Annotated in this window: 48 protein-coding genes; 20 read left to right on the top strand and 28 right to left on the bottom strand. The window is 73.1% G+C overall.

The window, feature by feature from the left end; genetic code table 11:
• Positions 1-107: 107 nt before the first annotated feature.
• The 5 genes from AC07FV_RS14230 (at position 108) to AC07FV_RS14210 (ending at position 6,646) form a co-directional block, all read left to right on the top strand.
• A complete protein-coding gene (locus AC07FV_RS14230) occupies positions 108-518 on the top strand; it encodes a hypothetical protein (protein ID WP_479087242.1) in 411 nt (136 codons plus the stop codon).
• A 213-nt stretch (positions 519-731) separates the two neighbouring features.
• A complete protein-coding gene (locus tag AC07FV_RS14225) occupies positions 732-1,520 on the top strand; it encodes a sulfite exporter TauE/SafE family protein (RefSeq protein WP_479087240.1) in 789 nt (262 codons plus the stop codon).
• A gap of 203 nt (positions 1,521-1,723) precedes the next feature.
• Positions 1,724-2,113: a hypothetical protein gene (locus tag AC07FV_RS14220; RefSeq protein ID WP_479087238.1), complete on the top strand. Its 390-nt coding sequence runs from the start codon at positions 1,724-1,726 to the stop codon at positions 2,111-2,113.
• A 7-nt stretch (positions 2,114-2,120) separates the two neighbouring features.
• Positions 2,121-3,095: a hypothetical protein gene (locus tag AC07FV_RS14215; protein WP_479087236.1), complete on the top strand. Its 975-nt coding sequence runs from the start codon at positions 2,121-2,123 to the stop codon at positions 3,093-3,095.
• A 44-nt stretch (positions 3,096-3,139) separates the two neighbouring features.
• A complete protein-coding gene (locus AC07FV_RS14210; RefSeq protein ID WP_479087234.1) occupies positions 3,140-6,646 on the top strand; it encodes a CHAT domain-containing protein in 3,507 nt (1,168 codons plus the stop codon).
• Between the two features lie 27 nt (positions 6,647-6,673).
• Here AC07FV_RS14210 and AC07FV_RS14205 read toward each other — a convergent pair whose 3' ends face one another.
• Positions 6,674-7,918 carry a tetratricopeptide repeat protein gene (locus AC07FV_RS14205; protein ID WP_479087232.1) on the bottom strand — a complete coding sequence of 415 codons (1,245 nt, stop codon included), beginning with the start codon at positions 7,916-7,918 and terminating at the stop codon, positions 6,674-6,676.
• A gap of 542 nt (positions 7,919-8,460) precedes the next feature.
• Here AC07FV_RS14205 and AC07FV_RS14200 point away from each other — a divergent pair.
• Positions 8,461-9,348, top strand: a complete 888-nt coding sequence (locus tag AC07FV_RS14200) for a septum formation family protein (protein WP_479087231.1) — start codon at positions 8,461-8,463, stop codon at positions 9,346-9,348.
• A 438-nt stretch (positions 9,349-9,786) separates the two neighbouring features.
• Here AC07FV_RS14200 and AC07FV_RS14195 read toward each other — a convergent pair whose 3' ends face one another.
• The 3 genes from AC07FV_RS14195 to AC07FV_RS14185 form a co-directional block, all read right to left on the bottom strand.
• Complete coding sequence (locus tag AC07FV_RS14195; RefSeq protein ID WP_479087229.1) at positions 9,787-10,779, bottom strand: sporulation protein; 993 nt, start codon at positions 10,777-10,779, stop codon at positions 9,787-9,789.
• A 97-nt stretch (positions 10,780-10,876) separates the two neighbouring features.
• Entirely contained in the window at positions 10,877-10,999 is a 123-nt protein-coding gene (locus tag AC07FV_RS14190; RefSeq protein ID WP_479087227.1) for a hypothetical protein, read from the bottom strand.
• Positions 11,000-11,719: 720 nt separating this feature from the next.
• The gene (locus AC07FV_RS14185) at positions 11,720-12,547 is read right to left on the bottom strand and encodes an alpha/beta fold hydrolase (protein ID WP_479087225.1); all 828 of its coding nucleotides are present in this window, start codon (positions 12,545-12,547) and stop codon (positions 11,720-11,722) included.
• Between the two features lie 659 nt (positions 12,548-13,206).
• Here AC07FV_RS14185 and sigK point away from each other — a divergent pair.
• The 5 genes from sigK to AC07FV_RS14160 all read left to right on the top strand — a co-directional run bounded on the left by sigK (position 13,207) and on the right by AC07FV_RS14160 (position 19,443).
• Positions 13,207-13,797, top strand: a complete 591-nt coding sequence (gene sigK, locus AC07FV_RS14180; RefSeq protein ID WP_479087223.1) for an ECF RNA polymerase sigma factor SigK — start codon at positions 13,207-13,209, stop codon at positions 13,795-13,797.
• Entirely contained in the window at positions 13,794-14,540 is a 747-nt protein-coding gene (locus AC07FV_RS14175) for an anti-sigma factor (protein ID WP_479087221.1), read from the top strand. The genes sigK and AC07FV_RS14175 overlap by 4 nt, the downstream gene beginning before the upstream one ends.
• Before the next feature lie 203 nt (positions 14,541-14,743).
• Positions 14,744-16,354: a molybdopterin-dependent oxidoreductase gene (locus AC07FV_RS14170; RefSeq protein WP_479087219.1), complete on the top strand. Its 1,611-nt coding sequence runs from the start codon at positions 14,744-14,746 to the stop codon at positions 16,352-16,354.
• Between the two features lie 65 nt (positions 16,355-16,419).
• Positions 16,420-17,076, top strand: a complete 657-nt coding sequence (locus tag AC07FV_RS14165; protein WP_479087217.1) for a fasciclin domain-containing protein — start codon at positions 16,420-16,422, stop codon at positions 17,074-17,076.
• A 450-nt stretch (positions 17,077-17,526) separates the two neighbouring features.
• Positions 17,527-19,443 carry an N-acetylmuramoyl-L-alanine amidase gene (locus tag AC07FV_RS14160; protein WP_479087373.1) on the top strand — a complete coding sequence of 639 codons (1,917 nt, stop codon included), beginning with the start codon at positions 17,527-17,529 and terminating at the stop codon, positions 19,441-19,443.
• Positions 19,444-19,451: 8 nt separating this feature from the next.
• On the opposite strand, the gene AC07FV_RS14155 is transcribed toward AC07FV_RS14160, so the two are convergent.
• The 4 genes from AC07FV_RS14155 to AC07FV_RS14140 all read right to left on the bottom strand — a co-directional run bounded on the left by AC07FV_RS14155 (position 19,452) and on the right by AC07FV_RS14140 (position 22,927).
• Positions 19,452-19,949 carry a hypothetical protein gene (locus AC07FV_RS14155; RefSeq protein WP_356610708.1) on the bottom strand — a complete coding sequence of 166 codons (498 nt, stop codon included), beginning with the start codon at positions 19,947-19,949 and terminating at the stop codon, positions 19,452-19,454.
• 93 nt (positions 19,950-20,042) lie between these two features.
• Positions 20,043-20,948 carry a universal stress protein gene (locus tag AC07FV_RS14150; RefSeq protein ID WP_479087215.1) on the bottom strand — a complete coding sequence of 302 codons (906 nt, stop codon included), beginning with the start codon at positions 20,946-20,948 and terminating at the stop codon, positions 20,043-20,045.
• 157 nt (positions 20,949-21,105) lie between these two features.
• Positions 21,106-21,348 (bottom strand): DUF397 domain-containing protein, encoded by a 243-nt coding sequence (locus AC07FV_RS14145; RefSeq protein WP_030403841.1) that lies wholly within the window; start codon positions 21,346-21,348, stop codon positions 21,106-21,108.
• A gap of 73 nt (positions 21,349-21,421) precedes the next feature.
• The gene (locus tag AC07FV_RS14140; protein ID WP_479087213.1) at positions 21,422-22,927 is read right to left on the bottom strand and encodes an acyl-CoA synthetase; all 1,506 of its coding nucleotides are present in this window, start codon (positions 22,925-22,927) and stop codon (positions 21,422-21,424) included.
• 140 nt (positions 22,928-23,067) lie between these two features.
• Here AC07FV_RS14140 and AC07FV_RS14135 point away from each other — a divergent pair, with 140 nt between their 5' ends.
• Together AC07FV_RS14135 and AC07FV_RS14130 are read left to right on the top strand one after the other, a co-directional pair.
• Positions 23,068-25,482, top strand: a complete 2,415-nt coding sequence (locus tag AC07FV_RS14135; protein WP_479087211.1) for a penicillin acylase family protein — start codon at positions 23,068-23,070, stop codon at positions 25,480-25,482.
• A gap of 162 nt (positions 25,483-25,644) precedes the next feature.
• On the top strand, positions 25,645-27,420 hold the full coding sequence (locus tag AC07FV_RS14130; protein ID WP_479087209.1) for a serine hydrolase domain-containing protein: 1,776 nt from the start codon (positions 25,645-25,647) through the stop codon (positions 27,418-27,420).
• 31 nt (positions 27,421-27,451) lie between these two features.
• Here AC07FV_RS14130 and AC07FV_RS14125 read toward each other — a convergent pair whose 3' ends face one another.
• The 5 genes from AC07FV_RS14125 to AC07FV_RS14105 all read right to left on the bottom strand — a co-directional run bounded on the left by AC07FV_RS14125 (position 27,452) and on the right by AC07FV_RS14105 (position 33,029).
• Entirely contained in the window at positions 27,452-27,643 is a 192-nt protein-coding gene (locus AC07FV_RS14125; RefSeq protein WP_479087207.1) for a DUF2795 domain-containing protein, read from the bottom strand.
• A gap of 104 nt (positions 27,644-27,747) precedes the next feature.
• Entirely contained in the window at positions 27,748-29,361 is a 1,614-nt protein-coding gene (locus AC07FV_RS14120) for a phytoene desaturase family protein (protein ID WP_479087206.1), read from the bottom strand.
• A gap of 77 nt (positions 29,362-29,438) precedes the next feature.
• Complete coding sequence (locus AC07FV_RS14115; protein ID WP_479087204.1) at positions 29,439-31,664, bottom strand: serine/threonine-protein kinase; 2,226 nt, start codon at positions 31,662-31,664, stop codon at positions 29,439-29,441.
• 61 nt (positions 31,665-31,725) lie between these two features.
• Positions 31,726-32,586 carry an oxygenase MpaB family protein gene (locus tag AC07FV_RS14110; protein WP_479087202.1) on the bottom strand — a complete coding sequence of 287 codons (861 nt, stop codon included), beginning with the start codon at positions 32,584-32,586 and terminating at the stop codon, positions 31,726-31,728.
• A gap of 65 nt (positions 32,587-32,651) precedes the next feature.
• Positions 32,652-33,029, bottom strand: coding sequence for a four-helix bundle copper-binding protein (locus AC07FV_RS14105; RefSeq protein ID WP_479087371.1), 378 nt, complete (start codon positions 33,027-33,029; stop codon positions 32,652-32,654).
• Between the two features lie 121 nt (positions 33,030-33,150).
• Between AC07FV_RS14105 and AC07FV_RS14100 the strand changes: the two genes are divergently transcribed.
• Positions 33,151-33,507, top strand: a complete 357-nt coding sequence (locus AC07FV_RS14100) for a DUF6479 family protein (RefSeq protein ID WP_479087200.1) — start codon at positions 33,151-33,153, stop codon at positions 33,505-33,507.
• Between the two features lie 138 nt (positions 33,508-33,645).
• On the opposite strand, the gene AC07FV_RS14095 is transcribed toward AC07FV_RS14100, so the two are convergent.
• The 3 genes from AC07FV_RS14095 to AC07FV_RS14085 are packed head-to-tail and all read right to left on the bottom strand — an operon-like array spanning position 33,646 to position 36,454.
• Positions 33,646-34,260 (bottom strand): hypothetical protein, encoded by a 615-nt coding sequence (locus AC07FV_RS14095; RefSeq protein WP_479087198.1) that lies wholly within the window; start codon positions 34,258-34,260, stop codon positions 33,646-33,648.
• Positions 34,257-35,753 (bottom strand): ATP-binding protein, encoded by a 1,497-nt coding sequence (locus AC07FV_RS14090; RefSeq protein ID WP_479087197.1) that lies wholly within the window; start codon positions 35,751-35,753, stop codon positions 34,257-34,259. Before AC07FV_RS14090 ends, AC07FV_RS14095 begins: the two co-directional genes overlap by 4 nt.
• A gap of 11 nt (positions 35,754-35,764) precedes the next feature.
• Positions 35,765-36,454 carry a response regulator gene (locus AC07FV_RS14085; protein WP_479087195.1) on the bottom strand — a complete coding sequence of 230 codons (690 nt, stop codon included), beginning with the start codon at positions 36,452-36,454 and terminating at the stop codon, positions 35,765-35,767.
• 113 nt (positions 36,455-36,567) lie between these two features.
• Between AC07FV_RS14085 and AC07FV_RS14080 the strand changes: the two genes are divergently transcribed.
• On the top strand, positions 36,568-37,485 hold the full coding sequence (locus AC07FV_RS14080; protein ID WP_479087193.1) for a DUF3152 domain-containing protein: 918 nt from the start codon (positions 36,568-36,570) through the stop codon (positions 37,483-37,485).
• Between the two features lie 57 nt (positions 37,486-37,542).
• Here AC07FV_RS14080 and AC07FV_RS14075 read toward each other — a convergent pair whose 3' ends face one another.
• The 5 genes from AC07FV_RS14075 to AC07FV_RS14055 form a co-directional block, all read right to left on the bottom strand.
• On the bottom strand, positions 37,543-37,737 hold the full coding sequence (locus tag AC07FV_RS14075) for a hypothetical protein (protein WP_383637480.1): 195 nt from the start codon (positions 37,735-37,737) through the stop codon (positions 37,543-37,545).
• 100 nt (positions 37,738-37,837) lie between these two features.
• Positions 37,838-38,848 (bottom strand): TerC family protein, encoded by a 1,011-nt coding sequence (locus AC07FV_RS14070; protein ID WP_479087191.1) that lies wholly within the window; start codon positions 38,846-38,848, stop codon positions 37,838-37,840.
• Between the two features lie 67 nt (positions 38,849-38,915).
• Entirely contained in the window at positions 38,916-39,962 is a 1,047-nt protein-coding gene (locus AC07FV_RS14065; RefSeq protein WP_479087189.1) for an SPFH domain-containing protein, read from the bottom strand.
• A 2-nt stretch (positions 39,963-39,964) separates the two neighbouring features.
• Complete coding sequence (locus AC07FV_RS14060) at positions 39,965-40,405, bottom strand: NfeD family protein (RefSeq protein WP_479087187.1); 441 nt, start codon at positions 40,403-40,405, stop codon at positions 39,965-39,967.
• Between the two features lie 101 nt (positions 40,406-40,506).
• Positions 40,507-41,583, bottom strand: coding sequence for a LacI family DNA-binding transcriptional regulator (locus AC07FV_RS14055; RefSeq protein WP_479087185.1), 1,077 nt, complete (start codon positions 41,581-41,583; stop codon positions 40,507-40,509).
• A 196-nt stretch (positions 41,584-41,779) separates the two neighbouring features.
• Between AC07FV_RS14055 and AC07FV_RS14050 the strand changes: the two genes are divergently transcribed.
• Positions 41,780-43,174 carry a M1 family metallopeptidase gene (locus AC07FV_RS14050; protein WP_479087183.1) on the top strand — a complete coding sequence of 465 codons (1,395 nt, stop codon included), beginning with the start codon at positions 41,780-41,782 and terminating at the stop codon, positions 43,172-43,174.
• A gap of 17 nt (positions 43,175-43,191) precedes the next feature.
• Here AC07FV_RS14050 and AC07FV_RS14045 read toward each other — a convergent pair whose 3' ends face one another.
• The 7 genes from AC07FV_RS14045 to rhaI form a co-directional block, all read right to left on the bottom strand.
• Complete coding sequence (locus AC07FV_RS14045; RefSeq protein WP_479087181.1) at positions 43,192-43,785, bottom strand: VOC family protein; 594 nt, start codon at positions 43,783-43,785, stop codon at positions 43,192-43,194.
• 93 nt (positions 43,786-43,878) lie between these two features.
• A complete protein-coding gene (locus tag AC07FV_RS14040) occupies positions 43,879-44,520 on the bottom strand; it encodes a LutC/YkgG family protein (protein WP_479087179.1) in 642 nt (213 codons plus the stop codon).
• The gene (locus AC07FV_RS14035) at positions 44,517-45,941 is read right to left on the bottom strand and encodes a LutB/LldF family L-lactate oxidation iron-sulfur protein (RefSeq protein WP_479087177.1); all 1,425 of its coding nucleotides are present in this window, start codon (positions 45,939-45,941) and stop codon (positions 44,517-44,519) included. Before AC07FV_RS14035 ends, AC07FV_RS14040 begins: the two co-directional genes overlap by 4 nt.
• Positions 45,938-46,693: a (Fe-S)-binding protein gene (locus AC07FV_RS14030; RefSeq protein WP_479087175.1), complete on the bottom strand. Its 756-nt coding sequence runs from the start codon at positions 46,691-46,693 to the stop codon at positions 45,938-45,940. The genes AC07FV_RS14035 and AC07FV_RS14030 overlap by 4 nt, the downstream gene beginning before the upstream one ends.
• Complete coding sequence (locus tag AC07FV_RS14025; protein WP_479087174.1) at positions 46,684-48,192, bottom strand: rhamnulokinase; 1,509 nt, start codon at positions 48,190-48,192, stop codon at positions 46,684-46,686. The genes AC07FV_RS14030 and AC07FV_RS14025 overlap by 10 nt, the downstream gene beginning before the upstream one ends.
• A gap of 231 nt (positions 48,193-48,423) precedes the next feature.
• The gene (locus AC07FV_RS14020; RefSeq protein WP_479087173.1) at positions 48,424-50,469 is read right to left on the bottom strand and encodes a bifunctional aldolase/short-chain dehydrogenase; all 2,046 of its coding nucleotides are present in this window, start codon (positions 50,467-50,469) and stop codon (positions 48,424-48,426) included.
• Between the two features lie 59 nt (positions 50,470-50,528).
• Positions 50,529-51,695: an L-rhamnose isomerase gene (gene rhaI, locus AC07FV_RS14015; protein WP_479087171.1), complete on the bottom strand. Its 1,167-nt coding sequence runs from the start codon at positions 51,693-51,695 to the stop codon at positions 50,529-50,531.
• A 280-nt stretch (positions 51,696-51,975) separates the two neighbouring features.
• Here rhaI and AC07FV_RS14010 point away from each other — a divergent pair, with 280 nt between their 5' ends.
• The 4 genes from AC07FV_RS14010 (at position 51,976) to rhaS (ending at position 56,755) form a co-directional block, all read left to right on the top strand.
• Positions 51,976-53,505: a sugar ABC transporter ATP-binding protein gene (locus tag AC07FV_RS14010; RefSeq protein ID WP_479087169.1), complete on the top strand. Its 1,530-nt coding sequence runs from the start codon at positions 51,976-51,978 to the stop codon at positions 53,503-53,505.
• Positions 53,502-54,557 (top strand): ABC transporter permease, encoded by a 1,056-nt coding sequence (locus tag AC07FV_RS14005; protein ID WP_479087168.1) that lies wholly within the window; start codon positions 53,502-53,504, stop codon positions 54,555-54,557. The genes AC07FV_RS14010 and AC07FV_RS14005 overlap by 4 nt, the downstream gene beginning before the upstream one ends.
• The gene (locus AC07FV_RS14000) at positions 54,550-55,581 is read left to right on the top strand and encodes an ABC transporter permease (protein ID WP_479087166.1); all 1,032 of its coding nucleotides are present in this window, start codon (positions 54,550-54,552) and stop codon (positions 55,579-55,581) included. Before AC07FV_RS14005 ends, AC07FV_RS14000 begins: the two co-directional genes overlap by 8 nt.
• An 88-nt stretch (positions 55,582-55,669) precedes the next feature.
• Entirely contained in the window at positions 55,670-56,755 is a 1,086-nt protein-coding gene (rhaS, locus tag AC07FV_RS13995; RefSeq protein ID WP_479087164.1) for a rhamnose ABC transporter substrate-binding protein, read from the top strand.
• Positions 56,756-56,901: the final 146 nt, after the last annotated feature.

The raw sequence follows: 56,901 nt of genomic DNA, 5'->3' as shown, positions 1-56,901 counted from the left end.
ACGGTGCAAGCCGCGTTCGAGGACGTGCGACCGGACGAACGGTACGGACTGGTCTACGCGGCGGCAGCGCTGTGCATTGGACGGATCCTGAGGGCCGGTGGTCGCGTGTGGCCGCGCTGCTGGAATCGCGCGGCGTGTTCGCTTCATGCGGTGGGCCACTTCGGCTGGCTGACGCGGCTGTGGAGGAGGCTGTCCGGGCGGCGCGAGCACCCTTCGTGGGGAGTGACGAGGTTCCGTCGCCCGACGGGACGCCGCCGGATCGTGAGATGCAGTGGCCGGGCACGGAGCTGCAGCAGTCCGAGTGGTTCACCGACGTTCAGCAGTCCGTGATCGGACGGCGTGTGGCGATGAGCGCTCGCGACCACGTGGGATACCTCTCCACCGTCTCGGCCCATCTCGTCCCGCCGGCCGCGGAGCGAGAGCAGGTGTTCGGCCAGATCATGCAGGTTCTGCCGGACAGAGTCGAGTTGGCCGCCGACATCACCGTCCACCTCGCGCGTCGGCGCGACGACGATTGATCACGACATCACGCCTTCCCTCTCGTCCGGGACCCGCCGGCCGTCCGGCCACCACGGCCACTCAGTGGGCTCTCCCTCAGGCCTGCCGGTCTGGTCGGCAGTTGTCCACTGCTGCGGCAGACGGTTGGATCGGGGCGGGGTCCGGGCTCCTGAGAACGGCAGGCGCCGGGGCTTTCGCCGGGTGCCGGGGGCGGATTGGCGGAGGGGGCTGTCGTGGACTGGTCGATGGGGGTGCTGGGGTTCACCGGCGGCTTGGTGATCTCCGTGGCGACGGCGCCCGTGGGTGTGTCCGGGGCGGTGTTTCTGCTGCCCGTTCAGGTCAGCGTGCTGGGCGTGCCGAGTCCTGCGGTGACACCGACGAATCTGCTCTACAACGTCGTCGCCGGTCCCGGCGCTCTCCTGCGGTACCGGCGGGCCGGTCGCCTCGCAGGGCCGCTGCCCCGCCTGCTGATCGCCGGGACCGTGCCCGGCGTCGTCCTGGGTGCCCTGATCCGCGTCTTCGCCGTGCCCGGCCCGCACGTCTTCCGCCTGCTCGTCGCTGCACTCCTGCTGCCGCTCGGGGTGTGGCTCGGCTTGCGGACCCTGCGTCCGGGATCGGCGGCCCACGATCCGCGGCCGCTTACGCCACGCGCCATCAGGAAGCTGGCTCTGGCCGTCGGCGTCGCCGGTGGCATCTACGGGATCGGAGGCGGCTCCCTGCTCGGCCCGATCCTCGTCGGCCGCGGTATTCCCGTCGCCGTCGTCGCGCCCGCAGCCCTCGCCGCCACCTTCGTGACCTCGGTCGCCGGGGCGACCACCTACGCTCTGCTCTCCCTGACCGTCACGGGCAACGTCGCTCCCGACTGGCTGCTGGGCCTGTGCTGCGGGGCGGGTGGACTCCTCGGCGGGTATCTCGGCGCCCACCTCCAGCCCCGCCTGCCCGAAACCGGCCTGCGTCTCCTGCTCGCCGCCCTGGCCACCGGCGTCGGCGCCCTCTACGCGGTACAGGTGCTGAGCGGGTGACTGCGTACGGGGAGAGCCCGGTCGCCGTAGTCGGCGTCGGGTCATTGCGGCGGCTTCGGTGACCTCGCGCAGGCGCGGGCCGTCGAAGCGGGGGCACGACCCGCCGCCTCCGCCTTCTCCGGGAAACCCGTCGGAACGACCGCACCGAACGGGCAGACTGGCAGCCGACCGAGGAGCCGAGCGGAAGCCGTTGGGGAGATGGAATGAAGTACGCGATGCTGGTGGGGCAGGGCGCCGCGTCGGACGGTGCGGCCCGGCTCGAAGTGCCGGACGGCGCGACCCTGGACGACACCGCCGGCGCGCTCGACCGGCTGCTCGGGTCCCGGCCGGCGCCGGACCGTGTGGTCCTCGTCGTGGGCGGCACGGTCGTCGGGGTCACCACCCGGGCCCACCTGAGGACCGTGCGTGCGCTCGGGGTCGTGCGGGGCGCGGGCGAGGAGGACCGGGGCCGCCAGCCGGTCGAGTCCACCCAGTACACGCTGCTGACCTTCCGCTGCCCGTCCTGCGAGCGGACGGCCTGGACCGCCTTCTACGACGAGCGGTACCGGCCGACGTGCGAGACGGCCGGCCACGGGCCGATGGAACTGGGATGAGCCGCCGATGAGCCAGGCCGGTCTCGCCACCGTCGCCACGGCACCCGCGGGTCTCACCGCGGGCAGCTCCGGACGGTTCTTCCTCGTCTCCTACCTCCCCACCTATGCGGGGGCGTTGAGCGTCCTGTGGCTGGTCTGGGCGGGCGCCCCCGGCGGTGCCCTCTCCATGCGCCGCGCCTGGCGCACCGCTGCCGGACTCGGTGTCGGCGAGATCGTGCTCATCGCCGCCGGAGTCACGGTCGTCGCCGTCGTCTTCCAGCCCCTGCAACTGGCCATGGTGCGGCTGCTCCAGGGCGGCTGGCCCGACGCCCTCGGCGCGGGGTTGTGCCGGGCCCGGCAGCGCCGCCGCAAGGCCCGGCTCGAGCGCCGTACGGTCCTGTCCCCCGCCGCGGACGGCGTGCCGCCGGCGGCGGTGACGGGGGCCGCCGTGCAGCGGGCCGGCGCGGCCGCCGCGCGACTGCGCCGCCGGTACCCGCTGCCCGACCACCTCGTGCGGCCCACCGCCCTGGGCAACGTCCTGACCGCCACCTTCGACACCGCCGGACGCGATCACGGCTGGGACGCGGCGGTGGCCTGGTCCCGGCTCTACCTGGTTCTCGGCGACCGGTCGCGTGCCCTCGTCGACGACGCCCGCGACTCTCTCGACGGCGCCGTGCGGCTCGCCGTCACCGGGGCAGCCACCGCGCTCACCGCCGCCGTGCTGCTGTGCTCCAGCGGGTGGTGGCTCGCTCTCGCCCTGATCCCGCTGGCCGTCGCCCTCCTCGCTTACCACGGAGCCGTCCAGGCGGCCGTAGCCTACGGAGACGCCGTGCACGCCGCGTTCGACCTGCACCGCTTCGACCTGCTGCAGGCTCTGCACCTTCCGCTGCCGGCCGGCCTCGACGAGGAGCGGGTCCGGGCCTCGGCCCTCTGCGCGTCCTGGCGGCAGGGGCTGCCGCCGCCCGACAGGTACGAGCACCCCGAAGTACCGCCCGCCGTCTGACCGTCGGGGCCCCGGATCGGGCCGAAGCGCCCTACCGTGGCCCCATGCCAGCGATGGGGGAACGCCGCCGCAACGACCGCGTCCGGGCGCTGCACGAGCGCGGACTGCGCGAACTCGACGACTACGTTCGCTCCCGCGAGCCCGCCGCCCTCGAACGGGCCCGGCTCGTGTTCCACACGACCGTGGCCTCCCTCGGCCCGCACACCCCCGACCGGCACGTCCATTTCCGGAACCTCGCCTACACCGAAGCGCTGACGTACGAGGAGAGCGGCGCCCAGGGTCCGTTGCAGGACGCCGTCGTCTTGTACCGCCGGGCTCTGGCCGAGGTTCCTGCCGATCACCCCTACCGGCCCGCCTACGCCTACGGGCTCGGACGGGCCCTGCGCCGGCTGTACGAAGCGGCCGGCGACCCCGCTCACCTCGACGAGTCCGTCGAGTGGCAGCGGCGGGCACTGTCCGGCGGGCCGGGGGCCCGGCCGGAGGCCGCCGCGCAGCTGGCCGGTCTCGCCGAGACGCTCTTCGACCGCAGCCTCCTGACCGGCGGCCGGGGGGATTTGGAGGAGTGCGTGGCGCTGTACCGCCAGGCCGTACGGCTCACGCCCGACGGCGACCAGGAGGACCTCGCGATCCGGCTGGTCAACTTCGGGTCCGCGCTCGGCGCGCTTCACAGGGCGACCCGGGACGCCGTCCACCGCGACGAGTCCATCGACGCCCACTCCCGGGCCCTGGCCCTGCTGCCCGCCGACCGCCCGCAGCAGCGGCGGGCTCTTCTCGACGCCCTCGCACAGGCGGTACAGGACCGCTACGACACCACCGGCCGGCTGGAGGACCTCGACACGGTGATCGCCCTGCGCCTGCGCGCCGTGTCGCGCACGGATCACGGCACCACCGGCCACGGTGAGGCCGCGCTGCATGCCGCCGACGCGCTCCTGGACCGGGCCGTCAGGACCGGCCGGCCCCACTTCGCCGACCAGGCGATCGCCGTACTCCGGGATGCCGTCGCCGGCCGGCCCGCCGACAGCGCCGAACGCGCCGTGCTGACCGGCGTGCTCGGCTCGGCGTACGGCACCCGGCACGAGCTGACCGGGGACGCCGCCTGCCTGGACCAGGCCGTCGCCCTGCTGCGAGCGGCCTTGGACACGCCCGGCATCGGGCGCCACAACGCCTGCGGTCTGCGCACCAAACTCTCCACCGCCCTGCGGAGCCGGCACTCGGCGCGCGGAGACCTCGCCGACCTCGAAGAGGCGATCGCCGTGCACCGCGACGCACTGGCCGGCGGCGCCGACCTGGACGCGGCCGACCGGGCCCTCCAGCAGGCGGGCCTCGCCGCGGGTCTCCACCGGCGCTTCGGCGTCCACGGCGACCTCACGGATCTCGACGGGTGCGCTGAACTGTGCCGCCAGGCCCTGCTGGTACTGCCCGAAGGGGACGTGAACCGTCCGGTCGTCCTCGTGCTGCTCGGTGACACCCACCTCGCCCGGTTCTTCCACACCGGCCGTCAGGAGGCGCTGGGTCTGGCGCTGGACACCTTCCGGCAGGCCCTCGACGCCGCCGACCCCACGGCGCGGGTGGCCGCGATGAGCAACCTCGCGCGCGCCCTCCTCGCCCGCTTCGACCACGCCGGCGGCACACCGGCCGACCTGGACGAGGCGATCGGCCTGCAACGCCACGCCATGAACACGCTCCCCACCCAGCGGGAGGTGACCGGATACAACCTCGCCCAGTCCCTGCGCAGCCGCTACGGGATCAGCCACGACCTGACCGACCTCCTGGAGGCCGTCGCCCTCCTGCGTACCGTCGTACGGGACCGCCCCCGCGACGATCCCGACCGGAGCAAGCCCGGCACGGCCCTCGCCGAGGGCCTGTACAGCCTGCACCTGCGGACCGGGGACCGCGATCTGCTCGCCGAGGCCCTCTCCGTCGCCCGTGACATCACCACGGTCACCTCCGCCCCGGTGCGGGAGCGACTCGCCGCACACGTCACCTGGGGCCAGGTGGCCGGCGTACTGGAGGACTGGGAGACGGCGTGGCGGGCCCTGCGCACGGCCACGTCGCTGCTGCCCGAGCTGGCGACGCGCAGCCTCACCCGCAGCGACCAGCAGTACGCTCTGGCCCGCCTGCCGGGCATCGCGGCGGAGGCCGCCGCCTACGCCCTCCAGGCCGGGCGGCCACGGGAAGCCCTGGAAGTCCTCGAACACGGCAGGGGTGTGCTCCTCGGCCGGCTGCTGCGCACCCGCGACCTCGACCTCGACCGGTTGCGCCGACAGGCACCCGCCCTGGCCGACGAGTTCCTGCGGCTGCGGGAGGAGGAGACGGGCGGGCCGGCCGGGCCCTCCGCGACGACGGCCACCACCGAGCAGGCCGCGGAACGGCGTCGCGCCCACGCCGCCGCGTGGCAGCGCCTGCTGGGCCGGATCCGGGGTCTGTCGGGGTTCGACGGTTTCCTGCGCCCGCCCCCGGTCGAGGAGGTCCTCCGCCAGGCGGGCGACGGTCCGGTCGTGCTCCTCAACATCAGCGTCCGCTGCGACGCCGTGATCGTCGCCGACGGCACCATCGACGTCCTGCCGCTGGAGGTGCGCTCCGGCACCGTGGCCGAGCAGGTGGCCGTCTTCCTCGACGCCACCCGCGCCGCCTCCCGGCCCGGCGCCTCCCTGGAGGAGATCTGGTCCGCGCAGGAGGCGCTCTTCGGCGTACTGGAATGGCTGTGGGACACCGTCACCGGACCGGTGCTGCGGCGTCTTGGCCACACCGAGCCGCCCGCCCCCGGGGAGGCGCCCCCGCGGGTCTGGTGGTGCCCGCAGGGCACGCTGGCCTTCCTGCCGCTGCATGCCGCCGGCTACCACGGCGCCCGGGCCGACGGGGACCGGCCGCGCTGCGCGCTCGACCTCGCCGTCTCCTCCTACACCCCGACCATCGGCGCTCTGCACCACGCGCGCCGGCGTCCCGGACCCGCTCCGTCGGGCCAGCGGCCGCCCCTGGTCGTGGCCATCCGCGACACGCCGGGGGCAGCGCCACTGCCGAACGCCCCGCACGAGGCGGAAGCGGTGCGGGCGCTGATGCCCGGGACCACGCGGGCACCCGTGCTGACCGGCGCCGAGGCCACCCGTGACCGGGTCGAAGAGGCCCTGGCCTCCAGCCCGTACGTCCATCTCGTCTGCCACGCCGTCACCGACCCGCACGACCCCTCCGCCTCGCGCATCCTCACCCACGACCACCTCGAAAGGGCGCTGACCGTCGCCGACATCTCCGCCCTGCGGCCGTCGGGGGCCGGCCTGGCGTACCTCTCCAGCTGCTCCACCTCCGGGACGCGCCCCGAGCTCGCGGACGAGGCGATCCACATCACCAGCGCCTTCCAACTCGCTGGATTCCGCCACGTCGTGGGCACGCTGTGGCCCGTGGCGGACGAGGTCGCCCCGCGCATCGCCGAGGCCTTCTACGGCCGGCTCCCGCAGGGCGCCGCGCAGGCGCTGCACGCGGCCGTCCGGCAGGCGCACGTGGAGTATCCGCTGTTGCCGTCGCTGTGGGGGGCGCACATCCACATCGGTCCGTGAAGTGCGCGCCCGCGCCGGCCCCGTCCGCTATCCGCGGGCGGCGCGGACCATGCGCAGGTTCTCCCGGGCCCGCGCCGTTCGGGGGTCGGCGGTGCCGTAGAGCCGTTCGTAGCCGGCGACGACGAGGCGGCACTCCTCCTCGGCCTGGGCCTGCCGGCCCGCGTTGAAGAAGGTGGCGGCCAGGCTGGTGCGGTATTCCAGGACGTCCGGATGGTCGGGGCCGTGCAGCCGTTCCATGCCCACGACGGCCGCCCGCAGTTCCGCCGCGGCCTCCTCGACCTGTCCGAGCGCCTGGAGCATGGCGCCCAGGGTGGCGTGTGCGGAGAGCGTGCTCGGGTGGCCGGCGCCCTTGGTCTTCGCCGACTGCCGCACCGCATCGCGCATGGACAGCGCGGCCTGGGCGACTTCTCCCAGGTGGTACTGGACGGCGGCGTGGTTGATCCGGGCCGTCAGGGTCAGCTCCGACGTCGGGCCCAGCAGCCGCTCGGCGTCGCGCAGTACCGAGAGGTAAAGTGCCCCGGCTTCCTCCAGGGCATCCCGGGCTCGCAAGGCCCCGGCCAGGGTGTTCCTGCTGCCGAGCGTGTCCTCGTGCTCGGGCCCCAGGACCCGTGTCCGGCGTTCGAGCGCGGTGCGCGCCAGCCGCTCCGCCTCCTCGTGGCGCCCGAGGGCGAGCACGACGAGAGCCAGGCTCCCGAGGGCGGTGAGCGTGTCCGGGTGGTCCGGGCCCAGGGTCGCCTCCCGCTGGGCGAGGACGGAACGGCGCAGCCGCTCCGCGTCCTGCGGCCGTCCACGATCCTGTAAGAGGGAGGCGAGAGCGGTCTCGGCCGCGAGGGTGTCCGGGTGAGCGGGCCCCAGGTCCGCCCTGCGCTCCGCCACGACCCAGCGGAAGACTTCCTCGGCTTCGTCGAACTCGCCTTCCTGGCGCAGTTGCCCGGCCAGTTCGAACGAGAGCCGTACGACCTCCGGATGGTGCGGGCCGTGCTCGGTCGCGAGGTGCCCCAGCTTGATGCGTGTCATCCCGGACGGTGTCAGGGAGAGCTTCATCTGCACCACGGGGATGCCGTCCTCGCCCTCTCGATGGGTGATCCGGTACGAGCCCAGGCCCTCCAGCTCGCCCTCGTCGGCCGCCCCGTCCGGTGCCGGTGACGGCGCGGGCACGGAGGTCGACGGGGGCTGAGTCCGTGCGGCCGGGTCCTGCGTCCCGGAGTGCGCGCCCCGCCCGCGCCGACGGAACGGCCACCTTCCGCGGCCCGCCCTGTCCGAATCGGTCATCCCCACTCCTTCGTCGACCGAGGGAGTCGTTCCCCGTCCAGCAGCGGTCCACCCCCCGCGGGTCCGCCCGCTGCCCGCATGTCCGGCCGAAGTCCTGTCCTCACCGGGACCGGCCGTCCTCCGGGCGTCCCCCGGGCGTCGTTCGGTAGTCGCCGGCAAGAGCCGGCCATCGCCCACCGCGCCCGGCGTACGCCCGGGTCAGGATGGCTGCCCGTCTGATCGGCCACGCTGTCCGGCGCCATCCCATCCGATTCGGCCCGCATTCTGAGCAGGCAATCGCTTGGACGTACCGCGCCTGCTCCCGCCCGTGGAGGAACGGCGTCGGCGCGAGTTCAGGGCCCCACCGGTGTACGGCCGGAGTGCCGGTACCGCCGACTCCGTACGGGTGCAGTCTGCCGGTACAACCTTCGTTGCCCGTCCCGCGTCTGAGATGCCGCGATGAGGTGAGTGTCTGCCCCCGAGCCGCCGGGCCACGACCGGCACCGGGATGGCATACGATCCGCATGCCCCACCTAAAGATCCAGTAAGAGGATGTACACGTCATGACTTCCCGTGCCCCCTACCGTTCCCTGCGCGGTATATCCGCCGTTGCCGCCCTGCTCGCGATCGGCGCGGTGGGATGCTCGGACGTCACCGAAGCCGTCGACAGCGCCAAGGACGGCGCGAAGAAGGTGGCCCGCCAGCGCTCGGTGTTCTCGCTGGACACCGGTGACTGCTACAACCCGTCCGGCAAGGCCGAGGGGACGGCGTACACCGTCGAGATCGTGCCCTGCGACGAGGCGCACGAAGGCCAGGTCGTGGGCGAGTTCTCGATCGACGAGGGCAAGAAGTACCCCGGCGACGACGGGGTCACGGCGATCGCGGACACCCGCTGCCCGGTCGAGGCGCAGAAGTACGCCCCGGACACCTGGGCGCTCCCCAAGGGTGCCGAGCTCTTCTACTACACCCCGACCGCGGAGAGCTGGGCGACCGGCGACCGCTCGGTGAGCTGCACCTACACCGCCGAGAAGGGCGCGCTGACCGGCACGCTGGACACCGCGAAGTCCCTGAAGCCCGAGCAGCTCACGTACCTCAACGGGTCGAACGCGGTCTACGAGGCCCTGTGGGCGAACCAGTCCGAGAAGGACACCGTCGAGGCCGACCTGCCCGGTTACAAGGCGCAGGCCAAGGCCGTCGCGGCCGCACTCCAGACCCACGTCGAGGGCCTGAACGGCATCGACGGCGCCGAGGTCGGCACGCTCCGTTCGACGCTGGCGAAGGCGGCCGACGACTGGAAGAAGGCCGCGGACGCCGCCGACGCCGACACCTTCTACGCCGCCTACGACCCGGCGTTCACCGGCATCGACCCGAACAAGTCGGTCGCCGCCCGCAAGGAGCTGGGCCTGGCCACCACCGTCCCGGCCGACGAGGCCGAGGTCTGGGCGGGCTGACACCTCTGAGGGTTCGGGCACCGGTCGCCCGGTGCCCGGCCCCGCCTGACGGAGACGGGCCGGCGCCGGGGCCGGTTCTCGTGGAGAGCCTCCTCCAGAGGTGGCGGTTCGCCGCCCTTGTACGCAGACGGGGTACGCGGTCGAGGGCTCGTGGTCGACGGCGGTGCCGAGTGTGCAGGCTCTGGCCGGGGTCGCTGGTTAGAGGTTGGCCAGGTGCAGCGGCTCGGGAAGTCGATGTGCCGGTCCTTCCCGACCGGGCCGGCGCGCCGGGTCGTCGTGGCGACCGGCTCGGGCACGATCCTCGTCGCCGCGGCGGACGGGGCGAGGGCGAGTCCCCTCGAAGCGGCAGGGGCAGCCGACCTTCTCGACGGGCTCGTCGACACAAGCGAGGAGGGGCAGGCGGCTCACGGCCCTCTGCCCCTCGGCGCGCGCAAGCCCTCAGTCCTCGCCGGCGTCCTCGTCGTCGCCTTCGAAGAAGTCGCCGACCTCGTCGATGACCTCCGCGGCGACCATGCCGCCGACAGCGCCCACCGCGAGTCCGGCCGCTCCGGCTGCGACGACCGTGCCTGCGCCGGGACCCGAGCGGTGGTGATCGTCGTGGTGGTGACCACCGAGGCCGGCGTAGGCGGCTGTGTGCCCGTACTCGGTGTGGGCGCCGTGGGGCGGACGGTGCTCGACGAGCTGCCGGACCCAGCCGTCCACCTCGGCCGCCCAGTCGCGGACGTCATGGTGGCCGACGGTGAAGCGGGTGACGGCGTCATGGCCTGAGGAGAGGAGTCCGCCGCGCTTGTCCGCCTCCAGGACCACTTCGATCCCGTCGGAGCCCGCCAGGAAGGTCAGCTCGATCTCGTTGACCTGCTGCCCGTACTGGGGTGCCGGGATGAGCTCGATCTCCTGGTAGAAGGGCAGTTGCTGGCCCGTACCGCCGATGTGTCCGTACTCGAGGTCGGCCGACTTGAAACCGAATCCCAGCTGTCCGAAGGCTTCCAGGACCGCCTCCTGAACGGGCAGAGCCGTAACGGTCAGTTGGTCGAGGTCACCGCTGTCCTTGGCTCCGGTGACCGCCAGTTCGGTGCGTACGCCCAGCACGATGCCGAGCTGCTGACCGTACAACTCGGTGATCGGGGTCTCCCAGGGCAGCGCGACGCGGAAGGGCACGCTGCGCTGTTCCTCCGCGCCGAGCCGGAAGCCTCCGCCGACGGTGAACCGGTCGAAGACGATCACGCCCTCGCTCTCGCCCTCCTCGTGCTCGGCCTCGACCCGGGCGACGAGTTCGAGCGTGATGCAGTCGATGTCGAAGCCGGCCTGTCCGCCCTTGAGGTGTACCTGGCCGGCGAGCATCCCGCCGGGAAGGACGGGACCCGGTTCGAGAACCGTGTCGACCGTGGGGGCGCCCACGCCGAGCGAGCCGAGAAGTCGCTTGAACACCATCGTGGCGTCCACTCCTTATACGTGCTTGTGTTCCATGAGGTGATGCCGTCCGGCGGTGGTTCCGGGTGAACGCCACGAGGACAGCGAGTGCCTGCGCTCAGCGGACGTACTGCACGTCGGCCGGGCCCGCGATGATCTCGGCCGGGGCGGCGACCGTCCCCGGCAAGCTCTTGCCCGTCCGCGTCCTGCTCAGCGCCCTGTCCAGATCGACCGGGGTCATGTTCATCTCCGTGGTGCGCGGCCGGGATCACCGCCAACCTGTTTCTACAAACACGTAGAAGCATAGGGCCGGACCTGCGGCCGGAGGGCGCGCTCCGGCCAGTCTCGCCGGGAAAGGCCGAAAGACGCTTCTGAGCTGGCAGAGACCACGCATGGCCTGCTGTCGTGTTCGTCCCTTCGCCCTGGCGAAGGGGATCACGGACCGAGGCAGGGTCGGCGCGCGGAGGAGGGGCCGAGCACGCCATGTCCGTGCGGGATGCGCCCATGCTCCGTTCGAACGAAAGGCGCTCGCGCGGGTGAGCGCTCGCACCTCCCGCTCTGTGCCCGCGCGCGCCCGGGAGGCCCGGGAGGTACGAGGCCTTCGCGCCGTGTCCGGTCACCTACCGGCGGCCGGTGACTGCTGTCCCCGGGTCCGGTCGCGGAGGCCCGCCACGTCCGCGGAGGTGATCCCGTCCGCGCGGGTGGGCAACTCCCGTGTCCGCTCACGCGACTGGGGCCGGGTCGGTATCTGCGGGGCGCGCGCCGCCGCCCCTCAGGAGTGGGGTGCGACGCTCGGGTGCCCGGTCATGCTGGGGTGCGCGCCGGGACCGGTCGGGCTCGGTCCGCACGGGGGCGGAACGCCCCAGCGGGGCAACAGGCTCGGGCGGTGTGGGCGCGGCCGGACGGTCCACAACGGAGGAGCCGCGCACGCCCGGCCGGCAGGCACCGACCGGGACGGCCGTTACCGCCGGAGGAACTCCAGCAGGTCGGCGTTGAACTTCTCCTTGTCGCCCGGCACCAGCGCGATGCCGTGGGAGCCGCCCTCGTAGACCTTGAGGGTGGCGTCCCGGATCAGTTCCGCGGACTTGCGACCGGTCGCGTCGATCGGGACGACCTGGTCGTCGTCGCCGTGCACGACCAGCGTCGGCACGTCGAACTTCTTCAGATCCTCGTGGAAGTCGGTGGCGGCGAAGGCGTCCACGCAGGTCACGCCGCCCTCGATGGTCTCGGCCATCGCCATGTACCAGAAGGCGTCCAGGTTTCCCTGGGTGGCCTTGCTGCCCTTCCGGTTGGCCGAGTGGAAGCCGACCGCGGTGTCCTTCCAGAACTGCGAGCGCTCCTTGAGGATGCCGGCCTTGATGTCGTCGAAGACGGACTGCGGGACGCCTTCGGGGTTGTCCGGGCCCTGCAGCATCAGCGGCGGGATCGCCGAGAGCAGTACCGCGGAGCGGATCCGGGCGGTGCCGTGCCGGCCGATGTAGCGGGCCAGCTCGCCGCCGCCCATCGAGTGCGCGACCAGCGTGACGTCGTTCAGGTCGAGCTGGGTGATCAGGTCGTTCAGGTCGTCGGCGAAGGTGTCGAAGTCGTACCCCTCGTACACCGGTGTGGAGCGGCCATGGCCGCGCCGGTCGTGGGCGATACCCCGGTAGCCCGCGTCCGCGACGGCCTTGAGCTGGTCCTGCCAGGCATCGCCGTTGAGCGGCCAGCCGTGGATGAAGACGACCGGGCGGCCGGAACCCCAGTCCTTGTAGAACAGCTCGTTCCCGTCGCGCAGGGTGCAGGTGGGCATGGTCGCGCCTTTCCGTGGGGCCTCTCGTCGGAACGCCCCGCCATTGCGGGACGGGGAGCGGCTCGACGAGAGATGTGCTCGCTCCCTCACCATGGTGACCAACCTGCGGCTTCCTGGCTTCCCCGCTCGGCCGAATGGGGTCTCGTGATGTCCTTCTGCCGTCCCTGCTACTGCGTTCCTGTCGTCGAAACGGCCGCGCTGAACCAGAGGACGGCACAGCACTGGCGACGAATGAGCCGATGTTCGCCGCGCTGCTCGAAGGACCTCGCCCGACCGGGTTCCCCTGCGGGCCGGTGACGCTACGGGACCCGCACGACGGAAGCGATCCCTCTTGGGGTAGCGGGTCAGAGGGCCGACGGTGACCGCCGGGCCCGGCCCCGCACCTCCGGGCGGGGCCGCCCCTCGCGCAACTGAACAGCACACCTCGCTGGTGAGGCGACCAATCCGCTGGCCCGTCAGTGCCGGATTCCACCTGTGGCAGATGATGGACGGCAACGACCGGATCGCGACGGCCCGGGTACTCCGCAAGGTCCCGCACGCCGTCCCCCGCACGGCGCCTACGCGAGCATTTCGACTTCCGCACCACCGCGGTCGAGCACGGCACCCGTGCTCACCCCCATGAACAACAACGGTGCCGGTGCAGACCGGCGCAGGGATGGATGTCGGTGAAAGAACCCCTCTCTATCGGTCCTCGTCCGGTGCAGCAGCCAGATCTGGAAGCGCTGGTGCAGTCCGTCGCGCGCGGTGACACCGATGCGTTCGGCCTGCTGTACGACGCCGTCGCGGCCTCCGTGCTGGGGGTGGCGCGAGCGGTGCTGCGTGACGTGGCGCAGTCCGAGGAGGTCGCCCAGGAGGTGCTGGTGGAGGTGTGGCGCACCGCGCCGCGCTACCGGCCTGACCGCGGCACCGCCCTGAACTGGGTCCTCACCCTCGCCCATCGGCGTGCCATCGACCGGGTGCGCTCGGTGGAGGCTGCCGCGGCCAGGGACCACAGGGCGGCCCTGCTGGACCAGCTGCCCGAGTACGACGAGGTGAGCGAGCAGGTCGAGAACCGCCTGGAGCGCGAGCAGGTCCGCCGGTGCCTGCGCACGCTCACGGAGTTGCAGCGCCAGTCCGTCACCCTCGCCTACTACCGCGGGCTGACCTACCGCGAGGTGGCCGCCCAGTTGTCCCTGCCCCTGGGGACGGTCAAGACCCGCCTGCGCGACGGACTGATCCGCTTGCGCGACTGCCTCGGAGTGAGCGCATGACGACCGACACCGATCTGCACACCCTGACCGGGGCGTACGCCCTGCACGCCCTGTCGGATGAAGAACGGGCCCTGTTCGAGGGGCACTTGCGCGCATGCCCGTCCTGCGCGGACGAGATCACCGAGTTCACGGCCACCGCGGCAAGACTGGCGTCCGCCGTCGCCGTCACACCCAGTCCCGCCATGAAGCAGCGGGTCCGGCAGCGGGTGACCACGGTGCGTCAGGTGGCTCCGTACGTCCCGGGGACTGCCTCGGCCGCGCGGCCGCGCCGGCGCCTTCCCCCGCTCCTGCTCGCCGCCTGCCTGGCCGTGGCAGCCGGCCTGGGTGGCGTCGCCGCGTGGGAGCACGACCGGGCGGAGGACGCCGTCGCGCAGGAACAGCAGGCCCGTCGGCAGGCGGACGAGCTGGCCACCGTGCTGGCGGCCTCCGACGCGGTCTCGCGCCGGATTCCGCTCCGGGGCGGTGCGAGCGCGACGCTGGTCGTCTCCCGCTCGCACGACAAGGCCGTCCTGGCGGCCGTCGACATGGCCGCCCCGCCCGAGGGGAAGGTCTACCAGCTCTGGTACGACCAGGACGGCAGGATGCGTCCGGCCGGGCTGATGGACAGCGACCGCACCCGTCAGACCGTGCCCCTGTCCGGATCGGCCAACTCGGCGTCGGCCGTGGGCATCACCGTAGAGCCCGCCGGAGGGTCGGCCCGCCCCACCTCGGCACCCCTGGCCGTGGTGGACCTGCCGGCATGACCGCACACACCGAAACGCGGAGTGCAGGGTGCGGTCGCCGTCGGGACCCCCGGCGCGGGCCGGGGCGTCGCCTCGGGCAGCAGCGTCATCGACCCTCATGAAGAAATATCCGTAGCCGAAAGCATGGCGGATTGGTCCGGAACAGAAATCAAATTCATTGGTTCCGGACCAATCCGGCTGCCGGCCGGCAGCGGATTACAACCGTGAGCGAGGAAAAGAAGAGGTCGCGAGATCCGGTGAGTTGGCCGCTTGTCGCACTGAGTGCGTTGAGCGGCTTTCTCGCCGGTTTCACAGCACTCGCCGTAGCCGAACTGGTCGCCGGATTCGTACGCCCGCAGGCCAGTCCCCTCGTCGCGGTGGGGGGCGCCGCCATCGACCGCACACCGGCGGTGGTGAAGGACTGGGCGATCCGCAGCTTCGGCACCAACGACAAACTGGTATTGCAGATCGGCATGTTGGTCGCGCTGGCAGCAATCGCACTGGCACTCGGTATTGCGGCTCTGCGGCATCGGCGTATCGGTGCTGGAATTGTCCTCGCTCTCGGTGCACTGGGAGCGGTTGCGGCCATGAGCCGGCCCGACTCCACCCGTTCTACCGATGCCCTGCCTTCGGTGGTGGGAGCTGTGGCCGGCGCGGCCCTCCTGTATCTCCTGGCCGGCCGGCTCCTTGCATCGCGGCAGGCGCCGCACGACGGTGAAGAGCGGCACGGCCCCGTCGGCGCGGGCTGGGACCGGCGCGGCTTCGTCATCACGGCCACGACCGCTGTCGCAGCGTCCACGGGAGCAGGTGCTCTCGGCCGGAGCCTGGACAAGTCGACCGGCAGAGCAGCAGCTGCCTCCCGCGACGGCATCGCCATGCCGGCGCCGGGTTCACCGGCCCCGCCGGCACCACGCGCAGCGCAGGTACGGGTGGCCGGGGTCAGCCCGTTCGTCACCCCGACCGAGGACTTCTACCGGGTGGACACCGCCCTGGTCGTGCCCAAGGTCGACGCCGGAAAGTGGCGGTTGCGTATCCACGGCACCGGCGTGCGCCGCCCGCTCACCCTGTCCTTCGACGACCTGCTGGCACGCGAGTCGATCGAACGTCGCATCACGCTCACCTGTGTGTCCAACGAGGTCGGCGGCCCCTACGTCGGCAACGCCCGCTGGATCGGCGTCCGACTGGCGGACCTCCTGGAGGAGTGCGGTGTCGTGCCGCCGTCCAGGGGAGGCAGAGCCGACCAACTCGTGGCCCGCTCGGTGGACGGCATGACCATCGGCAGTCCGGTCGAGGACGTCATGGACGGACGTGACGCGATGCTCGCCCTCGGTATGAACGGTGCACCCCTGCCCTTCGAGCACGGCTTCCCGGTGCGGATGCTGGTGCCGGGTCTGTACGGATACGTGTCGGCCTGCAAATGGATCGAGGACATCGAACTGACCACGTTCGACGCCTACGACGCCTACTGGGTGAAACGCGACTGGTCCCGCGAGGCTCCCGTCAAGACCCAGTCCCGCATCGACACGCCCAAGCCCTTCGCCCGCCCGAAGGCCGGGACCGTCATGGTGGCCGGTGTCGCCTGGGCACAGTCCCGCGGCATCGACCGGGTCGAGGTCCGCGTGGACGACGGTCCCTGGCAGGAGGCCGCGCTGGCCGCCGAGGACACGCAGGACACCTGGCGCCAGTGGTCCTTCCCCTGGCGGGCCACCCACGGTGGACACACGCTCACCGTCCGCGCCACCGACCGCACCGGCCAGGTGCAGACCGGCAAGCGCACCCGCACGGTCCCCGACGGCGCCAGCGGCCGGCACTCCGTCGTGGTCACCGTCGAATAACCACGAACCACCTGTCTCCATCCATGTCAGAAGTGGCACACGCCGACAACTACCGGAGAAACACTGTGAACTCTCGAATCCGCCGCATCGCCGCCACCGTCGCAGCCGCGGCCGTTCTCCCCCTCGCGCTGAGCGCCTGCTCCGACGACGGCGACAACCCGTCGAAGACCGACGCCGACACCAAGGCCTCGGCGTCCGCCCCCGCCTCCGACGACGCCATGACCGACTCCGGCGCCTCCCCGGCGGACGAGCCCTTCGGCCCCGCCTGCGCCTCCGTGCCCAAGGACGGTGCCGGCTCCTTCGACGGCATGGCCGAGGACCCCGTGGCCACCGCCGCTTCCAACAACCCGGCTCTGTCCACCCTGGTCACCGCCGTCAAGAAGGCCGGCCTGGTCGACACCCTCAACAACGCCCAGAACGTCACCGTCTTCGCGCCCACCAACGACGCTTTCGCCAAGATCCCCCAGGCGGACCTGGACAAGGTGCTCAACGACAAGGAACAGCTGACCAAGATCCTCACCTACCACGTCGTGGGCCAGAAGCTCGCCCCGAAGGACCTGGAGAACGGCTCCTTCGACACCCTGGAGAAGTCCAGGGTGACGACGTCCGGATCCGCCCGGTCCTACACCGTCAACGAATCGGCCAAGGTGGTCTGCGGCAACGTGAAGACCGCCAACGCCGACGTCTACATCATCGACACGGTGCTGATGCCGCAGGGCTGACCACCGAGCGGCCGGTCGGCCGGGTGCCGTGCGGGCGCGCCCGGCCGACGGACGGTGGAACACGGCGACGGCGCCGGTGACGACCCAGGGCAGGGTCTCGGCACGTCCGGTCGACCGGCCGGCCCACCACACGGACCCCGCTCCGCTGCGTGATCATGGTGGAGGGTCTCGGCCCGGTGTTCTGCGCGGGCCGCGGAATTCTGTGTGCCGCGGGTGCGCGCGTCGGCCATTGGTGTAAGCCACTGACGCCGCCCAGGCCCGTGGCCCGCAGCCGCGAAACTCGCCCGACCCCCTGCTGACGTGGGCAATCGCCGCGATGAATGCATGATTGACGGATCGTCGGGCCGCCGGGTACCACTGACCCACGCCCGGCCCCGCACCGTCCGCCCGTCACGCCCATCACGCCCGTCACGCCCGTCACAGGAGGCCGCTTTGCGCAGATCCCCCGTCGTGCCCGTCCTGGCCGCGGCGGCAGTGCTGCTGCCGTTGCTCGGAGCGGCACCGTCCACCGCCCGGCCCGCCGTGGCGCCGCCCGCCCAGGAGGACCGCCTTCAGCGGGCCTTCGCCGTAGCGGCCGCGGAGTACCGCGTACCGCAGAGCGTCCTGCTCGGCGTCTCCTACCTCCAGTCCCGCTGGGACGCGCACGCGGGCGCGCCGAGTGTGACCGGCGGCTACGGCCCGCTGCACCTCACCGACGCCCGTACGGCCCTGGCCGGGGCCTCGCACCACAGCGAGGGCACCGAGGATCCCCGCGGCGACGACGCCCGGACGCCACTGCGCCCGGGGCCGGCGCGGCCACCCGCCGACCTGCCGGCCCGGCTGTCCACGCTGCCGCGGGCGGCCGAGCTGACCGGTCTGAGTCCCGAGGCGCTGCGCACCGACGCGGCCGCGAACGTGTCCGGCGGTGCCGCACTGCTGGCCGCCGCCCAGCGGGACCTGGGCGAGCCGCTCAGCACGGACCCGGCGGACTGGTACGGGGCGGTGGCCCGCTTCTCGGGGGCCGAGGACTCCGCGACGGCGGCCGCGTACGCCGACGACGTGTTCGAGGTGATCCGCGAGGGCGGGCACCGGACCACGGACGCCGGGCAGCGGGTCGCCCTGGCAGCCCGGCCCGACGTGGCGCCCGATGTCTCGCAGCTGGGACGCGTGGGACTGCGCACCGCCTCGGCCGCCGGCACCGAGTGCCCCAAGAGGGTGTCCTGCGAATGGCTCCCGGCCCCGTACGAGGAGTTCGGCGACGGCGACTACGGCAACCACGACCTGGGGAACCGGCCCGCCGCCCAGCGCATCCGGTACATCGTCGTGCACGACACGGAGGGCGCCTGGGACGGTGTCCTCGACATGGTCCAGGACCCGACCTACGTGTCGTGGAACTACAGCCTGCGCTCCACCGACGGCCACATCGCCCAGCACGTGAAGGCGAAGGACGTGGCCTGGCACGCGGGCAACTGGTACGTCAACGCGAAGTCGATCGGCCTGGAGCACGAGGGCTTCCTGGCGGAGCCGGACGCCTGGTACACGGAGGCGATGTACCGCTCGTCGGCACGGCTGGTGAAGTACCTGTCCGAGAAGTACGACATCCCGCTGGACCGGCAGCACATCCTCGGCCACGACAACGTCCCGGGCACCACCACGGCGACCATCCCGGGCATGCACACCGACCCCGGACCGTACTGGGACTGGCGGCACTACTTCGAGCTGCTGGGCCGCCCCTTCGAGCCGACGGCCGGAAAGAAGTCCGGCATGGTGACGATCCGCCCCGACTACGCCGCCAACCGGCCCGCGTACACCGGCTGCGAGACGAGGGGCGAGCCCTGCGCGGCCCACGGCTCCAGCGCGGTGCGGCTCTACTCCGACCACGACGTGAACGCGCCCCTGATCAAGGACGTCGGCCTCGGCACGACCCCCACGACCGGGGTGAACGACCTGTCCTCGCGGGTCTCGACGGGGCAGCAGTACGCGGTCGCCGACCGGTGGGGCGACTGGACCGCCATCTGGTACCTGGGCCAGAAGGCCTGGTTCCACGACCCGCGGAAGAACCCGGCGGCGGTGCCCGCCTCGGGCCGGGTGGTCACCCCGAGGGAGGGCCTGGAGAGCGTGCCGGTGTACGGGCGCGCGTACCCGGAGAAGGCCGCCTACCCGGCGGACGTGCCCGCCCAGGCCGTGTCGCCGCTGCCGTACCGGCTGCTCGCGGGGCAGCGGTACGTGACCGGCGGGAAGGTACCCGGCGAGTACTACTACGCGGTGACCTTCGACGAGGCCTCGCACCGGGTGGTCGTGGGTGAGGACCTGTACTACGAGATCCAGTACGGCCACCGGGTCGCGTACGTGCGCGCCGCCGACGTCACGCTCGCGACCGTGCGGTAGCCGCCGGGTCAGCCTTGCTGGAAGAGCTCCGCCGGAAGCGGCTTCAGCAGGGCGTACAGGTCGTCGGTGATGGGGCGGTCCCAGGCGGCGATGGTCACCAGGACGCCGTCGCTGCGGTCGAACTGCACGCAGGAGATCCGGCCCTCGGAGAGCTTGAGGCGGCGCACGATGAGCAGGTTGTCGCCCTGCATCACGGGGACGTCCTCGGCACCGACGACCGTCACCTCCTCCTCGTTCTCCAGGGCCAGCAGCAGCTGGGCCACCTCGAACGGGATCTCGCCCTCGGGGACCTCGCGGGCCGGGGAGCCGGCCGGCAGGTTGCCGATGATCATCGCGGGGCCGCGTCCGCCGAACAGGTCGTAGCGCAGGAAGACGCCCTGGCAGCTGCCGTCCGGTGCGGGCAGCAGGCCGGCGCCCAGGTTCCCGGGCCAGTCGCCCGGGTCCATGGCCAGTACGTCGAAGTCGGGCCCGGCGGGCGTGGCGCTGCGGCGGCGGAGGAACGACATGCCGCCATGGTACGTGGCCGCGCCCTCCGCACGGAGTGCGGGCGCCGCCCGACCCGGCCGTGCGGACCCGGCGTCGTGCGCGCCCGCCTCGCCTCACTCCTCCGGGGGAGCCGGCGGCACCACCGCGACCGGGGCGGCCGCGTGCAGCAGGACGGCGTGGGTGACCGAGCCCATCATGCGGGCGGGGGCCAGCAGGCGCCGGCGGTGCCGGCCGACGACGACCAGGTCGGCGTCGCGGGAGACGGCGACGAGGTGCCCGGCGGCGTCGCCGGGAACGACGTGCGTCTCGGCCCGGACGTCGGGGTGGCGTCCCCGCCAGGGGGCGAGGAAGCCGTCGGCCAGGACCCGGGTCTCGCTCTCGATGGAGACCTCGTCGATCACCAGCGGCATCATCTGGCCGGCCGCGGCCCAGGTCTGCACCGGCCACGGGTAGGCGGCGACCACCTGGAGGCGGGCCCCGCGCAGCGCCGCCTCGGCGAAGGCGAAGGCGAGCGTGGCGTCGTCGGGACTGTCCACGTGCAGTCCGACGACCACCCGGGGTCCGGGTTCGGCGGGCGGCTCCCCGTGCACCTCGCGTCCGGGGCGGGGCACGATCACGGCGGGGCACTCGGCGTCGCGGGCGGCGGCCATGCCGTTGGAGCCGAGCAGCAGACTGGCGAAGCCGCCGCGGCCCCGGGAGCCGAGCACCAGGAGTTGGGCGTCCGCGCCCAGTTCCGGCAGCACGGCACCCGGCACGCCCTCCATGCCGACGTACTCCGTCTCCACCGCGTAGGCCCGCCCCCGCAGGTGCTCGCGGGCCTGGTCGAGCAGCGGGTCGTCGCCGGTGTCCGGTGGGCCCGCGACCAGGACCTCGGCCTGGGCCCAGGCGGCGTACTGGCGCACGTGCACCACCCGCAGGGGTGCCTCGCGCCGGTGGGCGGCGTCGAAGGCCCAGTCCAGGGCGCGCAGGCTGTCGTCCGAGCCGTCGACCGCCGCGATGACCGGCAGGGTGGTGCTCATGGGTTCCTCACCTCCGGGTACGACCGTCCCCCTCGTGGCGTCAGCCTCGCTCAGGCCTCGGCCTCGCGGGAGCGCTCGCGCTCGCGTGTCCGGAAAAAGGCGGGGAACACCCCCGGATCGGGCGGACGGGCACCGGCCCGGCCTCCGGGGAGGCGTCTCACGTGAGGTCGAACTCGCCCTCCCGCGCTCCCGACACGAACGCGCCCCATTCCGCGGGGGTGAAGATCAGGGAGGGGCTCTCCGGGCTGCCGCTGTTGCGCATGGCGATGAACCCCTCGACGAAGGCGATCTGGACATCCCCCAGGCCTCGGCTGCTGGACTGCCACTGCGCGTTGCTGAGGTCCAGCTCCGGCTTGTCCCAGCCCCTGAGCGGGCGCTGTTGGGTGGTGCTCTCGGCCACGTCCGTGCTCCTCCCTGTCTCGTCGTCCGCGGTCAGCCTAGCGATCGGGTCCGACCGCCGACAGGCCGTGTGGTCACGGACCGGTGAACCGGTCCCGCAGCTCCCGCTTGAGGATCTTCCCGCTGGCGTTGCGCGGCAGCGCGTCCACGAACCTCACCCGTTTGGGTGCCTTGAAGGCGGTGAGCCTCTCGCGGGCGTGGGCGATCAGTTCGTCCTCGGTGACCTCGCCGCGCGGGACGACGACCGCCGTGACGGCCTCGATCCACCGCTCGTCGGGGAGTCCGATCACGGCGGCCTCGGCGACCGCCTCATGGGTGTAGAGCGCGTCCTCGACCTGACGGGAGGCGACCAGCACGCCCCCGGAGTTGATGACGTCCTTCACGCGGTCGACGATCGTGAAGTAGCCGTCCGCGTCCCGGACCGCGAGGTCGCCGGAGTGGAACCAGCCGTCGCGGAAGGCGGCTGCGGTCTCCTCGGGCTTGTCCCAGTAACCCTGGCACAACTGCGGTGAGCGGTAGACGACTTCGCCGGGTGTGCCGTCGGCAACGTCCTTGCCGTCCTTGTCGACCACCCGCGCGTCGACGAACAGGACGGGGCGCCCGCAGGAGTCCATGCGGCCCTCGTGCTCGTCCGGGCCGAGGACGGTGGCGAGGGGACCGATCTCGCTCTGCCCGAAGCAGTTGTAGAAGGCGAGGCCGGGAAGGCGCTCGCGCAGGCGTTCCAGGACGGGCACGGGCATGATCGACGCCCCGTAGTAGGCCTTGCGCAGGCCGCCGAGGTCGCGGGTGGCGAAGTCGGCGCGGCCCGCGAGACCGATCCACACGGTGGGCGGGGCGAACAGGCTGTCCACGCGGCCGCTCTCGACCAGGTCGAGGATCCGGTCGCCGTCGGGCGCGTCGAGGACGATGTTCGTCGCGCCGATCGCGAGGTAGGGCAGCAGGAAGACGTGCATCTGCGCCGAGTGGTAGAGGGGCAGCGCGTGCACCGGGCGGTCGCCCGCGCCGAGGTCGAGGGCGGTGATGGCGCTGAGGTACTCGTGCACGAGCGCCCGGTGGGTCATCATCGCGCCCTTGGGCAGTGCGGTGGTGCCCGAGGTGTAGAGCAGCTGCACCAGGTCCTCGGCGCCCGGCCCGGGTCCGTCGTACGCGGGTGCCGTGGCCAGCCGGGCGAGCAGCGAGCCGTCCGTGTCGCACAGCGGGAGCGTGCGGACGCCGTCGGGGAGCCGGCCGGCGAGGTCCGGGTCGGCGAGGACCAGCGTGCTGCCGGACTGGGTCACGAGGTAGGCGAGGTCGTCGCCGGTCAGGTTCTGGTTGACCGGGACGTGCACCAGGCCCGCGCGGGCGCAGGCGAGGAAGGCGATCAGGTAGGCGTCGGAGTTGTGGCCGTAGGCGCCGATCCGGTCGCCGGGGGACGCCCCTTGGGCCACGAGGACGCTCGCCGCGCGGGAGACGGCGGTGTCGAGTTCGTCGTACGTCCAGGAGCGGTCGCGGTACTCGACCGCGACGCGGGCCGGGGTGCGGCGGGCGCTGCGGCGCAGCACCCCGTCGACCGTGCTGGCGTGTCCGGGCGTCAGCGTCATGACATGATCCTCGACCGGTGGGCGGGGCGGGTCAAGACACGTGCGGCGGCTCCGTGAACGGCCTATGTCATGCCACTGACACGTGCACATACCGACTGGTACGCTCAGCCGCCCCTTCCCCAAAGACGTCGGGAGGCACGATGCGCACCCGCCTGAGACGGCTCGTCGTCACGGCCGTCGCCCTGCTCACCGCGGCGACCACGCTGCCCGGGGCCGCCGCGGACGAACAGTCCGCCGGCCGGCCCGAGCGCCCGTCCCACGGCGGGTTGTCCGCCGTCATCCGCTACACCGAGTACGGCATTCCGCACATCGTCGCCGAGGACTACGCGAACCTCGGCTTCGGCACGGGCTGGGCCCAGGCCGAGGACCAGGTGTGCGCGCTGGCCGACGGTTTCCTGACCGTGCGCGGGGAACGCTCACGGCACTTCGGCGCCGACGCGGCGACCGACCTCTCGCTCTCGTCGGCCGGCACGAACCTCGCCAGCGACCTGTACTTCCAGGGGGTACGCCGGTCGGGCACGGTGGAGCGGTTGCTCGCCGAGCCGGCGCCGCGCGGTCCCAGCCGCGACTCCGAGGAGCTGATGCGGGGCTTCGCGGCGGGCTACAACGCCTGGTTGGAGCAGAACCGGATCACCGACCCGGCGTGCCGGGGCGCCTCCTGGGTGCGCCCGGTGACCTCGCTGGACGTGGCCGTGCGCGGCTTCGCCCTCTCCGTGCTCGGCGGCCAGGGACGGGCCGTGGACGGCATCACGGCCGCCCGGCCGCCGTCCGGCACCGCGGCGGCCCCCGCGCCCGACGCCGAGGCCCTCGCGCGCGCCGCCCGGGAGCTGTTCGCCGCCGGCGACGCCGACATGGGCTCCAACGCCGTCGCGTTCAGCGGGCGCACCACGGCGAACGGGCGCGGGCTGCTGCTCGGCAACCCGCACTACCCGTGGCACGGCGGGCGCCGCTTCTGGCAGTCGCAGCAGACGATCCCGGGCCGGCTCGACGTGGCGGGCGGCTCCCTGCTCGGCTCCGCGACGGTGTCCATAGGCCACAACGCGCACGTCGCCTGGAGCCACACCGTCGCCACGGGCGTGCCGCTCAACCTCCACCAGCTGACGCTGGACCCGGCCGACCCGACGGTCTACCTCGTGGACGGCAGGCGCGAACGGATGACGAAGCGGTCCGTGACCGTCCGGGTGAAGGACGGCGCGCCGGTGACCCGGACCCAGTGGTGGACCCGGTACGGCCCGGTGGTGACCTCGCTCGGCGCCTCGCTGCCCCTGCCGTGGACCGGGACGACCGCCTACGCGCTCAACGACCCGAACGCCGCCAACCTGCGCGCCTCCGACACCGCGCTCGGCTTCAGCCGGGCTCGCGGCACGGGCGACGTACTGGACTCGCTGCGCCGCACGCAGGGGCTGCCGTGGGTGAACACGATCGCCGCCGACTCGCGCGGGCACACCCTGTTCACCCAGTCGCAGGTACTCCCCCGCATCACCGACGAGCTGGCCGGGCGCTGTTCCACACCGCTCGGCAAGGCCACCTACCCTTCCTCGGGGGTGGCGGTCCTCGACGGGTCGCGCGGCGACTGCGCCCTGGGCCGGGACCGGGACGCCGTGCAGCCGGGGATCTTCGGTCCGGGCCGGATGCCGACGCTCGAGGACGCGCCGTACGCGGAGAACTCCAACGACAGCGCCTGGCTCGCCAACGCGGACCGCCCGCTCACCGGCTACGAGCGCGTCTTCGGCACCGTCGGCACCCAGCGCTCGATGCGCACCCGGGGTGCGGTCGAGGACGTGGCGGCGATGGCCGGGCGGGGCGGGCTGACCGTACGGGACCTCCAGCGGCAGCAGTTCGCCGACCGCGCACCCGCCGGCGACCTGGCCGCCGCCGACGCGGCGCGGGCCTGCGCGGCGCTGCCCGGCGGCACGGCGACCGACAGCGCGGGAACGACGGTGGACGTGCGGGAGGCCTGCGGTGTCCTCGCCCGCTGGGACCGCACGGTCGACACCGGGAGCCGGGGCGCGCTGCTCTTCGACCGGTTCTGGCGGGCCCTCACGAGGACGGTGCCGGCCGGGCGGTTGTGGAAGGTGCCGTTCTCGCCCGACGACCCGGTCCGCACCCCGAACACCCTCGACACCTCCGCGCCCGGCTTCGCCACCGCCCTCGCGGACGCGGTCGGCGAACTGCGGGCGGGGGGCATCCCGCTCGGCGCCCGGCTGGGTGAGCACCAGTTCGTGGTGCGGGGCGGCAAGCGCATCCCCCTGGGCGGGGGCACGGAGTCGCTGGGCGTCTGGAACAAGATCGAGCCCGTCTGGGACCCGGCCGGCGGCGGCTACACCGAGGTGACCACCGGTTCCAGCTACATCCAGGCGGTCGGCTGGGACGGGAGCCGGTGCCCGGTGGCGCGGACGCTCCTGACCTACTCCCAGTCCGCCGACCCCACCTCGCCCCATCACGCCGACCAGACGCGGCTGTTCTCCGGTGAGCGGTGGGTGACGTCCCGCTTCTGCGAGCGCGACATCCGGGCGTCCCCCGCACTGCGCGTCGTCCGGGTGCGCGAACGCTGAGACCGCGCAGTTCCGTGACCCGTCCGGCCGCGCGCCGGGCGGGTCCGGCGTCCCGTCGGCTCCGTCCGCCCCATTGACACGACCCGGCACTGACAGGAAAGTTTCACTCCGCACGGCGATCCAGGAAAGATACTTTCAGCTTCGGCGGCGGGAGGCTCTTCGATGGCCGGACAGGCGACCAACGGATTCACGCGGCGTCAACTGGGCGCCGGTGCCATGGCACTGGGCGGCGCACTGGCCATCGCCCCGTTCGCGGCCGGACCGGCCGAGGCCGCCGCGGACCAGGGCCGCCGCCCCACCCTGCGGCGCGGCTCCGCCGAGCGCGCCGGTCTGCTCCCCGGTCATCTGCGCCGCCTCGTCACCGACGCCGAGGCCTACCTCGGCCCCTCCCCCGAGCACCCGTGGTACGCGGGCGCCGTGCTGCTCGCCGGCCGGGGCGGCACGGTGGCGCTGCACGAGCCGATCGGCATGGCGGTGCGCTACCGGGCCTACGACGAGGCGACCGACACCGGCGTCGAGTTCCCCGCGGGGCAGCAGATCCCGATGGCCGAGGACACGGTGTTCGACCTCGCATCGATCTCCAAGCTGTTCACCTCCATCCTCGCCGTGCAGCAACTGGAGCGGGGCACGCTGGAGCTGGAGGAGCGGGTCGCCTCTTACCTGCCGGACTTCGGACGGGCCGGCAAGCAGGACGTGACGGTCCGGCAGCTGCTCACGCACACCTCGGGGTTCCGGGCGTGGATCCCGCTGTACAAGGCGCCGACCTACGAGGCGAAGGTGCAGCTCGTCTACGACGAGGCGCCGGCCGCTCCGCCCGGCACCGCCTACCTCTACTCGGACCTGAACCTGATCTCCCTCCAGCTGGTCCTGGAGGAGATCACCGGCCGCACCCTCGACGGCCTGCTGCGCGAGGAGATCACCGCCCCGCTCGGCCTCCGTCGCACCCGCTACAACCCGCCCGCGTCCTGGAAGCCGCACATCGCCGCCACGGAGGACGCGCGCCTGCCCTGGTCCGGCCTCGACCGGGGGCTGGTGTGGGGCGAGGTGCACGACGAGAACGCCTTCAGCCTCGGGGGCGTCGCCGGTCACGCGGGGGTCTTCTCCTGCGCCTGGGACCTGGCGGTGCTCGGCCGCGCCCTGCTCAACGGCGGCTCCTACGGCCGGGAGCGCATTCTGCGGCCGGAGTCGGTGGAGCTGATGTTCACCGACTTCAACACGGACTTCCCCGGCGACGAGCACGGCCTCGGCTTCGAGCTGTACCAGCACTGGTACATGGGGGCGATGGCCACCCCGCGCACCGCCGGGCACACCGGCTTCACCGGGACCTCGCTGGTGCTCGACCCGACCACCGACTCGTTCCTCGTGGTGCTGGGCAACTCGGTCCACCCGGTGCGCAGCTGGCGTTCCGGTTCGGCCCCCCGGGTCGCGGCCGGCACGAACCTGGCGCGGGCGGTGCCGGTGCGTCCCGCGCACGGCCGCACGGCCTGGTTCTCCGGTACGGCGAACTCCGCGACGGCGACGCTCACGCTGCCCGCGCTGGACACGTCCGGCGGTGGGGCGCGGCTGGACTGCGCGCTGTGGTGGGACCTCGAACCCGGGTCGGACACCCTCGTCCTGGAGGCCACGACCGACGGTGGCACCACCTGGACGAGCGTCCCCTTCACCACGACGCGCCGCGGCGAGGCACCGCGGGAGCACCCGGCGGGCTCGGTCACCGGCTGGTCGGGCCGCGTCTGGCACCGGCTGACGGCCACCCTCCCGGCAGCGCGGGCAGTGACGTTGCGCTGGCGGTACACGACCGACCGGCTGTACGTGGGCCGTGGGGCGTACGTCGACGGGCTGCGCGCCGAGGCGGCCGACGGCGTCCTCTTCCACGACGCGCGCCCCGCGGACGCGGCGCGGATCGCGGCGGTGGGATGGACGGCGTCGGCCGACTAGAGGGTCGTGCGCGGCGGTGCGGTCGCGGCGGTTAGTCGTCGAAGACGGCCTTCTGCACCTCGTTCGGCCCGTCGAAGCGGTTCTCCTTCAGACCGTCGAGACGGCTCACGACCTTGTCGTCCGCCTGGTTCTCCCGGGCGCGGTCGACGAGCGCCTTCCTGTCCGCCGGGTAGTCCGCGCCGCTGAGGGCCTTCTGCAGTTCGATCGGGCTGAGGTCCGCCATGGCAGGCTCCTTGGGGTGCCGGTTGCCGGACTCGCGGCGCCGGCCCACGAGTGCGGAATGTCCGCTATATCGCGGTACCCGGCCCTGACGGGCGCATGCACCCGTCAGCTCGCCGACGGGTCCAGCACGGCCATCGCCGCGTTGTGTCCCGGCACCCCGCTGACCCCTCCCCCGCGTACCGCGCCCGCTCCGCACAGCAGGACGTTGGGCTGCGCCGTTTCGACGCCCCAGGGGCCGGTGCCCTCCTGGGCGTGGGGCCAGGTCAGGTCGCGGTGGAAGATGTGGCCGCCGGGCAGGCGCAGGTCGCGTTCCAGGTCGAGCGGCGACCGGGCCTCGATGCAGGGCCGCCCGTCGGCGTCGGTCGCCAGGCAGTCCGCGAGGGGCTCGGCCAGGTGGGCGTCGAGTTGGGCCAGGGTCGACGCGAGGAGCCGCTCGCGCACCGCGTCGTTGTCCCGCGCGAAGAGCCGGGCGGGGGTGTGCAGACCGAACAGGGTGAGCGTGTGCATGCCCTTCGCGGCCAGGTCGGGGCCGAGGATCGTGGGGTCGGTCAGCGAGTGGCAGTAGATCTCGGAGGGCGGTGCCTCGGGCGGCTCGCCGGCCGCGGCGCGGGCATGGGCGGTCGCCAGTTGCTCGTAGCCCTCCGCGATGTGGAAGGTCCCCGCGAAGGCCTCGTGGGGGTCGGTCCCCGGGTCGCGCAGCGCGGGGAGCCGCGTCAGCAGCATGTTGACCTTGAGCTGTGCGCCCTCGGCGGGTGGCGGGGGCGCCTGTCCCGTGAGCGTCGCCAGTTCCCGCGGGGAGGCGTTCACCAGGACGTGGCGCGCGGCGGCGACGGTCTCGCCGTCGGCGCAGCGGTAGGTGACCTCGGCCGTGCGTCCGTCCGTGTCGATCCGCACCGCCTCGTGCCCGGGGGCCAGCACGGCGCCCGCGGCGCGCGCCGCGTCGGCCAGGGCGTCGGTGAGGGCGCCCATGCCGCCGACCGGGACGTCCCAGGCGCCCGTACCGCCGCCGATCACGTGGTAGAGGAAGCAGCGGTTCTGGCTGAGGCCGGGGTCGTGAGCGTCGGCGAAGGTGCCGATCAGGGCGTCGGTGAGGGCCACTCCCCGTACCAGGTCGTCCGCGAAGTGCTCCTCGATCGTGACACCGATCGGCTCCTCGAACAGCGCGCGCCAGGCCGCCTCGTCGTCGACCCGGCGACGCAGCTCGTCCCGGGTGGGCAGCGGCTCGGTGAGGGTCGGGAAGACCCGCCGGGCGACCCGGCCGGTCATGCCGTAGAACCGCTGCCAGGCCGCGTACTCCCGGTCCGAACCGGTCAGCCGGGCGAAGGACTCCCGGGTCCGCCGCTCACCCCCGCCGACGAGGAGCCCGGTGGGCCGGCCGTCCCGCTCCACGGGCGTGTACGAGGAGACGGTGCGTCCCCGTACCCGGAAGTCGAGGTCCAGATCCCGCACGATCTTCTTCGGCAACAGGCTGACCAGGTACGAGTAGCGCGACAGCCGTGCGTCGACCCCGGCGAAGGGGCGGGTCGACACCGCGGCGCCCCCGGTGTGGTCCAGGCGTTCCAGCACGAGCACGGAGCGGCCGGCGCGGGCCAGGTAGGCGGCGGCGACCAGGCCGTTGTGGCCACCGCCGACGATGACGGCGTCGTAGGCGCGGGAGGCGTGGGGCGGATGGGAGGCGTGGGGCGTACGGCGGGCGCCGGGCGGGGTGGGCGGGGTCATGGCTCTTGGTAGCACGGGCCGCGACGGGCGGCCAGAGCCGCGAGGGGCCGGGTGGCCGAGCCCCCGGCGCCGGCCGGTCAGCCGGCTTCCGCGATGCGCCGCGGGGCGGCCCGGCGGTGCAGCTCCACCGCCTCGGCGCCGCGGCCGAGTTGCTCCAGGCAGTGGGCCTCGTCGTCGCGCGCGGCGAGGGTGTCGGGGTGGTCGGGGCCCAGGACGCCCTCGCGGGCGCGTGCCACCCGGCGGTACTCGGTGAGGGCGGCGGACCAGCGGCCCAGCCAGCCGAGCCCGACGGCGACCTCGCGGCGGCTCACGAGCGTGTCCGGGTGGTCCGGGCCCAGGACGCGCTCGCGGATCGCGCACACCTCGCGGGACTCGGCGAGGGCCTCTTCCCAGCGGCCGAGCCGGCCCAGGTTGACGCCCAGGCCGTGGCGGGCGCGCAGGGTCTCGGGATGGTCGGGGCCCTGGGCGCGGGCGCGGTCGCGGACCAGCGCCTCGCAGACCGCCAGGGCCTCGGCGCTGCGGCCCAGGCGGCCGAGGCTGATGGCGGTCTCGTGGCGGGCGGCGAGGGTGTCCGGGTGGGCCGGGCCGAGTGCGCGGGTGCGGGCCTCGGCCACCTCCCGGTAGAGGGACAGGGCCTCCTGCCAGCGGTCCAGCCGGCCGAGTTCGTAGGCCACCTCGAAGCGGGTGACCAGGGTGTCCGGGTGGGCCGGGCCGAGCACCCGGGCGCGGGCGGCCGCCACCTCGCGGGCCAGCCGGTACGCGTCCTCGGGGCGTCCGAGCCGGCCGAGGTTGAAGGCCAGGTTGTGGCGGCAGCGCAGGGTGTCGGGGTGGTCGGTCCCCATGACCCGCTCACGGGCGGCGAGGACCGCGGTGTAGACCTGGTGGGCGTCGGCGTACCGCCCCAGGCGGCCCAGCACGTACGCCATCTCCTGCCGGACGGCGAGGGTGTCGGCGTGGTCGGCGCCCAGCACCCGGATCCGCGCCTCGGCGACGCGTTTGTAGGCGCGCAGCGCGTCGGCGGCACGACCGGTGCGGCTGAGGGTGAAGGCGGCCTCGTAGCGGCTGGCGAGCGTGTCGGGGTGGTCGGGGCCCAGCAGGCGCTCGCGCTCGCCGGCCACCGCACGGTGTACCTCGCCCGCCTCCGCCCAGCGGCCGAGCCGGCCCAGGCTCAGCCCCGCGTGGTGCCGCACGGTCAGCGCGCCGGCCGTTCCGGGCGCGGGACCGGATCGCTCGCCGGGGGCGGGTGGGATTCCGTCGTCGCCGGGGCGCGGGGTCGGGTGCCACGCGCCGGACGGGCCGGCGGCCGGTTCGGGGGGCGTGGCGCGCGGCCCGGTGCGGGTGGGCTTGTGAGCGGTGACCGCGCCGTGGGTCCAGGACGGCGGTGCGGCCCGTCCCCCGGCCGGCCGGGGCGTCGGCGGCCGGGACGCCACGACGGTCGGCGCACGCCCGGGTGCGGTGCGGCCGGCGATGATCCGACGGCCCAGCTCGCGGGCGTCGTCCGGGCGCTCCTCGGGCCGCTTGGCCAGCAGGTCCAGGATGATCCGGTCCAGGTATCCGGGCAGCTCGGCGCGGTGCGTGCGGGGCGGCTGGGGCGCCGTGTCGCGGTGGCCGACGAGGACCGCCCAGGCGTCGTCCAGGTCGAACGGCGGGGCACCGGTGGCGATCTCGTAGAGCACGCAGCCCAGCGAGTAGAGGTCGCTGCGCCGGTCGACCTCGTCCCCGCCGATCTGTTCCGGCGACATGTAGTGCGGGGTGCCCATCGCGATGCCGGTGCCGGTCAGCCGGGCGGTGAAGCCGACGTCGTGGCCGAGCCGGGCGATGCCGAAGTCGCAGATCTTCACGGTGCCGTCGGCGAGCCGCACGATGTTCGCGGGCTTGAGGTCGCGGTGCACGATGCCCTGTTCATGGGTGTAGGCGAGTGCGGAGGCGACCTGTTCGGCGATGTCGACGACGTCGGGCACCGGCAGCGGACGGTGTCCGTGCTCCTCCAGCAGCCGGCTCAGGTCACGTCCCTCCAGCAGCTCCATGACCAGGAAGAGCAGGCCGTCGCACTCGCCGAAGTCGTGCACGACGGTCACCCCGCGGTGCTGGAGCGCGGCGGCCACCCGGGCCTCGCGCCGGAACCTCTCCCGCAGGACGCGGGTGAAGGAGTGGTCGTGGTGCGTGCCCAGTGGTTTGAGGCACTTGACGGCGACCCGACGGCCCAGTGACTCGTCGCGGGCCCGCCACACCTCGCCCATCCCGCCGCGCCCGATCCGCTCCAGCAGCCGGTACCGGCCCTGGATCAGCGTGCTGTCCCCCATCGCGCTGCCCGCCCCCGTAGCAGTCCGATCCGCCCTCCCCCGGCCGGTCCAGTATGGCGGCCTACGGTCCGATTTTGTACGGTGCCGGGCGCGCGGCCGGCCCGAGCCGGGCTGTGGCGCGCAGGATGTGTTTGGGCGGCAGCTGCCAGCGCAGACGTGCGGGGATCGCGCGCAGCAGGGTGCCGGTGACACGCAGCCGCCGGGTGACGGTGCCGGGTGCGGGGGCCGGTCTGCCGTAGAGCTCGTGGGCGTACGGCGGTAGGGAGTCGTACGCCAGATGTGCCACCCGGCGCCACAGCAGCTCGCGTGCCGGGACCAGGAGGGGGTGTGTGGGCGGGCGGAGCAGGAAGTCGTCCACCTCGCGCGCCTCCGGCCCCGCGGCCAGCTCGGGCCGCACGCGCGCGAAGTAGGCGGCCAGCTCGGCCCGGTTCCCCGGCACGGTTTCGGGGTCGAGGCCCACCAGACGGGCGCTGTGCCGGTGTTCGGCGAGGTAGCGGTCGGCGTGGGCGTCCGTGAGCGGGAATCCGGAGCGGCGCAGGACGTGGAGGTAGGAGCCGATCTCGGCGCAGTGCACCCACAGCAGCAGCGCGGGTTCGTCGACGCCGTACCGCTCGCCGGTGGCGGGGTCCGTGGCCCCGAGCCTGCGGTGGATCTTCCGTACCCGGGCGCCGGCCCGCTCCGCGGCGTCGGTGGTGCCGTACGTCGTGGTGCCGACGAAGCTCGCGGTGCGCATCAGCCGGCCCCAGGCGTCGCGCCGGAAGTCACTGTTCTGCATGACGCCGCGCACCGCGCGCGGATGCAGGGCCTGGAGGTACAGGGCGCGGATGCCGGCGATCCACATCATCGGGTCGCCGTGTGCCTGCCAGGTTACCGAGTGAGGGCCGAACAGCCCCGGATCACCGGTCGTCCGCGTCGCCGTCATACCGGCAGGCTAACGCGCCGCGCCCGGCGGCCACAGGGGCTCGGGCCGCGGGGCCCCATGCCGCCTCAGCGCAGGGTGTCGAGGAACTCTCCGCAGGCCCGGGCGCAGTCCCGGCACACCTGGGCGGCCTCCTCCGCCCCGGGGTGCCCGTCGAAGACGTGCGCGGTCTCCAGGCACACCTGCCGGCACCACTCGAGCTGGACGCGTATGGCGGCCTCGTCCACCTGGTTCTGCTCGGACAGCACCCGGCAGGTCGCGTCGCAGACCTCCGCGCACATGATGCCCTTGCGCCGTACGAGCTCCTGGTTCTCGGTCCCGTCCGGGTCCACGAGGCTCGCCCGCAGCGCGCACGCCCTGGCGCACTCGGTACACGCCTGTGCACAAGCGAAACGGTCCTCCAGGAAGCGGAACAGTTCCTGCTGGGAAGTCGTCGTCGATGTCACACCGCGCGGGTTGCCGTTGCGCTCGCCGCCAAACCGTCGGGCCGGCGCCGCCCCTCGCCGGCGGTGCAGGAGAGTGCCGCTGAGCAGGTTGGTCACGCGGAGCCGGGGGTACCCGCGCTCCATGACCAACGCATGGATGGACCTGGCCGTGAGCTCTGCCGGGATCGGCATCGGCATCGGTGTCGCGGCCGTCGTGGTGGTGGGCCTGCTGATCGGCGCGTTCGCGTTCGGCAGCCGGCAGAAGCGCAAGGAGTCGCCGCCGCCGCTCCCGGAGGAGCAGCCCCGTATGCCCGCGGACGGGCCCGTTCGGGAGACCCGGGAGCGCCGGGAGCCCGACGAGATGCCGCAGAGCGACGAGCGGACGCTGCCGCACGACCTCGGGCACCAGGGCAGCCGTACCGCCTCCGGGCAGGAGCGGCCCCGCTGGGACGAGGGCACCGGCGGTTCCTTCGGGAGCGGCGGCCCGGGCGGACGCTGACCCCCGAGGTGCCGTGACCGCACGTGGCCGCGCGGGTGGGCCCGGACCGGGATGACTCCGGTCCGGGCCCACTGCCGTGTCCGCGGACGGGTCGGGCACGGTGCCGACCGGCACGGGTCGCCGCCCCCGCGGACGCGCTCACCGTTTCCTCCGCGCCCCGTCGGCCGGACAGTCCTCGCCGGAGCGGCCCGCGAGCCGGCCGCCGGGTTGTTCCACCGTCACCTGCGCGGTCCCGAGTGTCGGGTCCTGGCGCATCCGGGCGACGGCGACCGTGCAGGCCAGCTGGTCGACGGCCAGGTCGCTGAGGCCCGCGGCGTCCTCGGGGAGCTGGACGCTCACCGCCGCTCCGTCGGTCCGGATGGTGGGCGCCACCGTGGAAGGCGGCAGTTCGGTCGTCAGCCCGTTCCTCCGCTCCTCGGCGTCCGGCCCCCGGAACAGCATGAGCACCGTGCTGCCGAGGTCGGCCCCCGCGCCGGGCACCGCACGGGGAGCCGTGGTCAACGCTCCGTCGACGACGAAGTACAGCGGGACCACTGTGGCGGGAGCGGGCTCGGGCCAGGTCTGCGACGGGCTGGGGTCGGGGCCCGGATCGAGGACCCCGGTCGCGGGTTCGCCCGCCTCGACCACACCGGTGGCGGGGATGCCGCAGGCCGAGAGCGGGAGCAGCGCCGCGAGCAGCAGCGGGAGCAGGCGGCGGGCGCTCGCCTCGGTGCGGCCGTACGCCCGCGCGGGGACCGGGGCCGGCGGTCTCACGGGCGGTCCCCCCTCGCGGAGTGCGTCGTCGGCTCCCGTGCGCCGTCCGGGCGCAGGGGGAGGACGACGGTGAAGACGGCGCCGCCCTGCGGCTGGTTGGCCGCGCGGACGGTGCCGCCGTGCAGGCGCACGTTCTCCTGGGCGATGGCCAGGCCGAGGCCGCTGCCCTCGCTGCGGGTCCGGGCGCTGTCCGACTTGTAGAACCGGTCGAAGACGTGCGGCAGGACCTCGCCGGGGATACCGTCCCCGCCGTCGGCGACCGTCACGACCGCCCGCCGTCCGGCACGGGGGCCGGCCTCCTCCCGCAGGCGCAGCCGGACGGGGGGCGCCCCGTGGCGGAGGGCGTTGGCGACGAGGTTCGCGACGACGACGTCGAGACGGCGCGGGTCCACCCGGCCCCGCAGCGCGCCCGGTTCCGGGAGGTCGGTCTCCACGGTGTCCTGCCAGCCGCGGGAGGCGAGCGTGCGCCGTACGGACTCGGCGAGGTCGATCTCGTCCAGGTGCAGGGCGGCCGCGCCCGCGTCGAACCGGGAGATCTCCATCAGGTCGTCCACCAGGCCCGCCAGTTTCGTGGTCTCCTCGCTGATCAGGCGTACGGCCATGGCGGTGTCGCCGTCCAGGCCGGCCGCGTCCTCGTCCAGCACGTCCGTCACCGCCGACATCGCCGCGAGCGGGGTGCGCAGTTCGTGGGAGACGTCCGCGGCGAAGCGCCGGGCACCGGCCTCCATGCGCCGCAGTTCGGCCACCGAGCCCTCCAGGGCGGCGGCCGTCTCGTTGAAGGTGCGGGACAGATCGGCGAGTTCGTCGGAGCCCTGCACCGTGAGCCGGGTGTCCAGTCGGCCCTCCGCGATGCTGCGGGTGGCCCGCCGCAGGGCCCGTACGGGCCGCAGCACCCCGCGGGCGGCCAGCAGGGCGAGCAGGACGGCCAGGGCGAGTGCGGGCACGGTGGCCCGTTCGACGGCGGCGACCAGCGCGTCGACGTACCCCTGTTCCTCCTGCTGCGGCACGGTCAGGTAGACCTCCAGCCCGGAGACCGGCTGCGCGGTGCGGTACGGGCCCGCGAAGGTGACCGGCGTGCCGACGACGAGCGCGGAGCGGCCGTCCCGCGACACCCGCTGGAACACCGTGGCCCTGCGGGTGCGTACGGACTCGCGCATCGCCGGGGACAGTTCGCGGAAGGCGTCCCCGGACATGGACGTCGCGCTCGCCTCCCCGTAGGCCACCAGGATCCGCCAGGTCTGGGAGCGCCCGCCGCGCGACACGTCGGCGGCGAACGACCGCAGGTCGGACTCCTCGGGCGGGAAACGGTAGTTGGGGACGAGGGTGTCGACGCGGTGCCGGAAGTCCTCGATCACCGTGTCCTGGCTCTGCTGGAGGAGCCGGGTGCGGGCCTCGCGGAAGGTCAGCGCTCCGGTGGTCACCGTCGCCACGACCGCGACGAGGGTGAAGGCCACCACCAGCCGCACGCGCAGCCCGGTCAGGGCGCGCGCCACCCGGGGCACTCTCACCGGGTCCCGAACCGGTAGCCGAAGCCGCGCACGGTGTGCACGTAGCGCGGCCGGCCCGCGGGCTCGCCGATCTTGGAGCGCAGGCGTTTCACACAGGCGTCCACGAGGCGCGCGTCCCCGTGGTAGTTGTGCTCCCACACGGCCTCCAGGAGCTGCTGGCGGCTGAAGACCTGCCCGGCCGAGGCGGACAGGGTCAGCAGCAGCCGCAGTTCGGAGGGGCCGAGGGCGACGGGCCGCCCCTGGTGGGTGACGGTGAGGCCGGCGCGGTCGATGACCAGGTCGCCGTGGTGCTCGGTACGGGGCGTGCCGTGGTCGTCCGGGCCGCCGCCCACGCGGCGCAGCACCGCGCGGATGCGTGCGTCCAGTACGCGGGCACGGACCGGTTTCACGACGTAGTCGTCCGCTCCGGCCTCCAGTCCGACGACGATGTCGGTGTCGTCGCCGCGGGCCGTGGCCATGATGATCGGCACCTGGTGGCCGGCGCGTATCCGGCGGCACACCTCCAGCCCGGGCATGCCCGGCAGCATCAGGTCGAGGATCACGGCGTCGGGCCGGAACGACCGCAGGCACTCCAGCCCGTCCTCGCCGGTCGCGGCCGCGGCGACCTCGTGGCCCTGCCGGCGCAGGGCCAGCCGCACGCCCTCCCGGACGGCGCGGTCGTCTTCGATGATCAGGACCCGTGGCATGGATCTCAGTATGCGTATGAACGTGCGAACACCGGCGCTCGGGGCACGGCTGTTACACAGCGGTCCAACAGCGGTCCCCGCCCGATCACAAGGCGGCGCCACTCTGCGTGATCATGAACGCGCACCGATCGTCGCCCTCGCCCGCCTCCGAGAGGGACCGCCGACGCCGCGGCGGGGGCCGCTCCCGCCGCCGTCGGGGCGGACCGCCGCTGCTTCGGGCCGGGCTCGTGGCGGGTGCCGTACTGCTCGGCGCCGGGGGGCTGGCCCTGAGGGAGCCGACGGAGCCGTCCGGCCGCTCGGCCGATGCCACCGGGCGGCCGACGGCCTCCGAGCCCCCTGTCTCGCGCGAGGCCGTCGAGACGGACGGGTCGCGCGAGGAGGGGCGGACCGCGGAGGACCGGCAGCCGGTCGAGGTCGCGGAGGACGGGAAGGAGACGGCGACCGGCTCGGACGCCGGTGCGATCCCGTCGGCGGGACCCGGGACGTTCACCACCGCGTCGGGCGGCGGTGCCCGGGTCGGGGGGCGTGAGCGGACGCTGACCTACGTGGTCCAGGTCGAGGACGGCATCGGGATTCCGGCGGGGGACGTCGCGACCGAGGTCGAGCGCGTCCTCGCCGACGAACGGGGCTGGACGGCCGACGGGAAGGTGGGATTCCGGCGGGTGGCCGGCGGCGCCTCGGACTTCCGGGTGCGCCTGGCCACGGCCGGGACGGTGGACGAGATCTGCGGCCGGTACGGTCTCGACACCGGCGGTGAGGTCAACTGCAACGTGGGACAGGACGTCATGGTCAACCTCAAGCGGTGGCTGCTGGCGACCCAGTACTACGCGGACGACGTGACGTCCTACCGGGCCCTCGTCGTCAACCACGAGGTGGGGCACTTCCTCGGCCACGGCCATGTGGGCTGCCCCGGAGCGGGACGGCCGGCGCCCGTGATGATGCAGCAGATCAAGGGGCTGCACGGCTGCCGCACCAACGTCTGGCCCTACGACGCCGAGGGCCGCCTCGTCACCGGGCCCGCCCTGGGCTGACCGGCCCGGCCGGTGTCCTCCGGGCGCACGCTCGCGCCGTCGCGCCGGGCCGGGGGGTCACGGGCGCCGGTCCGGTGCGGCCGTCGCGCAGTCCGGGTTGTGGCAGGTGCCGCGGCGCCAGACCGGGACGTAGATCCCGAGGGTCTTGTGCCGGGAGACCTCCGCGGGGACGGTGTGCCCGCAGGACGGGCAGACGTCCTCGCGCTCCGATGTGACCTGCGCTGTCTTCGTTCGCTCGGTGTGGTGGCTCATGATGCTCACGTCCGCGGCACGATAGAAGGGCTTTGGTGGGTTTTTGCCCGTTTTTGGTGTACGTATGCCCGCGGGAGCGGTCCGCCGTCGTGCCGCCGCCTCACGGCGCGTCCCGGTCGCCCCGCGGTGCGGTGAGTGTCTCCTCCCCGTCGTCGTCACCGGCGCTCTCCGCCGGCGCGTCCGCCGGACGTCGCAGGCTCAGGAGCACGGACCCCGCGAGCACCACCACGATCACCGCCAGGCTCACCGGCGACGGGATCTCCGGCACGGAGGGGCTGACCAGCTTGTGCGTCGCCTGGAGGATGAGCTTGAGGCCGATGAAGCCCAGGATGATCGCCAGGCCCTTGCTGAGGTAGTGGAAGCGGTCCAGCAGCCCGGAGAGCATGAAGTACAGGGCCCGCAGCCCGAGGATGGCGAAGGCGTTGCTGGTGTAGACGATGAAGGCGTCGTCGCTGACGGCGAGCACGGCCGGCACGCTGTCGACGGCGAAGATCAGGTCGGCGGCCTCGATGGCGGCGACGACGGCGAGCAGCGGCGTCGCCACGTGCTTGCCCGCCTCCTTCACGAAGAACTTCGGGCCCGCGTAGGTGTCCCGGACGGGGATCACCTTGCGCAGCAGCCGGACGGCGAGGCTCCGGCCGGGGTCGAAGCTCTCCTCCTCGCCCTTGAGGATCTTGTAGACGCTGTAGAAGAGAACGGCGGCGAAGACGTACAGGACGGCGGTGAACCGGCTGACCACGGCCACACCGGCGGCGAGGAAGAGGCCGCGGAACACCAGGGCGCCGATGACGCCGAAGAACAGGACCCGGTGCTGGTAGGCACGGGGCACCTTGAAGTAGGCGAAGATCAGGGCGAAGACGAAGAGGTTGTCGACGGAGAGGCTCTTCTCCAGCAGCCACGCGGTCGTGTACTCGGTGCCCGCCGTGCCGCCGAGCACGAGGAAGACGACCGCGCCGAAGACCAGGGCGAGTCCGACCCACAGTCCGCTCCAGGCCGCCGCTTCCTTGAAGCCGATGACGTGGGCGCGGCGGTGGGCCAGCAGGTCGACGGCGAGCGACACGACCACGGTCGCGGCGAAGACCGCCCAGAGCCAGAACGGCACATCCAACATGCGGGCCTCGCAGTGGCTTGCGGAGAGACGGCCCCCTACACCCGAGTGTGCACCACCTCGCGGGTCCTCACCGGTCGTCGGTCGCGGGGGCGCGGCGCGGCGCCGGGGACGTCGCCTTGTCGGCCTCGGCCGCGTCGGCGAGTGCCTGGGCGGCGGCTTCCGCGGCCTGCGCGGCGTCGTTGGCGGCCTGGTCGGCGCCGTCGTCGGAGCGGGTCTCGCGGGTGGCGGGCGACTGGGGCAGCGCTTCGGTGAAGGCCCGGGACACGCCCTGAAGGGCGGAGGTGACCTCGCTGGGGATGACCCAGAAGGTGCTGCCCGAGCCCTGCGCGAGCTGCGGCAGCACCTGGAGGTACTGGTAGGCGAGGAGCTTGGGGTCGGGGTCGTTGCGGTGCACGGCCTGGAAGACCTCGTCGATGGCCCGGGACTGACCCTCCGCCTTGAGGATCTCGGCGGTGCGGTTTCCCTCCGCACGCAGGACCGCGGCCTGCTTGTCGCCCTCGGCGGTGAGGATCTGCGACTGGCGCTGCCCTTCCGCGCCGAGGATCGCGGCCCGCTTGTCCCGCTCGGCACGCATCTGCTTCTGCATCGCGTCCTTGATGGACTGCGGGGGGTCGATGGCCTTGATCTCCACCCGGTTCACCCGCAGCCCCCATTTCCCGGTGGCTTCGTCGAGTACGCCGCGCAGTTGGCTGTTGATGGTGTCCCGTGACGTGAGCGTCTTCTCCAGGTCCATGGACCCGACGACGTTGCGCAGGGTGGTGACGGTGAGCTGCTCGACCGCCTGGAGGAAGTTGGCGATCTCGTAGAAGGCCGCGCGCGGGTCCGTCACCTGGAAATACAGCACGGTGTCGATCTCGACGACCAGGTTGTCCTCGGTGATCACGGGTTGCGGCTTGAAGGAGACGACCTGCTCCCGCAGGTCGATCACCGGATACACGCGGTCGATGTACGGGATGACGAGGCTCAGCCCGGGTTTCAGGGTGCGGTGGTAGCGGCCGAGCCGTTCGACGTTGCGGGCGCGGGCCTGGGGCACGATGCGTACCGCGCGCACCACGGTGAATACCGCGAGGAGGGCGACGATCACACCTGCGACGAGGAACGCCGAGACTTCCATGGTCACTCCCGGGGGTGGACGAGGGCGGTGCTGCCGCTGATCTCCAGGACGTCGACGGTCGCCCCTGGGGGGATCACGAGCGTCTCGTCGTAGGAACGGGCCGACCACTCCTCCCCGCCGATGCGGACCCTGCCCTCCCTGCCCTCCCTGCCCGTCACCTCCGTCACGACGTAGGCGGCCCGGCCGACGAGTGCGTCCACGCCGAACCGCTCCGTCTGGGGCTGGAGGAGGTGGCGCAGGGCGACGGGGCGCACGAAGAGGACGGTGACCGTGGCGACGAGGGTGAACACCACGAACTGGAGGGGCCCGGACAGTCCGGCAGCGGCGGCCGCGGCCGTGATCAGCGCGGCCGCTCCCAGCATGCCGAGCGCGGCGGTGAGGGTGAAGATCTCGGCCACGATCAGAACCGACGCGACGATCAGCCAGATCAGCCACGGATCCATGGCGACCCCCCTCCGTGACGGTGCGGGTACGCCTGGCAGGACGCCTACTTTAAAGCGATTTTACCTGTCTTTCCGGAGAAGAGAACCCTTCCGGACCGCGGTCACGGCCCGGCCCGGCCGCCGGGTGGCGCGGTGCTGGCGCGGACGATCAGCGCCGGCTCGACGGAGGCGGGGTCGGGTGCCGCGGCCGGGTCCGCGATGTGCCGCATCAGGTGGGCGACCGCCAGGGCTCCCATCTCGGCGAAGGGCTGGGCCACCGTGGTCAGTGAGGGCGAGCAGTACTCGGCCAGCGCGATGTCGTCCACTCCCACGACGGAGACGTCCTCCGGGACTCCGCGGCCCAGTTCGTGCAGGGCGCGGATCACCCCGAAGGCCATCTCGTCGCTCGCCACGAACACCGCGGTGGCGTCGGGGATGCTGCCCAGGATCAGCCCGTTCCGGTAGCCGGAGGCGGGGGTCCAGTCGCCCTCCAGCACCGGGGGCACGGGCCGTCCGGCCGACTCCAGCGTGGCGCGCCACCCGGCCCGGCGGCCGGCGGCGTCGAGCCACTCCCCGGGCCCCGACACGTGCCACACGGTCTCGTGGCCCAGGTCGATCAGGTGACGTGTGGCCAGCCGCGCCACGAGGGTCTGGTCGACGGCGACGACCTCCGTGGCCGGGGTCCTCGACCCGTCGACGGTGACGGTGGGCACGGAGCGGGTGAGCTGCTCGATCCGCGGGCTCACACGGACCAGCGGGACCGACAGGATGACACCCTCGACGCCCTGCTCCGCCAGCCGCGACAGCGCCCCCTCGATCGCCTCCGTGTCCAGCGAGGCGGTGGTCGCGGTGCTGACCGTGTAACCGGCGCCGCGGGCGGCGGTCTCGATGCCGAACGTCAGGTTCGTACGCGAGGAGAACGTGGTCTGCAGGGTCACGACCCCGATCGTGCGGCTGCGCCCCGACGACAGCGTCCGCGCCGCGTTGTTCCTGCGGTAGCCGAGTTGCTCGACGGCGGCGAGCACCTTGGCGCGGGTCCTCTGCTGCACGTGGGGGTGGCCGGCCAGGGTGCGGGAGACCGTCTGCGCGGAGACCCCCGCCAGCCGGGCGACGTCGGTCATCCCGGGCTGCCGCCCGTCGCCGTCGCCGGCGGTCCGCCGCGCCGCGGGCTCGCCCGCTCCCTGTGCTTCCGATGACATCGCTCGCCTCTCCGGAGAACCAGGGGCCGGCCGTGTCGCGGCGGTCGGCGGCCCCGCGGGAAGTCTAGCCAGGCGAGGTAGCACCGGCATCGACGACGCCGTCTGCCACGCAGACGTGCCGGCCGTCCCCCACCTCGGGCGACGGGATCGCTCAAGTCGGTTGTGCCGGAGGCCTGTTGTGGCAGAATCCGCCGGCATGACTCCGTCGGTCGTGTGGTCCTGCGTCTCCGGTCGCCGTCTGTTCGCCGTCCTGCTGGTGCTCCTCGTGGCGGCCGGTTCCGCCCCGGGCGACGCCCGCGCCGCGTCGGGGCCGGGCGTGCCCGGAGCCGCGGCCACGCCCGACGGGGCCCGCTACGACGTGACCCTGCGCTCCGACGCCGACGGCGGCCACTGGACCGGGCGGCAGCGGGTGTCCTTCCGCAACGCCTCCGACCGGCCGCTGCGCGAGGTGTACCTGCGCCTGTGGGGGAACGGCGAGGACGGGTGCGGAGGGCCGGGCGCGCTTTCGCCCGTCACGGTGTCGCACGTACGGGGCGGTACACCCGCCGCTCACTCCGTGCGCTGCACGGCTCTGCGGATCGACCTGCCCGAGCCGCTCGCCCGAGGTGACCGGACGTCCGTCACCTTCGACCTCTCCCTCACGGTGCCCGAGCGCAACGCCCGCTTCGGACGGGAGGGTGCCCACCGCTTCCTCGGCAACGCGCTGCCGGTCCTCGCCGTGCACGACGCGAAGGGGTGGCACCTCGACCCGTACACGGCCGTCGGTGAGAGCTTCTACGCCCTGACGAGCGACTTCCGGGTCCGGCTCGACCACCCGTCGGCCCTGAAGGTGCCCGCCACCGGTGTGCCCCGGACCCGGCCCGGCGCCCCCGGCCGGGTCGTGACGCACAGCGTCGCCCAGCGGGTGCGGGACTTCGCGTGGGCCGCGGGCCCGTTCCGCACGGCGACGGACACCACGCCCGGGGGCGTGCGTGTGAGGTCGTACTGGGCGGCCGGCACACCCGATGCGGGTGTCCGCCTGAACCGGACGGAGGCCGCCGCCGCGCTCGACCGGTTCGGCCGGGAGTTCGGCCGCTATCCGTACGGGGAGATCGACCTCGTGATGACCGGCGGGTTCGGTGGCGGCATGGAGTACCCCGGCCTGGTCCTCCTCGGCACCGCGGAGGAGGGCAGCGCCGTCGTCCACGAGGTGGCGCACCAGTGGTGGTACGGGATCGTCGGCAACGACGAGTACGCCTCGCCGTGGCTCGACGAGAGCTTCGCCCAGTACGCCAACGCGCGCTTCTACGGCTGGGACACCCGTGACTGCTGGTCCGAGGTCCACTGGCCCGACGACAGCACCGAACTCACCGCTTCGATGGAGTACTGGTCGCGGCACCGGAGCGAGTACCACCTCGTGTACACGGCCGGTCCCTGCGCCCTGGCGGACCTGGAACGGACCCTGGGCGCCCGCACCATGGCCCGCCTGCTCGAACGCTACGCCCGGGACCACTGGTTCGGCGTCTCCACCACCGCCGACTTCAAGGCCGCCGCCGAGTCCCTGACGGACCAGGACCTCGGCCCGTTCTGGGAGAGTCATCGCATCAGGTGAGGAGACGGGCGGCCGGGTCAGCGCACGACGTGGAACTCGTTCCCACCGGCGTCGAGGAACTCGCCGGGCGCCCGGTCGCCCTGGGTGACCTCCGGCCGCAGTCTGTTCCGCGCCGTCTTCCGCGCCGCGGGCGGCCCCATCACCAGCGAGACGGTACTGGTGGGAGTGCGCCGCAACCGGACCCCCCGGTCCCCGGATTCGGTCGGCCGCCAGCCGGCCCGGGTCTGCCAGAAGGCCGACTGCGCGCGGAGATCCTCCTCGGCGACGTCGAGGCAGACCGCGACGAGGCCGGAGTCGGCGAGCACGCCGGGGTGGCCGGGCCGCAGCACGCAGAACTCGTTGCCCTCCGGGTCGGCCGGCACGTCCCACGGGACGCCGCCCTGACCGATGTCGGCCCGTGTCGCGCCGAGCGCCAGCAACCGCGCCACCTCCGCCTCCCAGTCCGGTCCGCCGGCCAGATCGAGGTGGAGCCGGTTCTTGTGCGCCGTCTTCGGCTCCGTGACCGGCTCGAAGCGCAACCGGAGGCCGCCCGTGCGGCCCCGCGTCGCGTCCCGCCAGAAGCGTTCCATGCCCGCCGTGTCCCGTGCGTCGATGACGATCCCGGTCAGCATCCCGTCCCCGTTCCCCGTGCCGTCGTGACTGCCGGGACCATGGTGCGGTGCGCGTCGCCGCTCGGCGCCGCCGGAACGCCGGCTCGTCCGGTCTCAGTCCACCACCAGCACCACCTCCAGTGTCCGCGGCCCGTGGACGCCCTCGACCCGGTCGAGTTCGATGTCGCTGGTGGCGGACGGCCCGGAGATCCAGGTGGCCGGCCGGGTGGGGTCGAGGCGTGGCAGGGCCTGCGGCAGGGAGGCGACCACCTGACCGGGTGCGTCGACGACGCAGATGTGCAGGTCCGGAACGAGGGTGAGGGCGCGGCGGCCCTGCCCCGGTCCGGCGTCGAGGACGACGGTGCCGGTCTCCGCGACGGCGAGGGCGCAGCCGGTGACCACGGCGTCGGCGGAGTCCAGTTCGGCGGGGGTCAGGGGGACGTCGTCCGGCCGTCGCCGGGCGTCGGACGCGGACAGCCAGTCCTCGGGCAGGCCCGGGGGCACGACGACGGTACGGGCGCCGTGTCCGGCGAGGAGGCGGCCGATGAGCGCCGGCAGCTCGCGCCGGGTACTGCGGTGCACGCCGGCCCGGTAGTCGGCGAGGTTCTCGTGGAGCAGGTCGAGCACCGCGGCCGGGTCGTCCGGGGTGTGGCTCACCCGGTAGTCGCGCGTGACCTCGGGGGCTTCGGGCGCGTCGGCGAGGGCCCGGCGTACTCGGCCGAGGACGCGGTCGCGGGAGGAGGACTCGGACGTCATGCGCGGTTCTTCTTCCACCAGTCACGGAAGGGTTCGGCCGGCAGCTCCGGCAGATCCCTGCTGTCGGTCCACTGGCGCGCCCCGGGTCCGGGGAGCCGATCGGGGTGCAGCCTGCGGGTTCTGGAGGCGAGGCGTTCGCCGGCGGTCAGCGCGGCGGGGTGGTCCAGGAGCCAGGTCGCCGCCCTCATCGCGGCCCGTTCCAGGCGGTGCCCCTTGCCGCCCTGGTCGGCGACCTTCTCCCGGAGGTGGACGAGGACTTCGGGGATGTCGATGGCGACGGGGCAGACCTCGTAGCAGGCGCCGCACAGGGAGGAGGCGTAGGGCAGGGAGGCGTCGATGTCGCTGGTGGTGCCGCGGAGCTGGGGGGTGAGGATGGCGCCGATGGGGCCGGGGTAGACGGAGCCGTAGGCGTGGCCGCCGGCGCGTTCGTAGACGGGGCAGACGTTCAGGCAGGCCGAGCAGCGGATGCAGCGCAGGGCCTGGCGGCCGATGTCGTCGGCGAGGGTGTCGGTGCGGCCGTTGTCCAGCAGGACCAGGTGGAAGGTTCGGGGGCCGTCGCCGTCGGTGGTGCCGGTCCACATCGACGTGTAGGGGTTCATGCGCTCGGCGGTCGAGGAGCGGGGCAGGAGCTGGAGGAAGACCTCCAGGTCGCGGAAGGTGGGGATGACCTTCTCGATGCCGACCACGGAGATGAGGGTCTCGGGCAGGGTCAGGCACATCCGGCCGTTGCCCTCGGACTCGACGACGACCAGGGTGCCGGTCTCGGCGACCATGAAGTTGGCGCCGGAGATGCCGACCTCGGCCCGCAGGAACTTCTCGCGCAGGTGCAGGCGGGCGGCCTCGGCGAGGTCGGCGGGGGTGTCGGTCATGGTGGCGGGTGCGGGCCGGCCCCAGGCGCTCATCTCGGCGTGGAAGATGTCCCGGATCTCGGCGCGGTTGCGGTGGATGGCGGGGACCAGGATGTGTGAGGGCCGGTCCCGGCCGAGCTGGACGATCAGTTCGGCCAGGTCGGTCTCGTAGGCGCGGATGCCGGCGGCTTCCAGGGCTTCGTTGAGGCCGGTCTCCTGGGTGGCCATGGACTTGACCTTGACGACCTCGCTCTCGCCGGTCTCCTGGACGAGGCGGGTGACGATGGCGTTGGCCTCGGCGGCGTCGGCGGCCCAGTGCACCGTCCCGCCGGCCGCGGTGACGGCTGCCTCGGCCTGTTCCAGGTAGCGGTCCAGGTGGCGCAGGGTGTGGTCCTTGATGCGTTTGCCGGCCTCCCGCAGAGCGGGCCAGTCGTCGAGTTCGGCGACCGCGCGGGCCCGTTTGCCGCGGATGGTGTGCGTGGCGTGGCGCAGGTTGCCCCGCAGCGTCGTGTCCCGCACGGCCTCCCGCGCCGCCTCGGGGAAGGACGGCATCCCCAGATACGTCCCGCTCATGGCATGGGCTCCTCTTCCGTGCTCGCGAGGATCTCCGCGAGGTGCAGTGTCCGCTGCGGGGCGTCCTGGCGGCGCAGCATTCCGCCGAGGTGCATCAGGCACGAGTTGTCGGCTCCGCACAGCACGTCCGCCCCGGTGGACAGGGCGTTGCGGATCTTGTCGTGGCCCATCGCCGCCGACACGTCGGCGTTCTTCACGGCGAAGGTGCCGCCGAAGCCGCAGCACTCCTCCGCCCCCGGCAGCTCGACCAGCTCCAGCCCCTCGACCGCCTCCAGCAGCCGCCGCGGCCGGTCGCCCAGGCCCAGGCTCCGCAGCCCGTGGCACGAGGGGTGGTAGGTGACGGTGTGCGGGAAGTACGCGCCCACGTCCGTCACCCCGAGCACGTCGACGAGGAACTCCGTCAGCTCGTACACGTGCGGTACGAGGGAGGCGGCGGCGTCCGAGAGGCCCCGGCCCCGGCCCTCGGCCAGCGCCCCGGCGCCGATCCGGGGGTAGTTGTCGCGGACCATGGCGACACAGGAGCCGGAGGGGGTGACGACGTGGTCGTAGCCCTCGAAGGCGCGGGCCGTGCGGCGCACCAGGGGTTCGGTGGCGCGCCGGTACCCGGTGTTGTACTGCGGCTGCCCGCAGCAGGTCTGGGCGGCCGGGAAGTCCACCTCGACACCGAGGCGTTCGAGCACCTTGACGGTGGCGATGGCGGTGGACGGGTGGAGGGCGTCGTTGACGCAGGTGGCGAAGAGGGCTACGCGCATGGCGGTTCCGTTCGGGCGGGGGTGAGCCTGGCGGCCGCCGCGTCCCAGGCGGCGCCGTCGCCCCGCGGGCTGTAGCGCCTGAGGTGCTGGGTGGCGGCGACGAGCCGGCGCATGTCGGCCAGGTCGGCCACCAGTCCGGCGGACCGGGCCTGGACGAGGATGTTGCCCAGGGCGGTGGCCTCGGTGGGCCCGGCGATGACGGGCAGCCCGGTGGCGTCGGCGGTGAGCCGGCAGAGCAGGTCGTTGCGCGAGCCACCGCCCACCAGGTGGATGTGGGTGAGGTCGCGGCCGGCGAGTTCGGCCGCCTGCCGCAGGGTGCGGCGGTGGGCCAGGGCCAGGCTCTCCAGGATGCAGCGGACGACGGCACCCTGACTCTCGGGGACCTGCTGGCCGGTGCGACGGCAGTACTCCCGGACGCGCTCCGGCATGTCGCCCGGGGCGAGGAACACCGGATCGTCCGGGTCGACGAGCGCGGCGAACGCCGTGGACCGGGCGGCCTCGGCGAGGAGCACGGGGATGCGGATGGGCAGTCCCTGTGCCTCCCAGGTGCGCCGGCACTCCTCCAGGAGCCACATGCCCATGATGTTGCGGAGGTAGCGGACGGTGCCGTCCACGCCCAGCTCGTTGGTGAAGTTCGCGGCCCGGGACGCCTCGGTCAGCACCGGGGCGTCCAGTTCGAGGCCGGCCAGCGACCAGGTGCCGCAGGAGATGTAGGCGAAGTGCGGTGCGGTGGCCGGGACGGCGGCGACGGCGGAGGCGGTGTCGTGCGAGGCGACGGTGACGACCGGGGTGGCCGCGTCGAGACCGGTGTGGGCGGCGACGTGGGGCAGCAGGGTGCCGGCCGGGTCGCCGGGGTGGCGCAGGGGCGGGAGCAGCCCGGGGTCGAGGGAGAGCCGGTCCATGAGCGGCGCGGACCAGGTGCGGGTGCGGGCGTCGAAGAGGCCGGTGGTGGAGGCGTTGGTCGCTTCCGCGCCGACGGTTCCGGTGAGCCAGTGGACCAGCAGGTCCGGTATGAGCAGCAGGGTGCGGGCGGTGCCGAGCTGACTGGTGCCGGCGGCCGAGGCGAGCTGGAAGACGGTGTTGAACGGCAGGTGTTGAAGCCCGGTGGTGCGGTACAGCTCCTCCGGCCCGACGCGGGGCCAGACCCGCCGCGCCGCGTCGTCGGTGCGGCCGTCCCGGTAGTGGTACGGGGTGCCGAGCAGGACGCCGTCGGCGTCGAGGAGCCCGTAGTCCACGGCCCAGGTGTCCACGCCGACGGAGGCGACCGAGCCGGCCCGGGCGGCCTCCCGCAGTCCGTCGAGGGTGCCCTGGAAGAGCGCGAGCACGTTCCAGTGCAGTCCGTCGGGCAGGCGGACCGGGGTGTTCGGGAACCGGTGGACCTCGGTCAGGTCGAGGTGGTCCGGCCCGACCCGGCCGAGGATGACCCGTCCGCTGGTGGCCCCGAGGTCGACCGCGGCGAACGCCGAGGGGAAGGCCGAGGAGGCCGGGGTGGTGGTCACGTGCTGGTACCTCCGCTGTACGCGGCGAGGAAGGGAGGGGCGACGGGGACGACGCCGTGGGCGGCGACGTCTCGGGGGGGGTGTCAGGGGGCGCGCCGGAGGGTGACCGGCACCTGCGCCGGGGCGCACGCGGTACGGAGCGCAGCGCGCCCCGCCGGCTCCGGGGGGGCTTCCGGCGAGGCCCCGACGCCGCCGTGCGTGTCGCGGCGGCATCGGGGCGGGGTCTTCTCCTCAGCGCAGGAAGGCCGCGGCGACGCCCGCGTCCACCGGGACGTGCAGCCCGGTGGTGTGGGTGAGGTCGCCCCCGGTGAGGGCGAACACCGCGTTCGCCACGTGCTCGGGCAGCACCTCGCGCTTGAGCAGGGTGCGCCGGGCGTAGAACTCGCCCAGCTTCTCCTCCTCCACGCCGTACACGGCGGCCCGCTGGGCGCCCCAGCCGCCGGCGAAGATGCCGGAGCCGCGGACGACCCCGTCGGGGTTCACGCCGTTGACGCGGATGCCGTGCTCGCCCAGTTCGGCCGCCAGCAGCCGCACCTGATGGGCCTGGTCGGCCTTGGTCGCCCCGTAGGCGATGTTGTTGGGGCCCGCGAAGACACCGTTCTTGGAAGCGATGTAGACGATGTCGCCGCCGAGCCTCTGGGCGGTCATCACCCGGGCTGCCTCCCGGGAGACGAGGAAGGAGCCGCGGGCCATGATGGCGTGCTGGAGGTCCCAGTCCGCGGCCGTGGTCTCCAGCAGCGGCTTGGAGATGGAGATGCCGGCGTTGTTGACGACCAGGTCGACGCCGCCGAAGGCGAGCACGGCCTCGGCGAACGCGGCGGCGATCTGCTCCTCGCTGGTGACGTCCACCGTCACGGCGACGGCCCGGTCAGGACCGCCGAGTTCCTCGGCGACGGCGGCGGCGCCGGGGCCGTCGAGGTCGGCGACCACGACGCAGGCGCCCTCGGCGACGAGCCGGTGGGCGATGGCCCTGCCGATGCCCGAGCCGGCGCCGGTGACCAGTGCGACCCGGGTGGCGAGCGGCTTGGGCGCCGGCATCCGGCGCAGCTTGGCCTCCTCCAGCTCCCAGTACTCGATGCGGAACTTCTCCGACTCCTCGATGGGGCTGTAGGTGGAGACGGCCTCGGCGCCCCGCATCACGTTGATCGCGTTGACGTAGAACTCCCCGGCGACCCGGGCCGTCTGCTTGTCCATGCCGAAGGAGAACATGCCGACGCCCGGCACCAGGACGATCGCGGGGTCGGCGCCGCGCATCGCGGGCGAGCCGGGGACGGCGTGCCGCTCGTAGTAGGCCCGGTACTCCGCCCGGTACTCGGTGTGCAGCTCCGCCAGCCGGGCGACCGCCCGCTCCAGTGGGGCGCCCGGGGGCAGGTCCAGGACCAGCGGGCGGACCTTGGTGCGCAGGAAGTGGTCGGGGCAGGACGTGCCCAGTGCCGCGAGGCGGGGGTGCTCGGCGCGGGAGAGGAAGTCCAGCACCGCCTCCGAGTCCGTGAAGTGTCCGACCTGCGGCAGGTCGGCGGAGGCGAGGGCGCGGACGTACGGGGCGAGGGCGACGGCACGGGCGCGCCGTTCGACGTCGGGCAGCGGCTCGTAGCCCTCCCGCACCGGCCCGAACGGCTCGGGGCGGCCCTTTTCGGCGAGGAACGCCTCGGCGGTGCGGATGATGTGCAGCGAGTTGGCCTCGCACTCCTCGGAGGTGGCGCCCCACGCGGTCACGCCGTGGCCGCCGAGGACGCAGCCGACGGCCTGCGGGTTGGCCGCCTTGATCGCGGCGATGTCCAGGCCCAGCTGGAAACCGGGGCGCCGCCACGGGACCCACACCACCCGGTCGCCGAAGCACTCCGCGGTCAGCTTCTCGCCGTCGGCCGCGCAGGCCAGCGCGATCCCGGAGTCGGGGTGCAGGTGGTCCACGTGGGCCGCGTCGACCAGGCCGTGCATGGCGGTGTCGATGGAGGGCGCGGCGCCGCCCTTGCCGTGCAGGCAGTAGTCGAACGCGGCGACCATCTCGTCCTCGCGCTCGACGCCCGGGTAGACGTCCTTCAGGGCGTGCAGCCGGTCGAGCCGCAGCGCGGCCAGTCCCTCCGCCCTGAGCGTGCCCAGATCGCCGCCGGAGCCCTTCACCCACAGCAGTTCCAGCTCTCCGCCGGTGACGGGGTCGGTGGCGGTGCCCTTGGCGGAGGTGTTGCCGCCCGCGTAGTTGGTGTTGCGCGGGTCCGCGCCGAGCCGGTGCGAGCGCGCCAGGAGCCCGGCGACTTCGGGGTGGATGGCGGAGGCCATGATGATCTTTCCTTCGGGAGGGGGTGACGAGGGAGGGTGCCCGGGACCACGCGCGGCGGTCACGCGCCCCAGCCGGCCTGCTCGCCGCCGACGCGGTCGGCGACGATCCGCTCCTGCCAGCCGCTGGCGCGGTAGGCGGCGATCGGGTCGGGGTGCAGGCCCTTCTCCTCACGGATCTCCGCCAGCAGCGGGCGGACGTCGGTGTCGTACGCGTCCATGAGGACGGCGTTGGCGGCCAGGACGTCGCCGTCCGCCTGGGCCGCGGCCAGTGCCTCGGCGTCGATCAGCAGGGCCTTGGCGGTCGCCTCCTGCACGTTCATCACGGAGCGGATGATCGCCGGGATCTTGGCCTCGATGTTGTGGCACTGGTCGAGCATGAAGGCCACGCCGGCGGCGGGGGCCAGGCCACCGTTCTTGATCACCTCGTGCAGGATGCGGAAGAGCTGGAAGGGGTCCGCGGCGCCGACCATCAGGTCGTCGTCGGCGTAGAAGCGGGAGTTGAAGTCGAACCCGCCGAGCCTGCCCTCGCGCAGCAGCACCGCCACGATGAACTCGATGTTGGTGCCGGGCGCGTGATGCCCGGTGTCCACCACGACCTGTGCCTTCTCACCGAGCTTCAGGCAGTGCGCGTAGGCCGTGCCCCAGTCGGGGACGTCGGTCGTGTAGAAGGCGGGCTCGAAGAACTTGTACTCCAGGAGCATCCGCTGGTCCTCGCCGAGCCGCTCGTAGACGGCCTGGAGGGCCTCCGCGAGCCGGTCCTGGCGGGCCGTGATGTCGTCCTGGCCTGGATAGTTGGTGCCGTCGGCGAACCACAGCTTGAGGTCGCGGGAGCCGGTGGCGTCCATGATGTCGACGCACTCCATGAGGTGGGCGAGCGCCTTGCGCCGCACCGCGGCGTCCGGGTGGCAGACGCTGCCGAGCTTGTAGGAGTCGTCCTGGAAGACGTTGGCGTTGACGGCGCCCAGTTCCAGCCCTCGGTCCTCGGCGTGCGCGGCCAGGGCGGCGTAGTCGTCCACCTTGTCCCAGGGGATGTGGAGAGCCACCCGGGGGGTGATGCCGGTGAACTCGTGCACCTTGGCCGCGTCGTCCAGCTTCTCGTGCGGTGTCCGCGGCACACCGGGCTGCGCGAAGACCTTGAAACGCGTTCCGGAGTTGCCGTAGCCCCAGGAAGGCGTCTCGACCCGCTGGTCGGCGAGTGCGGTTCTCACGGCAGTGATGTCAGGCATGTCCACCTCTGGATGCGCAAGCTGCCCCGTCACGGGACTTGGACGGCCCGTCGAGTGAATCGATTCAGGCTGACGCCGAAGCTAGCTCGTACCCCACCTCCCGTCAAGGGTTCGAGCACGGCTCGACCCGCCTGCTGCCTGCCCTCTCACGCATACACCGGACGACCGCAAGGGCTCCGCACCCTTGACGTCCCGGACGGGCTGAAGCTAGCTTCCCGGCAACCCCGTTGAAACATTTCACAACAGGGTTTCCGCTCGGCAGACGTACGGGAGACCACCCATGACCCCATCCGAACCGGAGACCCCTCCGGTGCTCGCACTGGAGGGAGTGAGCAAGTCCTTCGGTGCCGTCCGAGCCCTGCGTGACGTGTCACTGCGCCTGTACGCGGGCGAGGCCCACGCCCTGGCGGGCGAGAACGGCGCCGGCAAGTCCACCCTGATCAAGACGCTGGCGGGCGTGCACCGTCCGGACACCGGCACGGTCCTCCTCGACGGCCGGCCGGTGGAGTTCCACGGTCCGGCGGACGCCCGCGACGCGGGAATCGCCGTGATCTACCAGGAGCCGACGCTCTTCCCCGACCTGTCTGTCGCGGAGAACATCTTCATCGGACGGCAGCCCCGCCGTTCCCTGGGCAGGGTGGACCACCGCTCCGTCAAGGCGGCCGCGGCCGAACTCTTCACCCGCCTCGGGGTGGCCCTCGACCCGGACCGGCCGGCCCGCGGCCTGTCCATCGCCGACCAGCAACTGGTGGAGATCGCCAAGGCGCTGTCCTTCGACGCCCGTGTGCTGATCATGGACGAGCCGACGGCGGCGCTCACGGGCAGCGAGGTGGCCCGGCTGTTCGGCGTGGTCGAGGCGCTGCGCGAGGAGGGTGCGGCGGTGCTGTTCATCTCGCACCGCCTGGAGGAGATCTTCGAGCTGTGCGGGCGGGTCACCACCCTGCGGGACGGTGCCCGGATCGCCAGTGAGCCGCTCTCCGACCTCGACGAGGACGCTCTGGTGCGCCGGATGGTCGGCCGCGATCTCGAGGAGCTGTACCCCAAGCAGGAGACCCGGGTCGGCGAGGTCGCCCTCGCCGTGCGCCGGCTGACGCGTGAGGGCGTGTTCACCGACGTCTCCTTCGACGTCCGGCGCGGAGAGATCGTCGGTCTCGCCGGGCTGGTCGGGGCGGGCCGCAGCGAGGTGGCCCGGGCCGTGTTCGGAGTCGACGGGTTCGACGGCGGCGAGGTCGAGGTGCTCGGCCGGAAGCTGCCTCCGGGGGCTCCGAGCCTGGCCATGGCCGCCGGTGTGGCCCTGGTGCCCGAGGACCGCCGCGCCCAGGGCCTGGTGATGGACATGTCCATCGAGCGGAACATCGGGCTCACCGGATTCGCCGCCACCTCCCGGGCCGGGCTGATGAACCGGCGGGCCGAGCGGAGCCGCGCCGTCGACTGGGCGACGAAGCTCCAGGTGAAGTACGCCCGTCCGGCCGACGTGGTGGGCACCCTGTCGGGCGGCAACCAGCAGAAGGTCGTCCTGGCCAAGTGGCTCGCCACGGCTCCTCAGGTGCTCATCGTGGACGAGCCGACCCGCGGCATCGACGTGGGGACCAAGGCGGAGGTGCACCGTCTGCTGTCCTCGCTCGCCGCCGACGGCGTGGCCGTGCTGATGATCTCGTCCGACCTGCCGGAGATCCTCGGCATGGCCGACCGGGTCCTGGTGATGCACGAGGGCCGCCTGACCGCGGAGATCCCCAGGGCGGAAGCGACCGAGGAGACCGTGATGGCAGCCGCCACCGGCCGCACTGACCGTGGGAGGGAGGCGGCATGACCACCACCGTCGAACCGGTGCGGCGGGAGGCCGCGCCGGAGTCCGCCGCCGCACGGCGGCTCGTGGACCGGATGTTCAAGGCCCGCGAACTGGCCGTGATCGTCGTACTGGTGGTGATGCTCGGCGCCACCCAGCTGTCCAACTCCGCGTTCCTCTCGGAGCAGGGCATCAGGGACCTCCTGCTGAACGCGACCATCCTCGTGCTGGTCGCGACCGGCCAGGCGATGGTCGTCATCACCCGCAACGTCGACCTGTCGGTCGGCTCGGTGCTGGGCATCTCCGCCTTCGCCGCGGGCCTCTGCCTCAAGGACGGCGGGCACCCACTGGTCGCCGTCCTGCTGGCCGTCGCGCTCGGCGCGCTGTTCGGTGTGGTCAACGGGGCGCTGGTGAGCCTCGGCAAGGTACCCGCCCTGGTGGTGACCCTGGGCACCCTGTACGTCATCCGCGGCATCGACTCCCTCTGGGTCGGCTCCCGGCAGATCACCGCGAGCGCCCTGCCCGACGGGTTCACGGCCTTCGGCAGCGAAGGCATCTCCGTGGTGCCCCACCTCGCGCTGCTCACGCTGGCCGTCCTGGTCGTCGTGGCCTACTACCTCCGCAGCTACCGCAGCGGACGCGACATGTACGCCCTGGGGTCCAACCCGGAGGCGGCCCGCCTCGCCGGCATCCCGATCCGGACCCGCGTCATGACGGCCTACGTGGTCTGCGGGGCACTCGCCGGACTCGCCGGTGCCCTCTACCTCGCCCGGTTCGGCAACGTGGACTCCAACACCGGCAACGGGTACGAACTCGTCGTGGTGAGCGCCGTGGTCGTCGGCGGCGTCGCCTTCACCGGCGGCTCGGGCACCGTGTACGGCGCCGCGCTCGGCGCGGTCCTGCTCACCTCCGTCAACGGTGTGCTTCCCGCCCTCGGCGTGAGTTCGGTCTGGGTCACCGCCATCAACGGCTGCCTGCTGCTGCTCGCCATCGCCGTCGACCGGATCCTGGCGCTCCGGGTCTCCGGAGCCCTGCGCAAGAAGGCCGCACGGACGAGGAGTGCCCGCCATGCCTGACATCACCGCCAAGTCGCCCGTGCTCTCCCGCCTCGGCGGCGCGGTGCGCTGGGACACCTCGGTCGGCGCTCTGCTGGTCGTCCTGCTGATCTGCTCGTTCTCCTTCGTCGAGAACTTCGGCAACGCCCTGAACCTGTCGTTCCTCATCGGCAACACCCTGCCCATCGCCCTCATCGCCCTGCCGATGGCGATGCTCGTGGTCTCCGGCGAGGTGGACCTCTCGGTGGCCTCCACCGCCGGTCTCTCCAGTGCGGTGATGGGCGCGTTGTGGAACGCCGGGATGGCGATCGAGACGATCATCCCGCTCTGCGTTCTGCTGGGCCTGGTCTGCGGCCTCGTCAACGGCCTGCTGGTCACCCGGCTCGGGCTGCCCTCGCTGGCGGTCACGATCGGCACGCTGGGCGCCTACCGGGGCATCGCGCAGATCGTCCTCGGTTCCGACTCCGTGACCGACTTCCCGGCGCGGTACCTGGACTTCGGTGCGGGCCGGTTCGGGGACACCTTCCTCCCGTACGCGGTGGTGCCCTTCGTCGTCCTGCTGGCCATCGCGGTCGTCGTGCTGCACGCCACGCGCTTCGGGCGCTCGCTGTTCGCCATCGGCTCCTCCGAGGAGGCCGCCCGCTTCGCCGGTGTCCGGGTGAAGCGGCTCAAGCTGGCCATGTTCGCGACCACGGGGGTCGTCTCGGCACTCACCGGCGTCTTCTGGACCCTGCACTACGCCAGTGCCCGCTACGACAACGCCACCGGGCTCGAACTGTCCGTGATCGCCGCGGTGCTGCTGGGCGGCATCGACTTCGACGGCGGCAGGGGCACGCTCGGCGGCGCCGTCGCCGGTGTGTTCCTGCTCGGCACGATGCAGAACGTGATGAGCCTGTCGAACGTCACCGCCCAGTCCCAGACCGTGGCGACCGGCGTCCTGCTGGTGGTCTCCGTCCTGGCTCCGCGGATCGGCCGGCGGATCTCCGAGGCCCGCGCCCGGGCGAGAGGGGCCGCTCCCCCGCCGGTGGCGGCCCCGAGCCCGTAGACCCTGACCCCGGTTCACCTCCGGACCGGCCGCCGGCGCGGCCGGTCCCCCCGCCCCTCCCCCTTCCGTCCAGGCAAAGGACCGTCACATGTTCGGCACCACCACCGGATCGCGCCGCCTGACCCTCGTACTGGCCACCGTCACCGCCCTCGCCCTGGGGGCCACCGCCTGCGGCGGCACCACCAAGGACGACGCCGCGAAGGAGAGCGGCAGCGCGGCCGCCGGTACGGCCGACCCCAAGGCCGAGACCAAGAAGGGCCTCACGGTCGCCTTCCTGCCCAAGCAGGTCAACAACCCCTACTTCACCACCGCCGACAAGGGCGGCGAGGAGGCGCTGCGGGAACTGGGCTCCGAGTACAAGGAGGTCGGCACCAGCAGCGGCACCGACACCGCCGGCCAGGTCAGCTACGTCAACACGCTGACCCAGCAGCAGGTCGACGCCATGGCCGTCTCCGCGCAGGACCCCGGCGCCCTGTGCACCGCCCTCAAACAGGCCATGCGGGGCGGTGTCAGCGTCGTCACCTACGACTCCGACACCAACAAGGACTGCCGCCAGGTGTTCGTCTCCCCCGCCTCGGCCGAGGACCTCGGGCGCACCCAGGTGGAGCTGCTGGCCGAGCAGATCGGCGGCAAGGGCGAGATCGCGATCCTGTCCGCGGCGCAGACCGCGACGAACCAGAACGCCTGGATCGACGTCATGAAGAAGGAGTTGAAGAAGCCCGCCCACAAGGACATCAAGCTCGTCGAGGTCGCCTACGGGGACGACGACGCGCAGAAGTCCTTCCAGCAGACCCAGGGTCTGCTCCAGGAGTACCCGAACCTGAAGGGCATCATCTCCCCCACCACCGTGGGCATCAAGGCCGCCGCCCAGTACCTGTCCGGGTCCAAGTACAAGGGCAGGGTGAAGCTCACCGGGCTCGGCACCCCCAACGACATGCGCGCCTACGTCAAGAACGGCACCGTCGAGCAGTTCGAGCTGTGGGAGCCCGCCAAGCTCGGTGCCCTCGCCGCCCGCGCCGCCGTCGCGCTCGAGTCCGGCCAGATCACCGGCAAGGAGGGCGAGACCTTCGCCGCCGGCGACCTCGGCACGATGACCATCGGCGCGGACGGAGTGGTCTCCCCGGGTGAGCCGACCGTCTTCGACAAGGCCAACGTCGACGAGTACGACTTCTGATCCGCAGGACAGCCGTGGGGGACCCGGAAACGGCGGGGGCCCACAGACGGAAAAAAGGGGGGTCGATGCAACACATCTTTTTTTTTTTTCAAGTCCCCGCCCTGATGGGGGCCAAACACCCCACAACACACCCGGACATTTGGGTA

Source organism: Streptomyces sp. NPDC045956, from assembly GCF_056430705.1.
The sequence above is the reverse complement of the archived record's forward strand: the minus strand, read 5'-3'. Positions and strand labels throughout refer to the sequence as shown.

Coding starts and splice junctions, on each gene's coding strand:
- AC07FV_RS14040 (WP_479087179.1), bottom strand. CDS start 44,520: ATGACGTCCGAGTCCTCCTCCCGCGACCGCGTCCTCGGCCGAGTACGC.
- rhaS (WP_479087164.1), top strand. CDS start 55,670: ATGTTCGGCACCACCACCGGATCGCGCCGCCTGACCCTCGTACTGGCC.
- AC07FV_RS14190 (WP_479087227.1), bottom strand. CDS start 10,999: ATGACCCCGGTCGATCTGGACAGGGCGCTGAGCAGGACGCGGACGGGC.
- AC07FV_RS14035 (WP_479087177.1), bottom strand. CDS start 45,941: ATGAGCGGGACGTATCTGGGGATGCCGTCCTTCCCCGAGGCGGCGCGG.
- AC07FV_RS14195 (WP_479087229.1), bottom strand. CDS start 10,779: ATGGTGTTCAAGCGACTTCTCGGCTCGCTCGGCGTGGGCGCCCCCACG.
- AC07FV_RS14110 (WP_479087202.1), bottom strand. CDS start 32,586: ATGACGGCGACGCGGACGACCGGTGATCCGGGGCTGTTCGGCCCTCAC.
- AC07FV_RS14080 (WP_479087193.1), top strand. CDS start 36,568: ATGAACGCGCACCGATCGTCGCCCTCGCCCGCCTCCGAGAGGGACCGC.
- AC07FV_RS14030 (WP_479087175.1), bottom strand. CDS start 46,693: ATGCGCGTAGCCCTCTTCGCCACCTGCGTCAACGACGCCCTCCACCCG.
- AC07FV_RS14060 (WP_479087187.1), bottom strand. CDS start 40,405: ATGGATCCGTGGCTGATCTGGCTGATCGTCGCGTCGGTTCTGATCGTG.
- AC07FV_RS14020 (WP_479087173.1), bottom strand. CDS start 50,469: ATGGCCTCCGCCATCCACCCCGAAGTCGCCGGGCTCCTGGCGCGCTCG.
- AC07FV_RS14215 (WP_479087236.1), top strand. CDS start 2,121: ATGAGCCAGGCCGGTCTCGCCACCGTCGCCACGGCACCCGCGGGTCTC.
- AC07FV_RS14135 (WP_479087211.1), top strand. CDS start 23,068: ATGCGCACCCGCCTGAGACGGCTCGTCGTCACGGCCGTCGCCCTGCTC.
- AC07FV_RS14050 (WP_479087183.1), top strand. CDS start 41,780: ATGACTCCGTCGGTCGTGTGGTCCTGCGTCTCCGGTCGCCGTCTGTTC.
- AC07FV_RS14000 (WP_479087166.1), top strand. CDS start 54,550: ATGCCTGACATCACCGCCAAGTCGCCCGTGCTCTCCCGCCTCGGCGGC.
- sigK (WP_479087223.1), top strand. CDS start 13,207: ATGTCGGTGAAAGAACCCCTCTCTATCGGTCCTCGTCCGGTGCAGCAG.
- AC07FV_RS14120 (WP_479087206.1), bottom strand. CDS start 29,361: ATGACCCCGCCCACCCCGCCCGGCGCCCGCCGTACGCCCCACGCCTCC.
- AC07FV_RS14100 (WP_479087200.1), top strand. CDS start 33,151: ATGACCAACGCATGGATGGACCTGGCCGTGAGCTCTGCCGGGATCGGC.
- AC07FV_RS14125 (WP_479087207.1), bottom strand. CDS start 27,643: ATGGCGGACCTCAGCCCGATCGAACTGCAGAAGGCCCTCAGCGGCGCG.
- AC07FV_RS14065 (WP_479087189.1), bottom strand. CDS start 39,962: ATGGAAGTCTCGGCGTTCCTCGTCGCAGGTGTGATCGTCGCCCTCCTC.
- AC07FV_RS14115 (WP_479087204.1), bottom strand. CDS start 31,664: ATGGGGGACAGCACGCTGATCCAGGGCCGGTACCGGCTGCTGGAGCGG.
- AC07FV_RS14130 (WP_479087209.1), top strand. CDS start 25,645: ATGGCCGGACAGGCGACCAACGGATTCACGCGGCGTCAACTGGGCGCC.
- AC07FV_RS14045 (WP_479087181.1), bottom strand. CDS start 43,785: ATGCTGACCGGGATCGTCATCGACGCACGGGACACGGCGGGCATGGAA.
- rhaI (WP_479087171.1), bottom strand. CDS start 51,695: ATGCCTGACATCACTGCCGTGAGAACCGCACTCGCCGACCAGCGGGTC.
- AC07FV_RS14175 (WP_479087221.1), top strand. CDS start 13,794: ATGACGACCGACACCGATCTGCACACCCTGACCGGGGCGTACGCCCTG.
- AC07FV_RS14070 (WP_479087191.1), bottom strand. CDS start 38,848: ATGTTGGATGTGCCGTTCTGGCTCTGGGCGGTCTTCGCCGCGACCGTG.
- AC07FV_RS14010 (WP_479087169.1), top strand. CDS start 51,976: ATGACCCCATCCGAACCGGAGACCCCTCCGGTGCTCGCACTGGAGGGA.
- AC07FV_RS14140 (WP_479087213.1), bottom strand. CDS start 22,927: ATGACGCTGACGCCCGGACACGCCAGCACGGTCGACGGGGTGCTGCGC.
- AC07FV_RS14150 (WP_479087215.1), bottom strand. CDS start 20,948: ATGAGCACCACCCTGCCGGTCATCGCGGCGGTCGACGGCTCGGACGAC.
- AC07FV_RS14075 (WP_383637480.1), bottom strand. CDS start 37,737: ATGAGCCACCACACCGAGCGAACGAAGACAGCGCAGGTCACATCGGAG.
- AC07FV_RS14185 (WP_479087225.1), bottom strand. CDS start 12,547: ATGCCCACCTGCACCCTGCGCGACGGGAACGAGCTGTTCTACAAGGAC.
- AC07FV_RS14200 (WP_479087231.1), top strand. CDS start 8,461: ATGACTTCCCGTGCCCCCTACCGTTCCCTGCGCGGTATATCCGCCGTT.
- AC07FV_RS14085 (WP_479087195.1), bottom strand. CDS start 36,454: ATGCCACGGGTCCTGATCATCGAAGACGACCGCGCCGTCCGGGAGGGC.
- AC07FV_RS14055 (WP_479087185.1), bottom strand. CDS start 41,583: ATGTCATCGGAAGCACAGGGAGCGGGCGAGCCCGCGGCGCGGCGGACC.
- AC07FV_RS14155 (WP_356610708.1), bottom strand. CDS start 19,949: ATGTCGTTCCTCCGCCGCCGCAGCGCCACGCCCGCCGGGCCCGACTTC.
- AC07FV_RS14205 (WP_479087232.1), bottom strand. CDS start 7,918: ATGACCGATTCGGACAGGGCGGGCCGCGGAAGGTGGCCGTTCCGTCGG.
- AC07FV_RS14220 (WP_479087238.1), top strand. CDS start 1,724: ATGAAGTACGCGATGCTGGTGGGGCAGGGCGCCGCGTCGGACGGTGCG.
- AC07FV_RS14210 (WP_479087234.1), top strand. CDS start 3,140: ATGCCAGCGATGGGGGAACGCCGCCGCAACGACCGCGTCCGGGCGCTG.
- AC07FV_RS14005 (WP_479087168.1), top strand. CDS start 53,502: ATGACCACCACCGTCGAACCGGTGCGGCGGGAGGCCGCGCCGGAGTCC.